We start from the raw sequence: 56101 nt of genomic DNA on the forward strand, positions 1-56101 counted from the left end.
CTAAAACAGCGTATCAAGAGTGCTGACATGGATTTGGGCAAAGCGGTTAAAGCCAGCCCTATCTGGAAGGCCAAGGCGGACATCCTGGCGTCGGTGCCAGGTATAGGACACGTCGCCACCATGACCTTGCTCGCTGAATTGCCCGAACTGGGGAGTTTGGACCGGCGCGCCATTTGTGCACTCGTTGGCGTATGTCCCTTCAACCGCGACAGCGGTACGCTGCGCGGAAAACGCTCGATTTGGGGCGGCCGGGCCCCTGTACGAGCGGTGCTGTATATGGCCACGCTGGTAGCGACGCGGCATAACCCTGTCATCAAGCAGTTCTATCAAAAGCTGCTTGAGGCCGGAAAAATAAAGAAGGTGGCGTTGGTGGCCTGCATGCGTAAGTTGCTTGTGATCCTCAACTCCATGGTCCGAAACAACACGCAATGGGTCAGCAACTAAATTAAATGATCAAGACAGTTGCTGACCCCTGACTCCGGCTGACCCCTGACTCCGGCTGCGTTGTTGCTGAGCGTACCCCCAATGCCACTATAATAACTGGCTATCATCCAACGCCTTCAAAGAGCCCATGCCATTCCAACCCGAACCACCTTACACCCACGGTACCGTCGCGCGCAGCGCCGTGGTGCTGGTCAACCTCGGCACGCCCGACGCACCGACCGCTTCGGCCGTACGGCGCTATCTGAAACAATTCCTGTCCGATCCGCGCGTGGTGGAAATTCCGCGCCTGGTGTGGTGGTTTATCCTGAACCTGATTATTTTGCCGTTTCGCTCCGGCCAGTCGGCCAAGAAATACGCGTCGATCTGGACCAAGCAGGGCTCGCCTCTGAAAGTCCATACCCAGCAACAGGCGACCTTGCTGGCCGCAGCGCTGGCCGAACGCGGCCACGATGGCCTGACGGTGGCCATGGCCATGCGCTACGGTTCGCCGTCCTTGCCCGAAGTGCTGGCACAGCTGAAAAGCGAAGGCTGCGAGCGCATTGCGATCCTGCCCGCCTATCCGCAGTATTCGGCCACCACCACCGGTTCCATCTATGACGCCGTGTTCAGTCATTACGCGTCGGTGCGCAATGTGCCGGAACTGCGCATGATCAAGCAGTACCATGAACACGACACGTATATCACCGCCTTGCGCGACTCGGTGCTGGCGCACTGGGCAAGCCATGGCCGTCCGGAGAAGCTGGTGATGAGCTTTCACGGCGTGCCCAAGCGCACCCTGATGCTGGGTGACCCGTATCATTGCCAGTGCCTGAAAACAGCGCGCCTGCTGGCCGAACAGTTATCACTGACCAAAGACCAATATATCGTCACCTTCCAGTCGCGCTTCGGCAAGGCCGAGTGGCTGCAGCCGTACACGGCGCCGACCCTGATCGCGCTGGCGCAGCAGGGCGTCAAGCGGGTTGACCTGCTGTGCCCCGGCTTTACCAGCGACTGCCTGGAAACCCTGGAAGAGATCGCCATGGAAGCGAAACATGATTTCGAAACGGCCGGCGGCCAGGTATTTCACTATATTCCCTGCTTGAATGAAACTCCGGCCTGGATCACGGGCATGGCAGAAATTGCCGAGCAACACATGGCCGGTTGGCCTACCAGTCGTACGCCTGCCCAGCGTGCGGCCGAGCAGCAGGCGGGGCAACAGGCGCGCGCGGCAGCGCTGGCGCTGGGCGCGGCCAACTGATTGCCCGCCATTTTCTGCAGCAAACCAGAGCCGCGCTTGCGCGGCTTTGTTCTGTCTGCCGCCATTGAATTTGCCAAATAGCAACATCGGCATGGCCGGCCCGGCGGTCGCACTGCTAGAATGCCGGGCCTCGGACTTGCCTCTTTCGCTCACGTTGAAGGCATTTCTGGTGATGTTGCCAATACCCCTTGAAACACAGGGATATAGCCCAATATGCGGTTCAGTGTGATAGCGCGATGTAGCCTAACTAATATTAAGTCATTGATTGTAGGAGCTTTTCAGATGCAAGATCAGGAAAACCAAGCTGTACCTAATCAGCCAGCGGACGCTGCGGCGGCTGCACCATCGACTCCCGCAGAGCCTACTTTGGAAGAGCAGCTGGCCAGTACCGAAGCGCGTCTTGCAGAGATGCACGATGCCTTCATGCGCGCCAAAGCCGACGGTGAAAATATCCGCCGCCGTGCCCAGGAAGATGTTGCCAAAGCACATAAATTTGCGGTCGAGAGCTTTGCCGAAGCTCTGGTGCCTGTCAAAGACAGCCTGGAAATGGCACTGGCAGTGGAAGCGCCGACGATAGAATCGCTGAAAGAAGGCGTGGAAATGACCTTGAAACAGTTGAGCTCTGCGTTCGAGCGCAACCGCCTGGTCGAAATCCTGCCGGAACAAGGCGACAAGCTCGACCCGATGAAGCACCAGGCCGTGGCCGTGGTGCCAGCCGAGCAGGAAGCCAATACGGTCGTGTCGGTGTTGCAAAAAGGTTATATGATTGCCGACCGCCTGTTGCGTCCGGCCATCGTGACCACCGCGCAAGCAAAATAATCAGAGTGCGGCATCAAGCAAGCCTTGAAATCATGCCGCTTTGCCACATATAAGAACCATCTGAAATCTAGCGAATAAAAGGAAATAAATCATGGGTAGAATTATCGGTATCGATCTGGGAACCACGAATTCCTGCGTTTCCGTCATGGAAAATGGTCAACCAAAGGTAATCGAAAACGCCGAAGGCGCACGCACGACGCCGTCGATTATCGCTTACCAGGAAGATGGCGAGATTCTCGTCGGTGCGCCGGCAAAACGCCAGGCCGTGACCAATCCGAAAAACACGCTGTTTGCAGTCAAGCGTCTGATCGGTCGCAAGTTCGACGAGAAAGAAGTACAAAAAGACATCGGCTTGATGCCTTATCAGATCACCAAAGCCGACAACGGCGATGCGTGGATCGGCGTGCGCGACAAAAAACTGGCGCCACAGCAAATTTCGGCCGAAGTACTGCGTAAAATGAAAAAAACCGCTGAGGACTACCTCGGCGAAGAAGTGACCGAAGCCGTCATCACGGTACCGGCTTACTTCAACGACTCGCAGCGCCAGGCAACCAAAGACGCTGGCCGTATCGCTGGCCTGGACGTCAAGCGCATCATCAACGAGCCGACCGCTGCAGCACTGGCGTTTGGCCTGGACAAGAACGAAAAGGGCGACCGCAAGATCGCCGTGTATGACTTGGGCGGCGGCACGTTCGACGTCTCGATCATCGAAATCGCCGACGTTGATGGCGAAAAACAATTCGAAGTGCTGGCCACCAATGGCGACACGTTCCTGGGCGGCGAAGATTTCGACCAGCGCGTCATCGATTACATCATCGACGAGTTCAAGAAGATCAACGGCATCGATCTGAAAAAAGATCCGATCGCTCTGCAGCGCATCAAGGCTTCGGCCGAGCGCGCGAAGATCGAACTGTCGTCGTCGCAACAAACGGAAATCAACGAGCCGTATATCGCCATGGCCAATGGCGCACCGGTCCACCTGAACCTGAAAATGACGCGCGCCAAGCTCGAGTCGCTGGTGGAAGAGCTGATCGCCGCCACCATCGAACCTTGCCGCATGGCCATCAAGGATGCCGGCGTCAAAGTGTCGGACATCGATGACATCATCTTGGTGGGCGGTATGACCCGCATGCCGAAGGTGCAGGAAAAAGTGAAGGAATTCTTCGGCAAGGATCCACGCAAGGACGTGAACCCGGACGAAGCCGTTGCAGTTGGTGCCGCGATCCAGGGTTCGGTGCTGTCTGGCGAACGCAAGGACTTGCTGTTGCTGGACGTGACGCCATTGTCCCTGGGTATCGAAACTCTGGGTGGCGTGATGACCAAGATGATTCACAAAAACACCACGATTCCGACCAAGTTCTCGCAAGTGTTCTCGACTGCCGATGACAACCAGCCTGCCGTGACCATCAAGGTCTACCAGGGTGAGCGTGAAATCGCTGCCGGCAACAAGGGCCTGGGCGAATTCAATCTGGAAGGCATCCCGCCAGCAGCACGCGGCACGCCACAGATCGAAGTGACCTTCGACATCGACGCCAACGGTATTTTGCACGTCGGCGCGAAAGACAAGGCGACCGGCAAGGAAAACAAGATCACCATCAAGGCGAACTCCGGTTTGACCGAGGCTGAAATCCAGAAAATGGTGAAAGACGCCGAGTTGAACGCAGAAGAAGACAAGAAGGTGAAAGAGTTGGCCGAGTCGCGTAACCAGGCTGATGCTCTGGTACACTCGACCCGTAAATCGCTGACCGAATATGGCGACAAGCTGGAAGCGGGCGAGAAAGAAAAGATTGAAGCCGCCATCACCGACCTGGAAGCGAGCATCAAGGCCGGCGACAAGGCAGAGATCGACGCCAAGTTAGCCGCACTGTCGACCGCATCGCAGAAACTGGGCGAAAAAATGGACGCCGACATGCAAGCGCAGCAAGCTGCCGGCGGTGCAGACGGTGCACAGCAAGCTCCTGGTGGCGCATCCGATGCCGGCGCGAAGCAAGATGACGTGGTTGACGCCGACTTCAAGGAAGTCAAAGACAGCAAGTAATCTCTTGCGCTCCTGTTATTGGGGGCAGCCGGGCTGAACGCTACATCGCGGCATTAGCCACGAAGACCGGCCGAGCCGAGTCGCCGCACAGCGCGGCACTCGACTCGGCTTTTTCGTGTAATTTTTACATCAGTAGACAGACTGCAAGGTGCCGACAACATGGCAAAGCGTGATTTTTACGAGACACTCGGTGTCGCAAAAAATGCTTCGGAAGAAGAGATTAAAAAGTCTTACCGTAAACTGGCGATGAAATACCATCCGGACCGCAATCCGGATAGTAAAGAGTCGGAAGAAAAGTTTAAGGAAGTCAAAGAAGCCTACGAAATGCTGACCAATCCGGAAAAGCGCGAAGCGTACGACCGCTATGGTCACGCCGGCGTGGACCCGAACATGGGCGGCGGTGGCGGCTTTGGCGGCGGTGCTGGCGGCTTTGCCGACAGCTTCGGCGATATCTTCGGCGACATCTTTGGCGGTGGCGGCGGACGCAGCCGCAATGCGGGCCCGCAAGTGTACCGTGGCGCCGATTTGCGCTACAACCTGGAAATTACACTTGAGCAAGCTGCGCACGGCTTCGACACGACCATTCGCGTGCCGAGCTGGGACAAGTGCGAAACCTGCCATGGCAGTGGCGCCAAGCCTGGCACCCAGCCCGTCACTTGCGCCACCTGCGCGGGCCACGGCCAGGTACGCATGCAGCAGGGTTTCTTCAGCATCCAGCAGACCTGCCCGAAATGCCATGGCAGCGGCAAGGTCATCCCCGAGCCATGCACCACTTGTGCTGGCGCCGGTCGCATCAAGCGCAACAAGACGCTGGAAGTCAAGATTCCTGTCGGCATCGACAACGGCATGCGTATCCGCTCGTCCGGCAACGGCGAACCGGGCACGAATGGTGGTCCGGCGGGCGACCTGTATGTGGAAATCCATATCAAGCCGCACGCCGTATTCCAGCGCGAAGGCGACGACCTGCATTGCGAAATGCCGATCTCGTTTACCAAGGCAGCCTTGGGTGGCGAAATTGAAGTGCCGACCCTGAACGGCAAGGTCTCGTTCACGATTCCTGAAGGTACCCAATCGGGCAAGACGTTCCGCCTGAAAGGCAAGGGCATCAAGGGCGTGCGCTCCGGCTATGCGGGCGACCTGTTCTGCCACGTGGCGATCGAAACGCCGGTCAAGCTGACGGAAAAGCAAAAAGACCTGCTGCGCGATTTTGAAAAATCCACCACCGAGGGCGGTGCCAAGCACAGCCCGCAAAGCAAGACCTGGAAAGACAAGGTCAAGGATTTTTTTGAATAAGCATTAGTCAATATCGCCGGGATGCCAACCACATCCCGGCGTTTTTTTTAAGGAAGAATATGGCAGAAGTAAAAAACGGCCCGGCCCTGACGGACCTGCTCAATCGCAACAAGAATTGGGCCAGTTCGATGGTGGAAAAGAATCCGGATTACTTCAAGAATCTGGAGTCGCAGACGTCGCCCGAATACCTGTGGATCGGTTGTTCCGACAGCCGCGTGCCGGCCAATGAACTGCTGGGCATGCCACCAGGCGATGTGTTCGTGCACCGCAATATCGCCAACGTGGTGGTGCATTCCGACCTCAACTGCCTGTCGGTTCTGCAGTTTGCCGTCGATGTGCTGAAGGTCAAGCACATCATTATCGTCGGCCACTATGGCTGCAAGGGCGTGCATGCGGCCATGACCGGCACGCGCATCGGCCTGGTCGACAACTGGCTGCGCCATGTGCAGGATGTGAGCCAGAAGCACGAGCGCTACCTGGGCGACGTGCTGACCAGCCGCCAGCGCAGCGACCGCCTGTGCGAGCTGAACGTGGTGGAGCAGGTGCTCAACGTGTGCCAGACCACCGTCGTGCAGGATGCCTGGGAGCGCGGCCAGCAACTGAGCGTACACGGCTGGGTATATGGCTTGAAAGACGGCGTGATCAACGACCTCAACGTGACCATCACGGCCGGCCACGAACTGGCACCGCGCATGGCGGCACGCCTGGCCTGCTACGAAGAAGCATAGTCATTCCGAAGCGGTTCTCCATGGCGCAGAACCGCCGTTCACTGCCCGCTTTTCCCCCACTTTTTATTTCAATACCGTGCGCGCCGCTGCCACGATCTGGCGCGACAACTGCTCCATGCGCGGCGACTGCACCTTCCAGGTGTGCCAGTACAGGGCCACGTCGGCCGGCTGCTTCGGCGTCAGCCGCTCCACCAGCTGGCCGTCGGGATTGGCTTGCAGCAGCAGTTCCGGCACCATGCCGTAGCCGAGGCCGTAGCGGATGGCGTTGAAGTGCGAGGTGGCGCCGGGCACGTAATGGCAGGGGTAGGCGCCTTCGGGCAGGCCCAGCGCCTGCTGCAGATAGGTCGATTGCAGGGTGTCCTTGCGCGTATAGGCCACCACCGGCGCCTTGCGCGCAGCCGCGCGCGTCAGGCCATCGGCAAACCATTGCTGGCGAAATGCCGGCGTGGCCACCAGCCAGTAGCGCATCACGCCCAGCGGTTCGGCGCTGCAGCCGCGCATCGGCTTGGGCTCGGTGCTGATGCAGCCGATCGCCATCCCCGTTTCCAGCAAAGTGTAAGTGTGGTCCTGGTCTTCCACCGCCAGGTCCAGCAGCACCCGTTCGCGGCTCAGGATGTCGGCCAGGGCCGGGAAAAACCAGGTGCCCATCGAGTCGGCGTTCAGCGCCAGCACCAGGCTCAACGGCGCGTCCTGCTGTACCGCCAGTTCCGCCTCCAGGTCCGCTTCAAGCAGCCGGGCACGCTTCAGGTACTGCATCAGGCGCTGGCCCGTGCGCGTGGCGCGGGCAGGGCGGCTGCGCACGATCAGGGCATTGCCGAGCTGGCTTTCCAGCGCGCGCACGCGCTGCGAGATGGCAGGCGAAGTCAGGTGCAGCTTCAGCGCCGCCTGCTCGAAACTGCCGGTCTCGATGACGGCGCGAAACGCTTCAGTATGCTTGGGATTGAGTTCCATCAGCGGCACCCATCATTAGGAAAATTTATCATTCCCAAATAATACTTACTTTTGATAAGGAATGGCGTGTTGCGGCGCACAATGGCGTTTTTGCACCATTGCCGTGATTTGGAAGAATAAAACATGCTGCTCTATACGATCTACCTGGTGGCGATTACCGCCGAAGCCATGTCCGGCGCCATTATGGGCATGCGCCGCGGCATGGATCTGTTCGGCATCGTGATGATAGGCACCGTCACGGCGCTCGGTGGCGGCACCATCCGCGACGTGCTGCTGGGGCACTATCCGCTGGGCTGGATCGCCCATCCCGAATACCTGCTGTTCACCGGCGGCGCGGCCGTCGTGACGGCCTTCGTGGCGCGCTATCTGCACCACTTGCGCTCGGTATTTTTGATCGTTGACGGACTGGGCCTGGTGGCGTTTTGCGTGATCGGCTGCGATATCGCCATGTCGGCCGGCATGCACCCGGCCATCGTGGTGTTGGCCGGCATGATTACCGGCGTGTTTGGCGGCCTGCTGCGCGATATTCTGTGCAACCAGATTCCGCTGGTGCTGCAGCGCGAAGTGTATGCCACCGTGGCGGTATTCACGGGGGCGCTGTACGTGGCGCTGCTGCACTTCAGGGTTGACAGCGCGGTGGCACAGCTGGCGTCGATTGCTGCCGGACTGCTGTTCCGCTTCCTGGCGCTGCGTTTTTCGTGGCGGCTGCCAAACTTCAATGGCGAGCGCATACGGGGATTTGAGTAAGTGCAGGGGTCAGACCCTCAATGCCGCAAACTCAGAGGCTTGAGCGAACGGCCGAGGGGGTCTGACTCCAGATTTCCGCTGGGTCTGGATATAACGTCGATGACTCGATCAGATCCCGCCCATGCATATATACTTGATCACCAGGTAATCATCGATGCCGTACGACGAGCCTTCGCGGCCCAGGCCTGACTGCTTGACGCCGCCGAAGGGCGCCACTTCGGTCGAGATCAGGCCCGTATTCACGCCCACCATGCCCGACTCCAGCCCTTCCGCCACTTTCCAGATGCGGCCGATGTCGCGCGAATAAAAATACGCGGCCAGGCCAAATTCGGTGTCGTTGGCCAACGCCACGACCTCATCGTCGGTGTGGAAGCGGAACAGCGGCGCCAGCGGGCCGAAGGTTTCCTCTTTCGCCACCAGCATATCGCTGGTGACATCGGCGATCACGGTCGGCTGGAAGAAGCTGTGGCCCAGCTCGTGGCGCTTGCCGCCCGCCAGCAGGCGGCCGCCCTTGGCCAGTGCGTCGGCCACATGCTGCTCGATTTTTTTCACGGCTTTTTCCTCGATCAGCGGCCCTTGCGTGACACCCTCGTCGACGCCATTGCCAACTTTCAGCCTGGCCACCGCCGCCACCAGTTTTTCGGCAAACGCGTCATACACGCCATCCTGCACATACAGGCGGTTGGCGCACACGCAGGTCTGGCCTGCATTGCGGTATTTCGAGGCGATCGCGCCTTCGACGGCTGCGTCCAGGTCGGCATCGTCGAACACGATGAACGGTGCGTTGCCGCCCAGTTCCAGCGACAGTTTCTTGATGGTCGGCGCGCACTGCGCCATCAGCTTGCGGCCCACTTCGGTCGAGCCGGTGAAACTGAGTTTGCGCACCAGCGGGTTGGCCGTCAGCTCGTCGCCGATTTCCTGCGACGAGCCGGTAATCACATTGAACACGCCCGGCGGGATGCCGGCCCGCTCGGCCAGCACGGCCAGCGCCAGCGCCGAGAACGGCGTCAGGCCAGCCGGTTTCACGATAATCGGGCAGCCGGCCGCCAGCGCCGGGCCCACCTTGCGCGTGATCATCGCGGCCGGAAAATTCCACGGCGTGATGGCGGCGCACACGCCGATCGGCTCTTTCGTTACCACGATGCGGCGGTCCGGCCACGGCGAGGCCAAAGCCTCCCCCGAGACGCGCTTGCCTTCCTCGGCAAACCATTCGATGAAGGAGGCCGCATATTTTACTTCGCCTTTCGATTCGGCCAAAGGCTTGCCCTGTTCCGCCGTCATCAGCAGCGCCAGGTCGTCGGCGTGTTCCAGCATCAGGTCGAACCAGCGGCGCAGATAGCCGGCACGTTCGGCCGCGCTTTTCTTGCGCCAGGCGGGCCAGGCCTCATTTGCGGCAGTGATGGCCTGCGCCGTTTCCTGCGTGCCCATGGTCGGCACATTGCCGATCACCTCGCCGGTGGCCGGGTTGCTGACATCGGTCGTCTTGCCACTCTCGGCATCGCGCCATTGGCCGTTGATATAGCATTGCTGGCGCAGCAGCGCGGGATCGTTCAATGTCAGCGTGTTGGTCAGCGTGGTATTTGGCATGGCGCTCTTTCGCAAGTGGTAAACAGCTTTCATGGTAGCCTTTTTTGACGGCGCACGATTGGGACGCATTTGCGCCACATGTGAGCTGTCCCACGCCGGAAATATTTTTCATGGCTTTAACCCCGTTTTATCCTGCGCCACGTTTCATGATCAACACCCTCGTGACCACCGGAGAAACCGCCATGCCCACCGCCCTGAAAACGACCTTGCTGCTGTCGCTGCTGCTGTCGTGCGCCGCCCATGCTGCCGCTGCCGCTGCCCCTGACACGGCGCCGCGCAAGACCCTGAAACCATTTGCCAGTGAACAGGCTCTGAGCGCCTATCTCGGCAAGCTGGCCGCGCAGCAACTGGCCCTGCAACGGCGTGCCGAGCTGCAGATGAAGGCCATGCCGATGCCGGCGCCGATGGCATCATCGGCGTCCAAGTCGGCCCAAGTGTCGGCCGAAGCGTCGGTCGCGGTTGCTGACTCGGTCGCGGAATCTGTGACCAACACGCAGACGGCCGGCGTCGATGAAGGCGGCATCGTCAAGGTGCATGGCAAGCACCTGGTGATGCTAAGGCGCGGCAAGCTGTTTACGGTCAACGTTGGCCAGCAGGCCTTGCGGCCGCTGGCCTCGCTCGACGCGTTTGCGCCGGGCAGCGATCCGTCCGACAGCTGGTATGACGAGATGCTTGTTTCAGGCGACACCGTGGTGGTGATCGGCTACAGCTACAGCCGTGGCGGTACCGAAGTGGGCCTATTCGATATCGATGCTGCCGGCCGCCTGGCCTACCGCGCCACTTATCACCTGCGCTCGAACGACTATTATTCGGCGCGCAATTACGCCAGCCGCCTGGTGGGCACGAAACTGGTGTTTTACTCGCCGCTGTCGCTCAATCCACGCCGCAGCGACCCGTTTGGCGGCTTTCCCGCACTGCGCCGCTGGCGCAGCGACGCCGTGCCACAAGACTTCCAGCGCATCGCGCCAGCCACGCGCATTTTCCGCACCGATGAAGAGCCGGAGCCTGGCGCCGGCATCACCCTGCATACCGTCACCAGCTGCGACCTGGCCAGCCGCGAGCTGCGCTGCGAGGCGAGTGCCGTAATGGGCCCGCCTGGCCGCGTGTTCTACGTGTCGGGCGAGTCTGTGTATGTGTGGACCACGCGCCGTGGCGGTGGTTCGAGCGTGTTCCGTTTGCCGCTCGACGGCACGGCGCCCAGCGCGCTGAAGACGGCCGGCGCGCCGGTCGACCAGTTCTCGTTCCTGGAAAGCGCCGACGGCTACCTGAACGTCCTGCTGCGTTCACAAGGGCGTGGCGACGCCATGTGGGATTCCGACAAAGGGCGTGGTGATCTGGCATTGCTGCGCGTGCCCTTGAACAGCTTTTCCGATGGCCGCGACAGCGCGCCGGCGGCCAGCTACCGGGCCTTGCCGGGCAGCGGCGAGCATGGCTTGCAGAACCGCTATGTGGGGCCTTACCTGCTATACGGCTACCCTGGCAATCCGGGCCAGCGCCAGGTCGATCCGAACTGGCCTTTGCAGCCCTTGCAGGCACTGCGCTGGGCCGGCAAGCAGGCGCCGCAAGCTTTGGTGCTGCCGCATGGCGTCGAGCGCATCGAAGCGCTGGGCAATGACGCAGTGGCAGTCGGCAGCAAGGGCCAGGACCTGCATTTCACCAGCATTCGCCTGGCAGGCCAGGCCAGCATCGCCGGCAGCTATGTGCGTGCCAATGCGGCCCAGGGCGAAACGCGCAGCCACGGCTTTTTCTACAAGCCGAACACGGGCAGCGAAGGGGTGATCGGCCTGCCGATACTGGGCGGGGACGAGAGCGCCAGTGCGCGCAGCAGCCCGGCCTCCGTGCTTTATCTGCGCAACAGCAGCCTGGCGCTGACGGAACTCGGTGCGCTGTCGGCCAGCAATACTGCGCAGCCCGATGACGGCTGCCGCGCCTCGTGCGTCGACTGGTATGGCAACGCGCGTCCGCTGTTCCTGCAGGGGCGGGTATTTGCCTTGCTGGGCTATGAGCTGGTGGAAGGCACGCTGGCTGACGGCAGAATTCGCGAAATACGCCGTATCAGCTATGCGCCGCAGAAAACGCGATGATGCACGCGCGGCGATTGATGCCGCCGCCTGCTTCGGCTACACTGGTTCGCATGCCAGATACCCTGCAGAGCACCACCGATGAAGAACTGATGCTGCGCTACGGCGGCGGCGATCTGCCGTCGTTTCGCGAACTGTACCGGCGCCACAGCCAGGGCCTGTACCGCTTCGTGGCCTGGCGTTCGCCGCGCCGCGCCTGGGTCGACGAGATCGTGCAGGATGCCTGGGCCAGCCTGCATGCGGCGCGCGCCAGCTACCAGCCACAAGCGGCGTTTCGCACCTGGCTGTACCAGCTGGCGCGCAACCGCCTGATCGACATGCTGCGCCAGAAAGAACCGCTGCCGCTCGACATCGAGGTCATGGCCGACGTGCCGCACGAGGCGGCGACACCGCAGCAGACGTTCGAACAGAAGCAGCAGCACGCGCTGTTGCATGCGGCCATAGCGCTGCTGCCGGTGGAACAGAAGGAAGCGCTGGTGCTGCAGCAATTTTGCGCCATGAGCGTCCATGAGATCGCCATGGTGACGGGGGCCGAGCCGGAAACGGTCAAAAGCCGGCTGCGCTACGCGATGCAGAAATTGCGCGCGCAGCTCGGCGCCAGCGGCGCAGGAGGACAAACATGACGACCGATTATCAAGATGAACAACTGAGCGCGCTGCTGGCCAGTCTGCCGCAGCCCTCGCCATCAGCCGAGCTTGACGCGGCGATCCTGGCCGATGCCGAAGCCGCGCTGGCGACACCGGTGGCGGTGATCCCCGCAGCCGTGGCGGCCAATGACAGCGCTGACGGTGCCGTGCGCACGCTGCCGGCCAAAAAACCCACCGATTACCTCACGCGCTGGCGCATTCCACTGGGCCTGGCCGCTGCCGTGCTGCTCACTTTTAACCTGGTGGGCGGCGATTTTTTCGGGCACAAGAAGGCGCAATTCCCGGTCGTCGGCGAACCGCACGATACAGGCGCTGCCGCTCCTGCCGCTCCTGCGGCTACTCCGGCCGCCGATATGGCGCCACAGCCCGCGCCGCCGGTGCAGGCCGAAGCCATGCATGCGCCCGCGCTGCCGCGTGCGGCGGTGACGGCGCCGGCAGTGTCGAAACAAGCGCCGATGCCGGCGCCACCGAAGCTCGACGCGTCCGTCTGGCTGGTCAAGATCGATGGCTTGCTCAAGGCCGGACTGGCGCCGGCGGCCAGGCAGGAGTGGGCCGAATTTCGCAAGGCCTATCCTGATTATCCGGTAGAGCAGCAATTGCAGAAGCGCCTTGAACCTTGACTGCGCACCGTGATGCCCATGCCGCGCTGAGGCCCGCCGACTGCTTCAGTGCACCAATATTGGCGTCATTGGTGTGGCAGTTTGGCAACTCTATCCTGTAAGCTAAGCGCAAAGGTACTGTATTGTGCAGTTACCATCAGGATCGCTACGCCATCGAAAGCCAGTCCATGCGCCGTCCCATCGTCCTTGTTCCCGCCTGCCACCGCCAGCTGGGCAGCCACGCGTATCACACGGTGCAGGATAAATACCTGCACGCGCTACTGCATGCGTCCGGCTGCATGCCGCTGGTGCTGCCCGCGTTTGGCAAGCAAGGCGACCTGGAAGCGGCACTGCAGATTGCCGATGGCGTGATGCTGACCGGTTCGGCCTCGAATGTCGATGCGCGCCTGTATGGCCAGGAGATCCAGTTTCCCGAACTGCCGCAGGACCCGGCGCGCGACGCTACCACCATGCCGCTGATCCACGCCGTGCTGGCGCGCCAGCTGCCGTTGCTGGCGATCTGCCGTGGCTTCCAGGAGGTCAATGTGGCGTTGGGCGGTTCCTTGCACCAGGCCGTGCATGCGGTGCCCGGCATGCTCGATCACCGCGAGAATATCAATGACACGCTGGAGCGCCAGTACGCGCCAGCGCACCGTGTACGGCTGACGCCAGGCGCGCTGCTGTCGAGAATATTGGGTGGCGAAAGCGAGATCATGGTCAATTCCCTGCATGGACAGGGAATAGCCCGCCTGGCCGACGGCCTGCTGGTCGAAGCGCTGGCCGACGATGGCCTGGTCGAAGCCTGGACGGTGGCGGCCATGCCCGGCTTTGCGCTCGGTGTGCAGTGGCACCCGGAATGGCAGGTGGAACAGAACCCGCACTCGATGCGGATCTTCGGGGCCTTCGGCCAGGCCTGCCGCGAGTATCAACAGGAAAATAAATAACGCGCCGCAGTCCTATGGGCGGCGTTTGATCTGAACCATCGAGAGGATGATATGGCGATACGCGAAAACTTTACTTATACCGATATGGACCTGTGGCTCAACGAGAAACGGGTTACCGAAATCGAATGCCTGGTGCCCGACTTGACGGGTGTCGCGCGCGGCAAGATTCTGCCGCGCGGAAAATTTACCCAGGAGCGCGGCATGCGCATCCCGGAAGCCGTGCTGGGCATGACGGTAACGGGCAATTATCCGGTCGACGATGGTGGCTACGACCGCGCCATTTCCAGCACCGACCGCGACATGATTTTAAAGGCCGACCCGACCACCATCACCATGGTGCCGTGGGCCACCGACCCGACCGCGCAGGTGATCCACGACTGCTATTTTTCCGATGGCGCACTGGTTGATTTTGCGCCGCGCTCGGTGCTGCGCCGCGTATTGAAACTGTATGCCGACAAGGGCTGGAAACCGGTGGTGGCGCCGGAACTCGAGTTTTACCTGACGGCGAAAAATACCGACCCGGACCTGCCGTTGAAGCCGCCGATCGGGCGCAGTGGCCGCGCCGAGACCAGCCGCCAGGTGTACAGCATTGACGCCGTCAATGAGTTCGATCCGCTGTTCGAGGATATCTACGACTACTGCGAAATGATGAACCTCGATGTCGATACACTGATCCACGAGATCGGCGCCGGCCAGATGGAAATCAACTTCCTGCATGGCGACCCGCTGGGCCTGGCCGACAAGGTGTTCTTCTTCAAGCGCACCTTGCGCGAAGCGGCCCTGAAGCATGATATGTACGCCACCTTCATGGCCAAGCCGATGGCTGGCGAACCGGGTTCCGCCATGCATGTGCACCAGAGCGTGGTCGATGCAAAGACCGGCCTGAATATCTTCAGCAACGAAGACGGTTCGGCTGCGCCCATCTTCAAGCACTATATCGCCGGGCTACAGCGCTATATGCCGTCGGCGATGGCGATCGTCGCGCCCTACGTGAATTCCTACCGCCGCATCGTGCGCCATACGGCCGCGCCGATCAATATCCAGTGGGGGTTGGACAACCGCACTGTCGGTTTCCGCGTGCCCGAGTCGGGCGTGCAGGACCGCCGCGTGGAAAACCGCATTATCGGCGCCGACGCCAACCCCTACCTGGCGCTGGCCGTCACGCTGGCCTGCGGCTACCTGGGCATGACGGAACAGCTCGAAGCGACGCCGATGATGGTCGGCAGCGCCTACGACATGAAATTCGAGCTGCCGCAGGGCTTGCCGGAAGCGCTGCAACTGCTGCGCGGCGAAGACAAGCTGCGCACGGTGCTGGGCGACCGTTTCATCGATGTGTATGCGGCCATCAAGGACCTGGAACACCAGGAATTCATGACCGTCATCAGCCCGTGGGAACGCGAACATCTGCTGCTCCACGTTTAAGAAAGGATCACCTATGAGTACAAACAACAATCCGCTGGCGCCAAGCGCCGCTTTCGTCGCCTCGGTGGCGCAGAAGAACGCCACGCCGCAGGTCTATGACACGGCCGCCATCCAGAAAGCCGACTCGGCCCACTATCTGCATCCGTTCACCGATTTCCAGGACCTGGCATCGAAGGGCGCGCGCGTGATGGTGCGCGGCGACGGCGTCTATCTGTGGGACAGCCAGGGCAAGAAAATCGTCGACGGCATGTCGGGCCTGTGGTGCGTCAACGTGGGCTACGGCCGCACGTCGATCTCGCAAGCTGTGTACCAGCAGATGGAAACGCTGCCGTTTTATAACAGTTTTTTTGGCACCACCAATCTGCCGGCGGTGCAACTGGCGGCCAAGCTGGCGCAAGTATCTCCGCCGCAGTTCCAGCATGTGTTCTTTACCAGCTCCGGTTCGGAAGCGAACGACACGAACTTGCGCATGGTGCGCCGCTACTGGGATCTGCTCGGCTACAAGGAGCGCCACACCATCATCAGCCGCCATAATGCCTATCACGGCAGCACGGTGGCCGGCGCCTCGCTCGGTGGCATGGACGGCATGCATGCCCAGGGTGGCCTGCCGATTCCCGGCATTGTGCATATCGGCCAGCCCAACTACCTGGAAGCGGGCCACGGCCTGACGCCGGAAGAATTCGGCCTGAAGGCGGCCGGCTGGCTGGAAGAAAAAATCCTCGAAGTGGGCGCCGACAAGGTGGCTGCCTTCATCGGCGAACCGGTGCAGGGCGCCGGCGGCGTGATCATTCCGCCGTCGACCTACTGGCCCGAAATCCAGCGCATCTGCGACAAGTACGGCATCCTGCTGATCGCCGATGAAGTGATCTGCGGCTTTGGCCGCCTGGGCCGCTGGTTCGGCTCCGAGCTGTTCGGCATCAAACCTGACCTGATCACGTTTGCCAAGGGCGTGACGTCGGGCTATGTGCCGCTGGGCGGCGTGATGGTGGGCGAGCGCGTGGCCAAGGTCATGATCGAAAAGGGCGGCGAATTCACGCACGGCTATACCTACTCGGGTCACCCGGTAGCGTGCGCTGCGGCGCTGGAAAATATCCGCATCATCGAAGAAGAAGGACTGGTCAGCAAGGTGGCCGAAGACACCGGGCCGTATCTGAAGCAGCGCTTTGCCGCCCTCGGTGAGCATCCGCTGGTCGGCTATGCGGACAGCTGCGGCCTGGTGGCTGGCCTGAATCTGGTGCGCAAGAAGGGCGCCACCGTGCACGAGAACGAGCTGTTTGACGAAGACCAGGGTGTGGGCATGATCTGCCGTGGCCATATGTTCGACAACGGCGTGATCATGCGCGCCGTCGGCGAGCGCATGATCGTCGCGCCGCCGCTGGTGATGACGCGTGCGCAGATCGACGAAATGACGGATCTGATCCGTCTGTGCCTGGACAAGACTTATGCGGATGTACAGGCCAAGGGCTGGGTTTGAGCGTTCGCTGGACAGCAGTAGATTGCTGGGGTCAGACCCGCCGGGGGAATACGTCCCAGTGGGACGTATTCCGATCGCGAAGCGACTGACCCCAGTCTTTGCCGTGGGGTTTTATCGACATCAGTACAATTTTTAGACCCGATAAGCAGCAGTTCCGCTAAACTCCCATTCTGGCCGCTCTTTGTAGCGGCCAGTTTTTCATTGTCCACCCCATTCCAGACTACCAACCATGACGATAGCAACTCCTGCCGCGTCGGCCAGTGACGCCCGAGCGCCTTTCCTGCTGATAGACCAGCTGGTCAAGGACTTCGACGGCGTGCGCGCTGTCAATGATATTTCCGTGACCATCAATCAGGGCGAAATCTTTGCCCTGCTGGGCAGTTCGGGCTGCGGCAAGTCGACCCTGCTGCGCATGCTGGCCGGTTTTGAGACGCCGACGTCGGGGCGCATCATGCTGGCCGGCAGCAGCATCGTTGACGTGCCGCCGTATCAGCGACCGATCAACATGATGTTCCAGTCGTATGCGCTGTTCCCGCACCTGTCGGTCTGGGACAATATCGCGTTTGGTTTGCGCCGCGACGGCTTGCCGAAGGCCGAAGTGGCGGCCAGGGTCGAGCAGATGCTGGCGCTGGTGCAGCTGACGCAGTATGCAAAACGCAAGCCGCATCAATTGTCCGGCGGCCAGCAGCAGCGCGTGGCGCTGGCGCGCAGCCTGGCCAAGCGGCCGCAGTTGCTGCTGCTTGACGAGCCGCTCGGTGCCCTCGACAAGAAACTGCGCGAACGCACGCAGATGGAACTGGTCAATATCATCGAGCAGGTGGGCGTGACCTGCGTGATGGTCACGCATGACCAGGACGAGGCGATGAGCATGGCCACGCGCATCGCCGTCATGAGCGAAGGGCGCATCTTGCAGGTGGGCGCGCCCGGTGAAATCTATGAAACGCCGAACTGCCGCTTCGTGGCCGATTTTATCGGCAGCGTGAACCTGTTCGACGGCCGCATCACGCAAGACGAACCCGATCACGTGGTGGTCGATACGCCCGAGGGCCGCCACTATGTAGCGCATGGCATTACGGGTAACCTGGGCATGGATGTGTCGGTGGCCGTGCGCCCCGAAAAGATCGGCATTCAACTCGACGCCCCCTCGCTGGAAGAGCGCGCCTCGGCGGCCGAACACGGCTACAACTGCGCCCAGGGCGTGATTGTCGCCATGGCGTATTTTGGCAACGAGACCAGCTACCATGTGCGCCTCGACAGCGGCAAGGTCGTCAAGGTGTCGCGCACCAACGCGGCCCGCCATGAAGCCACACGCCTTGAACGCGAGCAGCGCGTGTGGGTCTGGTGGGATGGCGCCGATATCGTCGTGCTGACCAGCTGAGGTGCGCATGAAGCTTATTTTGCAATCGCTGCGCAGCCTGGTCACCTTGCGCTGGCTGATCGGCAGACATGCCGGCCGCAGCGCCGTCATCGCCGTGCCGGCGCTGTTCCTGACGGCCGCTTTCCTGGTGCCGTTCCTGATCGTGCTGCGCATCAGCCTGTCCGACATGGACACGGCCGGCAGCCCGTTCGGCGGCCTGCTGTCGTACGCCGACGGGCTGCTGGTGCTGAAGGTGAAAGTCGCCAACTACCTGTTTATCGCCGCCGACGAACTGTATGTGCTCACTTACCTCAGCTCGATCAAGTACGCGGCGATCACCACCGCGATCTGTTTGTTGATCGGCTATCCTTTCGCCTACTTCATGGCGCGCGCCAGGCCGTCACTGCGGCCCGTCCTGATGATGCTGGTGATGCTGCCGTTCTGGACCTCGTTCCTGCTGCGCGTGTATGCGTGGAAGGGCATCCTGGCCAATCATGGCCTGCTGAACGACCTGTTGATCGCGCTGGGTGTGGTGACGGAACCCGTGCAGATGATGAACACCTCGTTTTCGCTGGTGGTCGGCATGGTGTACGCCTATTTGCCGTTCATGATACTGCCGCTGTATGCCAACCTGGTCAAAATGGACCTGCGTTTCCTGGAAGCGGCGGCCGACCTCGGCGCCACGCCTTTCCAGGCGTTCTGGCGCATCACGGTGCCGCTGTCGAAGTCGGGCATTATCGCCGGCGCCATGCTGGTGTTTATTCCGTCGGTGGGCGAATACGTGATTCCCGAACTGCTCGGTGGCCCGGAAACGCTGATGATAGGCCGTGTGCTGTGGGACGAATATTTCACCAATAACGACTGGGCCATGGCCTCTTCGGTGACGGTGCTGGTGATCCTGCTGATCCTGGTGCCGATGGCGATTTTTAACAAATACAAGACGGATCAACACGCGGGAGAAAAAGCATGACCGGGCGCCCCCTTTTGCAGCGCTGGTTTGGCCGTGGCTGGCTGTCGCTCGGCTATCTGTTCCTTTACCTGCCGATTATCGTGCTGATCGTTTTCTCGTTCAACAGCTCGCGCCAGGACATGGTCTGGACCGGCTTTTCGCTGCGCTGGTACCAGGAGCTGATGAGCGATACCGAGATCATTTCCGGTTTCGGCCTGTCGCTGAAAATAGCCTTCATGTCGGCCACCTCGTCCGTGGTGCTCGGCACCTTTGCTGCCTTTGCGCTGAGCAGCTACCAGCGCTTCCGTGGCCGCACGCTGTTTTCGGCCATGGTCAGCGCGCCGCTGGTGATGCCCGAGGTGATCATCGGCCTGTCACTGCTGCTGATGCTGGTGTCCATGCAGAAGGTGTTCGGCTTTCCCGAACGGGGCCTGGCAACCATCTGGCTGGGCCACACCTTGCTGGGCATGGCCTATGCCACCGTGGTGGTGCAGTCGCGGCTGCAGGAGATGAGCAAGTCGCTCAGTGAAGCGGCGATGGACTTGGGCTGCCGCGCGCACCAGGTGTTTTTCCTGGTGACCCTGCCGAACATCACGCAGGCACTGGCGTCCGCCTGGCTGCTGACCTTTACGCTGTCGCTGGACGACGTGGTGCTGTCGGCGTTCTTGTCTGGTCCCGGTTCCACCACCATGCCGCTGGTGATCTTTTCCCGTGCACGGCTGGGGCTCGATCCCAGGGTCAACGCGATTGCCGCGCTGACCATCCTGGTGGTGACGACCGCCGTTATTATTTATGCCGTGATGCTGGCGCGCAGCGAGCGCCGGCGCCGGCGCCAGATGTCGGCTGCATACGCGCCCGACCTGGAGTAAGCTGCTACCAAACCACCTCGGGAGACAAGCATGAACTGGCATACGCGCGCGCAGGAACTGGCAATCGATGGACGAGCTTTTATCAACGGCGAGCGGGTCTGGGCCGTCTCCGGCCAGCAGTTCGACAATCTGTCGCCGATTGACGGCCGCTTGCTGGGTCAGGTGGCGCGCTGCGACAGTCTTGATGTGGATGCGGCGGTGCTCGCTGCGCGCGCGGCGTTCGAAGACCGCCGCTGGGCCGGCAAGTCGCCTGCACAGCGCAAGCGCGTTTTGATCAGATTCGCCGACCTGGTGCAGCAGAACGCTCCCGAGCTGGCGCTGCTCGAAACCTTGGACATGGGCAAACCAATCAAATACAGCCAGAGCGTGGACGTGGGCGCCACCGCCAATTGCCTGCGCTGGTATGGCGAAGCGATCGATAAAATCTACGATGAAATCGCCCCCACCGCGTCGAACAGCCTGGCCCTGATCACGCGCGAACCGGTCGGCGTGGTGGCGGCCATCGTGCCGTGGAACTACCCGATGATCATGGCGGCCTGGAAGATCGCCCCCGCGCTGGCGGCCGGCAACAGCGTGATCCTGAAACCGTCCGAAAAATCGCCGCTGACCGCCTTGCGCCTGGCCGAACTGGGCCTGGAAGCGGGCCTGCCTGCTGGCGTATTGAATGTACTGCCCGGCTATGGCAATGAGGCCGGCGCCGCGCTGGCGCTGCATATGGATATCGATTGCATCGGTTTTACGGGCTCGACCCGCACCGGCAAACTGATTGTGCAGATGGCGGGCCAGTCGAATCTGAAACGCGCCTGGACCGAGCTGGGCGGCAAGTCCGCCAATATCGTCTGCGCCGATTGCCCCGACCTCGACCAGGCGGTGGCGACCGCCATCGGTTCGATCTTTTTCAACCAGGGCGAAAGCTGCAATGCGCCATCGCGCCTGTTCGTCGAAGAGTCGATCAGGGACGAATTCCTTGCCAAAGCCAAGGCCATGCTGCCCCAGTTCCAGCCTGGCGACCCGCTCGACGAGTCCACCGTGATGGGCGCCATCGTCGACGCCACGCAGATGCAGACGGTAATGGGCTATATCGCGAAGGGCAAGAGCGAAGGCGCGCAACTGCTCGGTGGCGGCGAGGCAGCGCGCACGGAAACCGGCGGCTATTATGTGCAGCCGACCCTGTTCGCTGGCGTCGATTCAGGCATGACAATCGCACGCGAAGAGATTTTCGGGCCGGTATTGTCGGTGCTGGGTTTTACCGATATCGAGGACGCCGTCAAGCAGGCCAATGCCACGCCCTATGGCTTGCAGGCAGCCGTGTGGACGTCCAATATCAGCAAGGCCATCCAGACGGCGCGCGCGCTGCGCGCCGGCACCGTGCATGTCAACCAGTACGATGGCGACGATATCACCGTGCCGTTTGGTGGCTACAAGCAGTCGGGCAACGGGCGCGACAAATCCCTGCATGCGCTGGACAAGTACACCGAGTTGAAGACGACGTGGATACAGGTGGGGTAGAGGAGTGAAGGCAAACCTGCTCTTGTCAGCCACCTGCATCCGGAATTTACCCTGGTAGCTCTTATATGATCTAATCTTTGGCTAATATGTGCTAAATTAGGTGTTATAGGGACTATTGGGGGCAATATGGAATGTCATTTTCAAATATTTCATGAGGGCATGTGGAAAGATTGTGGGTTGCTTACGCTCCTTGAGCCTGCCGGCGGCAATCCCCGTACTGCCACTTTGTTCGAATACGACCTCGATTATGCCTTCGAACCAGCAGCGGAGCCCATGTCGCTGCGCTTTCCGGTCACTGCAAACATGCAAAAGCTGGCGCAATGGCCTGCCTTCATATTTGATCTGATCCCCCAGGGCAGCGGGCGCGCCTATCTGCTGGGACAGCTCCAGCTGGCCGATGGTCCGGCCGCCGATTTTGCGCTGATGTGCGCCGGCGCGTTCAATCCCATCGGTCGGGTGCGTGTTACCGAAGCTGTGAAGTACTACGAACAGCATCTTGCTCGCCACGATACCGGCACACCGCTGCATGGATTTTCATTCGAAGAAATCATTGGTCGTGGCGATGCATTCAACGAACGCATGATGGTTCACAGCATGCTGGCCGCAGGCACTCTGGGTGTCCAGGGCGCGGCGCCGAAATATTTGCTGACCACCGATCATGAAGGTCAGTGGCATGCGGATGGGGCCTTGGCCGACCAGCATGCATCGGCGCACTTCATCGTCAAGCGCGCGCGTGGCAAGACCGCCAGCGATGACAAAGTATTGCGCAACGAGGCCGCTTATATGCGGGTGGCCAAAGCCATGGGCGTGCGTACGGCTGGCGAACTGCGTTACCAGGATGATACCCTGTTCATCCCCCGCTTTGACCGCATCGTAGAGAGTGGAAAAGTGCTGCGCCTGCACCAGGAAAGTGCTGCGTCGCTGGCCGGCATCGTCGGTTTTGAGGCCATGCCCAGTCAGTTCGATCTGCTGCATGCAGTGCGCGCCGTCGTCAGTGACAAAACGGCTGAAACGATAGAATTTCTCAAGCGTGACATCTTGAATCTTTGCATGCGCAATACCGATAATCACGGACGCAATACCGCAGTCCAGCAACTGGGCAGCGAGGTGCGTCTGACGCCTCTGTTTGACTTTGCGCCCATGTACCTCGATCCGGCGGGCATTGCGCGGGCAGCGCGCTGGTACCATCCGGTCAGTAAAAAGGAGCTGCATGCCTGGCTTGCCATTCTGGATACGATGGAAATGGCTGATGCGGAGCGCCATCATGTCAAGGCCGAACTGCATCGCTTCGGATTGCGGCTGATCGAACTGGAGCAGCACATGCAAGGTGCTGGCGTGGATGACGATATCGTTGCCTTTCTCAGGCCGCATATCGCCACGCAGATCGAGCAACTGAACGCGCTGGGAGCACACTGACATGGCGCGTACAAAGATGGACAAGGACCAGTTGCGGCAGCGCCGGGCGGCTCTGTACGACGCCATCGCGGCGGGCGAAGTCACGCTGCAACAGGCGGTGAAGGAAATGCGGGCCATCTCGCGCCTGACACAGGCGCAATTTGCGTTACATCGCGGTGTCAGCCTGAAAACCATCAAGGAAATCGAGAGCGGCAAAGGCAATCCGACCATCCAGTCACTGAACCGTATCGGCCAGTTTTTTGGGCTCGAAGTTGCCTTTGTACGTAGCGAAACACTACGGGAGAAAGTGGCTGCCCCGCTCAGTAGCGAGGCGTTGCCACCTGTTTGAATCGGCTCAGAAGCAGTGTTCCAGCGCCGGAAAGCTGCCATCCTTTACGGCTTTCACATAGCCGCTGACGGCGTCTTCGATGCTGGCCGCGCCTTCCATGAAGTTGCGCACGAAGCGTGCCTTGCGGCCCGGGAAGACGCCCAGCATGTCGTGCATGACCAGCACCTGGCCCGAGCAGTCGGGGCCTGCGCCGATGCCGATGGTTGGCACATGCAGCATCTCGGTCACTTCCTTGCCCAGCTGGGCCGGCATCGCTTCCATCAGCACGATGGCCGCGCCTGCGTTTTGCAGCGTCAGCGCGTCGTTCTTCAGCTGCCCGGCGCTTTCCGTGCTCTTGCCCTGCACTTTATAGCCGCCCAGCTGGTGCACCGATTGCGGCGTCAGGCCGATATGGGCGCAGACTGGAATCCCGCGTTCGCTCAGGAACCTGACGGTGTCGGCCAGCCAGGCGCCGCCTTCGAGCTTGACCATGTGCGCGCCGGCCTGCATCAGGATCACGGCGTTGGCATACGCCGTCTCGATGGTGCCATACGCGCCGAACGGCAGGTCGGCCACGATCATCGCGCTCTTGCTGCCGCGCGCCACCGACGCCGTGTGATAGGCCAGTTCGGCCACCGTCACGGGCAGGGTGGAGTTGTGGCCGTTGCAGACCATGCCCAGCGAATCGCCGATCAGCAAAATTTCCACGCCGCAGCGGTCCATCAGGGAGGCGAAGCTGGCGTCGTAGCAGGTCAGCATGGTGATTTTTTCACCGGCCGCGCGCAGGGCGGCCAGCGCATGGATGGTCACGGCCTTGCTGGCGACAGGCTTCGATGGCGCAGGGGCAGGCGCGCTGGCCTTTTCTTTGGCGGCCAGATCGGTTCCTTGCAAATATGCGGACATAGGTATTCTCTACAGTAAAAGGTTGACGGTAATGTCAGAGCTGGCTGATGGCCTGGTCGGCCACGCCTGCGAGGAAATCGCTGGCCGCGCCTTTGCCCGGCACGCTGATCGCAGGCGCCAGCGCCAGCAGCGGCACCAGCACGAAAGCGCGTTCGGTCAGGCGCGGGTGCGGCACGTTCAAGGTGGCGCTGGCGATCTGTTCTTCACCGTACAGCAGCAGGTCCAGGTCCAGCGTGCGCGGCGCGTTGCGATAGGGCCGCTCGCGGCCGTGTTGTGCTTCGATGGCGTGCAGCGCCAATAACAATTCTTCGGCCGGCAGGCTGGTGCTGATGCGTGCCACCGCATTGATATAGTCGTCGCCACTGGAGTCGATGGGGGCGGTGCGGTAGCTCGGTGAAGCGTCCAGCAGGGTGGCGCCCGGCAGGCACGCCAGGCGTGCAATGGCGTCCTGCACATTGGCGCGTGCGTCGCCGAGATTTGCGCCGATGCCGATATAAGCGGTGACCTGCGTCATGGTGTGTTATTGCTCGCCAGTGCTGCCGGTGACCGTGCCACCGCTCTTGCTGCGGGTGCTGCGGCGCGGCGGGCGTTTTTTCTTGACGGCGCCGGGCGCGGCATTGGCGCTGGCCAGCAGCTCCTCGCGCGTCTCTTCGTCGCCTTCGTAGAACGCAGTCCACCATACACCGATCTCGGAATCGATCTCGCCCGAGGCACAGCGCAGCAGCAGGAAGTCGTAGCCGGCACGAAAGCGCAGGTGCTCCAGCAATTTATGCGGCGCCTTGCCGACCCGGCGCTCAAAGCGCGGCTGCATCGACCAGATGTCGCGCATGTCCGAACCGATCTTGCGCTGCAGGGCCAGTTTTTCCGTTTGCGAATCGAGCACGTCGTCGGCCGCCAGGTGCAGCGCGGGTATCGTCGATTCGCCCGCGGCGCGGTAGGCGGTCCATTTTTCCAGCACCTGGTGCCACAGCAGGGATGCAAACAAAAAGCCCGGCGAGACGGTCTTGCCGGCAGCGATGCGCTGATCGGTGGCGTCCAGCGCCAGGGTGACGAATTTGGCGCCCAGCGGCTGCTCCAGCACCACGTCGAGCAGCGGCAGCAGGCCGTGATGCAGGCCTTCCTTGCGCAGCTGCTGCAGGCAGGCCAGTGCATGGCCGCTCATCAGCAGTTTCAACATTTCGTCGAATACGCGCGGCGCCGGCACATTGTTGATCAGCGGCGCCATCACGGCAATCGGTTCGGCCGTGTGCGGCTCGATGGTGAATTTCAGCTTGGCGGCAAAGCGCACCACGCGCAGCATGCGCACCGGGTCTTCGCGGTAGCGCTCTTCCGGCTTGCCGATCATGCGCAGTGTCTGCGCGCGGATATCTTCCACGCCGCCGTGGTAGTCCAGCACTTCCTGCGTGGCCGGGTTGTAGTACATGGCGTTGATGGTGAAATCGCGGCGCAGCGCGTCTTCGTGCTGCAGGCCAAAGGTGTTGTCGCGCAGGACGCGGCCGTGTTCGTCTTTTGGTGCCGAATCGGCGCCGGCGCCGCGGAAGGTCGTCACTTCCAGCAAGTCCTGGCCGAACATCACGTGCACGATCTGGAAGCGCTTGCCAATGATAAAGGCGCGCCGGAACAGCCGTTTGACCTGTTCGGGCGTGGCGTTGGTGGCGATGTCGAAGTCTTTCGGCTTGACGCCCAGCAGCAAGTCGCGCACGGCGCCGCCCACCACGAACGCCTCGAAGCCCGCTTCCTGCAGGCTGCTGGTGACGCGGATGGCGTTCGAGGTCACCAGTTTCGGATCGATTCCGTGTTGCGCAGGACCGAGCACGGTGGCTACCGTGGTGTCGCGCGCTGCCTCTTTTTTAACGCCGAGGATCTTGCGGATGAATTTTTTAATCATTGAATAAGTGGAGTGATGGCCAGCCGTGGAGGGATGCGTGTGCGCTCAAGGCAGCGTTGGGGTTGGTGGCGACCGGATGGGTCACTACCGACAGCAGGGGTATGTCGTTGTGCGAATCGCTGTAAAAATAGCTGCGTTCGAACTGGCCCAGTTGATGGCCCAGCTTTTCCAGCCAGGCATGGGTGTGGGTCAGCTTGCCGGCGCCCAGCGTCGGCGTGCCTATGAGTTTACCCGTGAGATTGCCGTCGGCGTCGTATTCGGGCATGGCGGCGATCAGGTGTTCCACACCCAGCGCGGCGGCAATCGGCTTGGTGACAAACTGGTTGGTGGCGGTGACGATGGCGATCAGGTCGCCCGCATCCTGGTGCTGTTTCAGCAGCGCCACGACTTCAGGGCGGATTGCCGGCAGCACCACTTCGGCCATGAATTGCGCATGCAGTTCGTCCAGGCGGGCGCGGGGAAACTGCGCCAGGTTACCGAGCGCGAACTCCAGGTATTCCACCGCGTCCAGGGTGCCGGCCTGGTATTGGGCAAAGAAGCCGTTATTGCGGCGGGTGAATTCGGTGGCGTCCACAACGCCGCTGCGGACCAGAAATTCGCCCCATTCGTGATCGGAGTCGATGGGCAGCAGGGTATGGTCGAGGTCAAACAGGGCCAGATTCATCATTCTTTCGCTTCCGCCTGCAACAACTCGCGCAACAAGGGCAAGGTGATCGGGCGTTGGGTTTCAAGGGAGTAGAGGTCGAGTGAGTCCAGCATCGTCGACAGCGAACGCATGTCGCGCCGGAAATGGGACAGCAGATAGGGTAACACGCCGGGCGACAAGGTCAAGCCACGGGTGGTGGCCGCCTGGGTCAGGGCGGCGATTTTTTCAGCGTCGGTCAGGCCGTGGATCTGGTAGATCAGGCCCCAGCCCATGCGCGTGCGCAAGTCTTCGCGCACCGGCAGCACCGCTGGCGGCACCGCGCCGCTGCACACCATATAGGCCTTGTTGGCGCGGATTTCATTGAACAGGGCAAACGCGTCGATCTGCGCCAGCGGCGACAGTTTTTCGCAGTCGTCGAGCAGATACAGGTCGACGTCAGGCGAATACACGAATTCGGACTCGATCGAAAACGGCGAAATATAGCGCGCGCGCTCGGTGCTGGCCAGCGCCTTGAGCAGATGGCTCTTGCCGGCGGCCAGCTCGCCCCACAGGTAGGCAAAATGTTCGCGTGAGGTGCGCGCGGCGAACTGGCGCATCAACTGCGCCACTTCGGCATTTTGCCCTACCTCGAAGGTATCGAGGCTGTGCGCCTGGTCTGTGCCTAGATCGAGCACCAGTTGTTTCATGGCGTACGCCTTGTCCTGTTTTTCATTACTGCGTATGCATCTTCGTTGTTGTCAGATTTGCATTAAAGAGAATTATAGTTAAGCATTATAGAAGCTGCTGGCGGCGTAGTGGCGTCTAAGATGCGTGAAAGCGCGCATCCGTGGCGGCCACGGCAGTGAAGTTTCCGATTTTGCGTTAAAAAAGGGCAGTTAATTACAAACTCAGGGGTCAGTTTGATAAAATAGCGTCTTGATCGACCGACTTGACCCCTCTATTTTACCGCCTCCGCTGCCACCACACCATGAACCAGACTTCTAATGTTTCCCTTTCCTACCGTGACGCTGGCGTCGATATCGACGCAGGCGACGCTCTAGTCGAAGCAATCAAGCCCTACGCCAAACGCACCATGCGCGAAGGCGTGATGGGCGGCCTGGGCGGTTTTGGCGCCATGTTTGAAATCAGCAAGAAGTACAAGGAGCCGGTGCTGGTCTCGGGCACCGACGGCGTGGGCACCAAATTGCGCCTGGCGTTCGAACTGAACCGCCATGACACGGTCGGCATCGACCTGGTCGCCATGAGCGTCAACGACATCCTGGTGCAAGGCGCCGAGCCGCTGTTCTTCCTCGACTACTTCGCTTGCGGCAAGCTCGATGTGGCGATTGCCACCGACGTCATCAAGGGCATCGCCCAGGGTTGCGAACAAGCCGGCTGCGCGCTGATCGGCGGCGAAACGGCGGAAATGCCAAGCATGTACCCGGCCGGCGAATACGACCTGGCCGGCTTTGCCGTTGGCGCGGTGGAAAAAGCCAATATCATCGACGGCACCAAAATCGCCCCGGGCGACGTGGTGCTGGGCCTGGCCTCGTCGGGCGTGCACTCGAACGGTTACTCGCTGGTGCGCAAGATCATCGAAGTGGCCAAACCGGACCTGGAAGGCGACTTCCACGGCCGCAAGCTGGCCGACGTGCTGATGCAGCCAACGCGCATCTACGTCAAGCCGCTGCTGGCGCTGATGGCCTCGATGGAAGTGAAGGGCATGGTGCACATCACCGGTGGTGGCCTGGTAGAAAACATTCCACGCGTGCTGCAGCCTGGCCTGGTCGCCGAGCTCGATTCCAAAGCGTGGACCATGCCACCGTTGTTTACCTGGCTGCAGCAGCACGGCGGCGTGGCCGACGCTGAAATGCACCGCGTGTTCAACTGCGGCATCGGCATGACGGTGATCGTGTCGGCCGAGAACGCCGCCGCCGCCATCGAACAACTGGAAGAAGCGGGCGAAATCGTCTACACCATCGGTAAAATCCGCGCCCGTAACGGCGACGAGCATCAGACCATCGTGATCTGAGTTTTTCCGCGTCACGAAAAAAGCAGGCCTTGTCTTTGATAAGCGCCTGCTTTTTTTACGCCTGGCCGGTTTACGGCTTGAGGATCTTTTCCACCTTGGCGCAGCGCAGCCGGAACGCATCGGGCATTTTCGAACCCAGTAGCGGGCGCAGATACAGCCGGAAGGCATCGGTCACATCGGTGCCGCTTTCACTGATGAATGCGTCTTCCATGGTGCGCGTCTTGCCGGCCACGTCCGTCAAGGGCAGCAGTTCGTAGTCGACCGAGTAGTAGCCGGTGCGCTTGATGGCAACCGAGCCGTCGCGGTCGCCCCACATCGCGTATTGCACGGCCTTTTCACCGACCTCGCGCGCTTCGCGCTGGTCGACGTCCGACACGCAGCCGATGAACGAGCGCTGCAGATAGCCGAAGGTGTCGCCACGCACGCGCTTGATGCCGAGTTTTTCCTTGATCTCGTCGCACAGCAGGTCGGCCAGCGCGCCGGTGCCGGACAATTGCACATTGCCGTGGGCGTCGCGCTCGACTTCTTTTGACAGCAGGCTGGCGATAGCCTCGCCCGACGCATCGTGGATACCTTCGGAAACGGCAATCACGCAGCGGCCATGTTTCTCGTACATCGCTTTGACATCGGCCAGGAACTGCTCCAGCACAAAGGTGCGCTCCGGCACGTAAATCAGGTGCGGGCCATCGTCGGGAAACTTCTTGCCCAGCGCCGAGGCAGCTGTCAGAAAGCCCGCGTGGCGCCCCATCACTACCCCCACATACACGCCGGGCAGGGCGGCGTTGTCGAGGTTGGCGCCGGCAAACGCCTGCGCCACGAAACGCGCGGCCGACGGAAAGCCCGGCGTATGGTCGCTGCCGACCAGGTCATTGTCGATGGTTTTCGGAATATGGATGCAGCGCAGCGGATAGCCGGCCTTGTGCGCCTCTTCGCTGACGATGCGCACGGTATCGGACGAGTCATTGCCGCCGATATAAAAGAAGTGTTCGATCTCGTGTGCGCGCAGCACCTCGAAGATTTGCTGGCAGTAGGCGATGTCGGGCTTGTCGCGCGTGGAACCGAGCGCCGACGAGGGCGTGGCCGCCACCAGTTCCAGGTTGTGGCTGGTTTCCTGCGTCAGGTCGATAAAGTCCTCGTTGAGAATGCCGCGCACGCCGTGCAGGGCGCCATACACGCGCGTGACGTGCTGGAAGCGCCGCGATTCCAGCACCACGCCCACCAGCGACTGGTTGATGACGGCAGTGGGGCCGCCACCTTGCGCAACAAGAATTTTTCCAGATGGCATGGTATTTCCTCGCAAGTGGTTCGGCCCTCCAGCCTACTCCTTTTTGGCGGCCGGGCTGTCTTTTCCGATATGCCGGTCGAGGAAGCGTTCGGCCCGGCTCCAGAAATCGACGCGGTTCTTCGGCAGCGACCAGCCGTGGCCTTCCTCTTCGTACACCATCCACTCGACATCGCGGTTATGTTCTTTCACGGCCGCGTAGAACTGCTTGCCGTGGTACAGCGGCACGCGCCGGTCCTGTGCGCCGTAGGCCAGCAGCAGCGGCTGCTTGATGCGCGCTGCCTGGGCGATCGGCGAAGTCGCCTTGAACTGGGCGGCGTCCTTCACCGGGTCGCCGATCAGCTCGGGCATGGCGTACTGTTTCCAGTCGTCGCTCAGGTCCGAGGCAAAGCTCCAGTGGCCCGTGTACATCAGGCCGATATCGGTCACGCCGACATAGTTGATGCCGCAGCGGTAGAGCTCGGGATCGTTGACCAGGCCCATCAGGGTGGCGTAGCCGCCGTAGCTGCCGCCGGCGATGCAGATGCGTTGGCCATCTGCCACACCCTGCGCAATCGCCCAGCGCGCGCCATCGGCGATATCGTCCTGCATTTTCAGGCCCCATTGCTTCCAGCCGGCGCGGAAATGTTTGCTGCCGAAGCCCGTGCTGCCGCGAAATTCCGGTTCCAGCACGGCGTAGCCGCGCGAGGCCAGAAACTGCACTTCGCCGTCCCACTGCCAGGAACTGCCGCGCACATACGGCCCACCATGCACCAGCACCACCATCGGCAGCTTCTTGCCGCTGCCGTGTTTCGGCACGGTCAGCCAGGCCGGTATCGTCAGGCCATCGCGCGCCTGGTAATGCACAAGTTGCTGCTTGCTCATCTGGTCGGGCTTGATGCGTGGCATGGCCGCACCGACTGGCGTCAGCTGTCCGGTGGCGCTGTTGAGAATGGCGTAGCTGGTCGGCTGAACATCCGCATACGAGCTCACCACCAGATAGGGCGCGGCGGCGTCTTTCGCCACTGAAATAATGTTGACGGTGTGCGGCAGCGCGCTGTCGATGCCGGCCTGGGTGGCCGCCATGGCCGGGTCGAACCAGCGGGTAGTGGTTTTGTCTGCCAGGTAGCGCACACCCAGCAGTTTGCCCTTGCCCACCAGCAAACTGCCGCTGAAATCATAGCCGGGCAGCGCCACCACGGGTTCGGGATCGATGCGGTTGGCGGCCAGGTCATAGGCGTGCAGGTTCAGTGTGTCGCCTTTCAATCGCGCGCTGACAAACAGGGTGCCGTCGGGGCCGAAGGCCAGCGCAGTAAACGCGTCATTGCCCTTCAGATTGGTATTGAATTGCGCCAACTGGCGCCAGGCACCGCTGGCCGGTTCGAGATACTGGATGGTCTCCACATTGCGTTCCCTGCTGACGGCGATGCGCGGTTCGCCGTCCTGGTCCAGCAGCCAGCGGCGCACCTTGCCCGGCGGCGTCACGGGCGTGCTGCGGCCCGTCAGCGTATCGAGGCGCAGCAAGGCGATATAGTCGACCTCGCCCGTGGCCGTGTAGACGGTGCTGCGCACATGGATGACGCTGGAATTTTGCGCACCGCGCTGGCCTGTCAGGTAAGTGTGCCAGGGCAGGGGCTTGTAGACCGAGGTCGACAGATTGGGTGCGAAGCCGCGTTCGGCCAGCTGGCGAAAATCGCTGCCGTCGCGGTTGACGGCGTACAGGCCAGGCGCATAGCGCAGCTCGCCCGGCGCGCTCTGGCGGTCGCGCGTGGCATACACCAGGCGCTGCGGATTGACCCATTCGATCTCGCCCACATCGACATCGTCAAATTGCGCAACGATCTTAATGCTGTTGTCCGCCAGCGTGACCACGGCCAGCCGCTCGCGCTGGTTCGGCCCCAGCACGCGCACGGCCAGGTGGCGCGCATCGGGCGACAGCAGGGCGCCGCTGAACTCGGGGTTGGCAAAGAAATCGGCCAGCGGCGGCGGCTTGGGTCCTTCCTGCGCAACAGCAGGAAGGGCGAATACGCAGAGAGCCGCGATGGTGGTGCGCAACAAGGAAAGCAAGGTCATGGTGTCGTTCCTTTGGCCGCAGCTGTGCCGATATTACGCTGCAAAAATGCCTCTACGCGGCGCCAGTAGTCGAAGCGGTTGACGGGCAGGGCCCAGCCATGGCCTTCGGTAGCGTATTCGACCCATTCCACCTGTGCATTGGTTTTCCTGACGGCGTCATAAAACTTGCGGCCATGCGGCAGCGGCACGCGCTGGTCGGCGCTGCCGTAGGCCAGCAGCAGCGGCTGGCGGATGCGCGCGGCCTGCTGCAGCGGCGAGGTGGCCTTGAACTGGGCAGCATCCTTGACGGGATCGCCCACCAGCAAGGGCATGCCGTACTTGCGGTAGTCCTGGGAAATGTCCGAGTAGCCGCCCCAGCTGCCGTCGCGCAGCAGGTCGATGTCGGTCACGCCGGCCATGTCGATGCCGCAGCGGTACAAGTCCGGATCGTTGATCAGGCCCATCAGTGCCGCATAGCCGCCATAGCTGGCGCCGGCGATGCAGATGCGTTGCGGATCGGCGATGCCCTGCTCGATCGCCCAGCGCGTGCCGTCGGCGATATCATCCTGCATCTTCAGGCCCCATTGTTTCCAGCCGGCCTTGAAATGCTGCTGGCCGTAGCCCGTGCTGCCGCGAAATTCCGGCTCCAGCACTACATAGCCGCGCGAGGCGAGGAACTGGCTTTCGGCATTCCAGTCCCAGGTATTGCGCACCCACGGCCCGCCGTGCACCAGCACCACCATCGGCCGCATTTTCGCTGGTCCCCTGGGGATGGTCAGCCAGGCGGGAATGTCGAGGCCATCGCGCGCCTTGTAATGGCGCAAGTCCTTGTTGGCCATTTGCGATGGCAGGATGGTGGGGTGGGCTCCGCCCAGCACGCTCAAGCTGCCCGTTTCGCTGTTGAACAGGCGGTAGATGGTGGGCGTGGTGTCGGAAAAACTGCGCACCAGGATGAACGGCGTGGCCGAACGCCAACCGGTGGACAGGCTGTTGACCGTCATCGGCAGCAGGGCGTTGACCTGCTTTTGTATCGCCTGCATTTTTTCATCGAGCCACTGCGTGGTTTGCGTATCGGCTTCATAGCGCAGGCCCAGCAGGCGACCTTCGGTGCCCAGCATTTCCGCGTGCACGTCAAAATCGGGCGAGGCGGCCAGGGGCGTGTCGCCGATGCGCTTGCCGGCCAGGTCGTAGCGGTACAGGGCCAGCTTGTCGCCGCCGCGCAGCGCATGCACGTACAGCGTGCCGTCGGGTGCGAAAAACGCCGGCTGGAAGACATTCTTGCCGCCGCCATAGGAACTGAACGTGGCCAGGGTTTGCCATGGCGCTGTCGCTGCGTCGCGATACAGGATGCTATCCTGGCCATTGCTGCGTACCTGCACGATGCGCAGCTCGCCTGCCTTGTCGAACAGCCAGTTGCGCGTGCCTGCCGGCTGGGTCACGGTCTTGTAGGTGCCGGTGCTGGTATTGAGGCGCAGCAAAGGTTCATCGACGATATTGCCCGGCTGGCTGAAATCAGGTTGCGTGACATAGACGTCGTCCGATTGCTGGTCGCCAATGCTCGACAATAAAAAGGTGTTCCACGGCAGCATCAGCAAGGCTCGCTTGTTTTGCAGCATATGGTTGCGCGTCACCAGTTGCCGGTAATTGCTGCCATCGGCATTGACGGCGTACAAGCCAGAGCCGTAGCGCTGTGCGCCCTGCGCCAGTTGCCGGTCTTCGAGGTCGAACACCAGGCGCTGGTCGTTGACCCAGCGGAAGGTATCGACATCGGCATCGCTGAAGTAGGCCACCACCTTGACTTGCATGCTGGCCAGGTCCAGCACAGCCAGGCGCACGCGCTGGCCTGGCGGCGCCACCCGCATGGCCAGGCGACGGCCATCCGGCGACAGGGTTGCGCCGCTGAAAGACTGGTTTTCAAAAAAGTGTTCGACGGGAATCCGAGCGGCCTGTGCGGCCATGTCGACTGGCGCGTCGGTGGTTTGCCGGGCCTGTAGCGGCGTCCACGCCAGGACCACGCAGGCCAGCAGCGCACAGCGTACATTCTTGTAGAACATGTTTCCCTTTTCAATAATTATCGCAGGGAAACATATTATCATTAAGATAAATTTCTTTCTACTCTAGCCGCCTTTATTGTGCAGCCGGCTTGCCTATGCTCCGCTGCAGCAATTTCTCGGCGGCGCCCAGCCGCGGCCTTCTGTTTGACGCGCTTATTCCGGTGCCCGTATATGGTCGACCATCCCGCTGCTGCGTTTGTTGGGTGCCGGTGTCAGCAGGCTGACCAGGATGGCCGTCGCCAGGCCGGCCGGCATGCCAAAGATGCCGGCGGCGATCGGCGCGATATGGAACCACTGGCCGCTTGGTCCGCCGCCCAGCAACGGGCTGGCCTGCAACATGTAGTACAGGCACACGCCAAAGCCGGCCAGCATGCCGGCCACGGCGCCATGGTGGTTGGCGCGTTTCCAGAACACGCCCAGCACCAGTGCCGGAAACAGGGTCGAGGCGGCCAGCGAAAAGGCGATGCCCACCAGCGACAGGATGTCGGCCGGCTTTTGCGAGGCCGCATAGGCGGCGATAAAGGCCACCGCCAGCAGCAGCAGTTTGGAAATCGTCACGCGCTTTTGCGTCGAGGCGGTCGGGTCGACTACCTTGTAATAGATGTCGTGCGACAGGCCGTTGGAAATGGCCAGCAGCAAGCCGTCTGCCGTCGACAGGGCGGCAGCCAGGCCGCCGGCCGCCACCAAGCCCGAAATTACATACGGCAGGCCGGCAATCTCGGGCGTGGCCAGCACCAGCACATCGGCGTCGATGGCGATCTCGGCCAGCTGCACCACGCCGTCGCGATTGACGTCGACGATGCTGATCAATGGGCTGAGCTTGTCGACATTGGCCCAGTACGACACCCACGTCGGCAAGTGCGCATATTGGGTGCCGACCAGGGCCGAGTAGATATCGTATTTGACCAGCACCGCCAGCGCCGGAATGGTCAGGTAAATGAGCAGGATAAAGAACAGGGTCCAGAATACCGAGACCCGGGTTTCATGCACCGACGGCGTGGTGTACGAGCGCATCAGGATATGCGGCAGGGCAGCCGTACCCAGCATCATGCAGAACACCAGGGCCAGGAAATTGTTGCGTTTGATATCGGATTGCGCGCGGTCGGGCGCGGGAAACGGCTGGGCATGCGGCGTGATCGGTTCGGCCCGTTTCAAATTCAGGGCCAGCGCCGACTGCCACGCGCTGCGCGCTTCTTCCGGGCTTTTCGGATAGGCGATCAGGGTGCGCTCGGCGCTGCGGATATCGAACAGCGAAGCGTTGCGCTTGCGCAGGATATCGAGCTGGCGCTGGGCCGCCAGCCGGCCCGCCTCCCACGAGGCCGGCAAGCCGTCCAGGTCGGCCTGGTAGTTGTGCGCGCGCTGGGCGTAGATGTCGCGCACTTCCTGCTCTTTCGGATCCTGGCCCAGCACCTGCTCGCGCGCGCTCAGCTGCGTCAGCACCTTGCCATAGGCGATCTGCGGCACCGGATTGTCGGCATGCTTGACTGACAGCCACATGGCGGGAATCAGGAAGGCGACCACGATGATGATGTATTGCGCCACTTGCGTCCAGGTAATGGCGCGCATGCCGCCCAGGAAAGAGCACACCAGGATGCTGGCCAGGCCGAGGAAAATGCCGACCGAAAAATCGACGCCTGTAAAGCGCGAGGCGATCAGGCCGACCGCGTAAATCTGCGCTACTACATAGATAAACGACACCACGATCGTGGCGGCCACGGCCAGCACGCGCACCGGCGCGCCACGGCCAGCAGGCCCGCCCGCATAGCGCGCCGCCAGGAAATCGGGAATCGTGTACTGGCCGAATTTGCGCAGATAGGGCGCGATCAGCAGCGACACCAGGCAATAGCCGCCGGTCCAGCCCATGATGAAGGCCAGGCCATCGAAACCGTTCAGGTACAGTCCGCCGGCCAGGCTGATGAAGCTGGCCGCCGAGATCCAGTCGGCGGCGGTGGCCATGCCGTTGAACAGGGCCGGCACGCGCCGCCCGGCCACATAGTATTCGGTGACGTTCGAGGTGCGGCTGATGACGCCGATGGTGGCGTACAGGGTGATGGTGGCGAACATGAACAGATAGCCTATCCATACGCGCGACATGCCCTCCTGTTCCAGTACCGTCAAGGCCAGCAAAAAAGCGGCAAAGCCGGCCGCAAACAGCAGGTAATAGCGCGCCAGACGCTTGAACAGGCTGCGTGGCGCGCTCATGGCAATGTCCCGGCCTGGCATTGCTGGTCCAGCCGGCGCATGCGCCAGGCATAGCAGCCGATGATGGCCAGATACACCAAAGATGCACCCTGGGCCGCCATGTAAAACGGCAGTGGCCAGCCGAACAGGTGCAAATGCAGCAGTTCACGCGCGTAAAACACGGTCAGAAATCCTGTCAGCAGCCATACCAGCAGCAGCACCGCCGTCAATCGTTGCGTGGCTTGCCAGTGTGCGGCGCGGCGCGCCAGCAGGCTGGGGCTGGGCGCTGGCTTGGCCTTATCCATAGGTAATCTCGTCCTCGAGCGGTGGTTCCGGCGGCAGCAGCGCAAACGTCAGGCGCAGCAGGGTGCCTGGCAACTTAGGCGTGTGTGCGCGCGGATTGTGAAAAATGTCGACTTCGGCGCCATGTTGCTGGGCAATTTCGCGCACGATGGCCAGACCCAGGCCGCTGCCGTCGACATTGCTGCCAAGAATGCGATAAAAGCGTTCGAACACGTGGCTGCGTTCTGCCTGGGGAATGCCGGGTCCGGTATCTTCCACTTCCAGGATCGCCTGCTCGGCCGTGCTGCGTACGCGCACCGTCACGCTGCCGCCCGCCGGTGTATAGCGCAGTGCGTTGTCGATCAGGTTGCCCAGCAGTTCGCGCAGCATCATGGGATTGCCGGAAATCATCACCGGCTCTGTTGCCTGTTCGAAGCCCAGGTCGATCTGCTGGGCAAACGAGGCTTGCACCCAGTCCTGCACCACGGTGCGCGCCAGCTCGCTCAGTTCCAGCGGTGCGAAAGCCGTGCCCGCCTGCGGCTGGTTTTCCGCGCGCGCCAGGGCCAGCAGCTGGTTCACCAGGCGCGTAGCCGCTTCCGAGCTTTTTGCCAGTTGCTGCAAGGAGCGGTGGATCTCGTCCTGGTCGGTCTGTCGCAAGGCCAGCTCGGACTGCATGCGCATGCCGGCCAGCGGCGTTTTCATCTGGTGCGCGGCGTCGGCGATAAAGCGCTTCTGCATCTCGATCGACAGCGACAGGCGTGACAGCATGTCGTTGAGCGAACCGACCAGCGGCGTGATTTCTTCGGGTACCTGGCTTGAATCGATAGGCGACAGGTCGTCGGGCGGACGGGCCCGTATGCGTTCCTGCAGTTGCGCCAGCGGCGACAAGCCACGCGACAGCGCAAACCAGACCAGCGCCAGGATGATGGGCAAAATAATGAATTGCGGCAAAATCACGCCCTTGATGATTTCGTTGGCCAGCTGAGCCCGTTTTTCCAGGGTTTCGGCCACTTGCACCAGCGCACGCTCGCCATCGTCGCCGTCGGGCGTGTCGATATACGAAAACGCCACGCGCACCGGCGTGCCATGCACGGCGTCATTGCGAAACAGTACCGTGCCGCTACGGTAGCGTTCGGCATCCTGCGGCGGCGGCAAGTCACGGTCGCCGGCCAGGTAGCGGCCCTGCTGGTCGAGCAGCAGGTAGTACACGGCGTCGGCATCGTCGCCGCGCAGCGCCTCGCGCGCTTTGTCTCCTGTGCGGCCGGGCAACTTGCCGCCGGTTTGCGCACCATGGGTTTGCACGAGATCGGTTTGCTTGGCTTGCTGCACCAGCATGGTGACGCTGTCTTCCAGCGCATGGTCGAAGGGCTGGTTGGCGATGCCCTTGGCCACCAGGTAGGTGATGGCGATGCTCATCGGCCACAGCAGCAGCAGCGGCGCCAGCATCCAGTCGAGGATTTCGCCGAACAGCGAATGCTGGATGGTTTCATCTTGCTCGCTGGTGGGCGGCTCGTACCAGTCGTCTTCGGCCAGCTCTTCGGCTGGCGCTGTACCGGACTTCACTTGCCAGCGTCCAGCGGCACGCGCGCTTCCGTGTATTTTTCCAGGCAGTAACCCAGGCCGCGCACGGTGGCGATGCGCACGCCGCCCACCTCGATCTTCTTGCGCAGGCGGTGGACATACACCTCGATGGCGTTGTTCGACACTTCCTCTCCCCATTCGCACAGGTGGTCGACCAGCTGTTCTTTCGACACCAGCCGGCCGGTGCGGCCCAGCAGGATTTCCAGCAGGCCCAGTTCGCGCGCGGACAGGTCAATCATCTGCTCGTTGAGATACGCGCTGCGCCCGACTTGGTCATAGCTGAGCGGACCATGCCTGATGACAGTGGCGCCGCCACCGGCGCCGCGGCGGGTCAGGGCGCGCACTCTTGCCTCCAGTTCGGACAAGGCGAAGGGCTTGGCCATATAATCATCGGCACCGAGATCGAGACCGTTGACGCGTTGCTCGATGGAATCGGCGGCCGTCAGGATCAGCACCGGCAGCAGCGAGGCACGCGCGCGCAGGCGCCGCAGTACTTCCAGGCCGCTCAGTTTGGGCAGGCCCAGGTCGAGTATCAGCAGGTCGAATTCCTGGGTGGACAGGGCTGTATCGGCTTCCTGGCCATTCTTGACGCAGTCGATGGCATAGCCAGACTGGCGCAGCGAACGGGTCAGCCCGTCGGCCAGCACGCTGTCATCTTCGGCAAGTAAAATACGCATGGCAGATTCCTAAGCTTGCGACATCAGAAGTGTGTATTGTGTTTCATTTTGCGCAAGGTGGCGAATATTTATGAAAAACCCGTCTTGTAATGATCTGTTTCAATTCAAATGCACGTTCCGCTTGCATTAAGCACTGTTTTTTTATACAGTAGTGTCTGTGATGAATTTGATGCATTAACCCTATTTACCCACGCGCCAGTTCGGGCTGAAAGAACAAAATGGACGATAAAAGAGCTGTAGTACCCGCATCGGAAAAAGCCAAGGCGCTGGCCGCCGCGCTGGCGCAGATCGAGAAGCAGTTTGGCAAAGGTTCGGTCATGCGCATGGATGCCAGCGCACCGATCGAAGAAGTGCAAGTCGTGTCGACCGGTTCGCTCGGCCTCGATATCGCGCTGGGCGTGGGCGGCTTGCCGCGCGGCCGCGTGGTGGAAATCTACGGTCCTGAATCGTCGGGTAAAACCACGCTGACGCTGCAAACCATCGCCGAAATGCAAAAACTGGGCGGCACTTGCGCCTTTATCGATGCCGAGCACGCGCTTGACGTCGGCTACGCACAGAAGCTGGGCGTGAACCTGCATGAACTGCTGATCTCGCAACCGGACACGGGCGAACAGGCGCTGGAAATCTGCGACGCCCTCGTGCGTTCGGGCAGCGTCGACCTGGTGGTGATCGACTCGGTGGCGGCCCTGACGCCACGCGCCGAGATCGAAGGCGACATGGGCGATTCGCTGCCAGGCCTGCAAGCGCGTTTGATGTCGCAGGCGCTGCGCAAGCTGACCGGCTCGATCAACCGCACCAATACCCTGGTCATCTTCATCAACCAGATCCGCATGAAGATCGGCGTGATGTTCGGTAGCCCGGAAACCACCACCGGCGGCAATGCGCTGAAATTCTACGCTTCCGTGCGCCTTGATATCCGCCGCACCGGCTCGATCAAGTCGGGTGACGAAGTGATCGGCAACGAAACCAAGGTCAAGGTCGTCAAGAACAAGATCGCGCCACCGTTCAAGGAAGCGCACTTCGACATCCTGTACGGCGCAGGCACCTCGCGCGAAGGCGAGATCCTGGACCTCGGTTCGGACGCGAAAATCGTCGAGAAATCCGGTTCGTGGTACAGCTACAACGGCGAACGCATCGGCCAGGGCAAGGACAACGCCCGCGCTTTCCTGCAAGAGCGCCCGGCGCTGGCGCGTGAAATCGAAAACAAGGTACGCGCTTCGCTGGGCGTGCGCGAACTGCCACCGCTGGCAGGCGAAAAGCCTGAAAAAGCCGATAAAGCCGCCGAGAAGGCTGCCAAGGCTGCGGAAGCCAAAGCTGCTGAATAAAGTGGCCTGGTAAAGAGTAAAGCGGCTTGCCGCAAGGTAGGACCATGATCGCCGTCCCGCGCTGTTGCGCCGGGCGGCGATTGTGTTTGCATCGCAGTAACAGTTCAATCAGAAACAAGGTGAGGATATGGCCAGAGTGCAATTAAGCCTGAAGGGCAGGGCCTTGCGCTTTCTGTCGATGCGCGAACACAGCCGTATGGAATTGCGCCGCAAGCTGCAGCGCCATGCGCAGGAAGACGACGATGTGGAAGCCTTGCTCGACAGCCTGGAACAAGCCAACTGGCTGTCGCAGGAGCGCTTTTCCGAATCGCTGATTCACCGCCGCTCGGCCCGCTTCGGCAACAGCCGCATCATGGCCGAGTTGCAAAGTCACGGCATACAGGGCGAGGCGCTGCAGGAACTCAAGGCCGGCCTGGCCGAAGGCGAAACCGAACGTGCCTGCGAGGTGTGGCGCCGCAAGTTCGGCACTGTCGCGGTGGACGCCGAACAGCGCAACAAGCAGATGCGTTTCCTGATGCAGCGCGGCTTTTCGCAGCGCGCCGTGCAGGTGGCAATCAAGGGGCTCGAGCCCGACGACGATCAATAATTGTTAACTTGCAGGCAAGGATCAGTTATTCTGCCCACAGACGGTGGCGCATGGGGCACGCCGGCATTCTCTACCATGGAATACGGGACACCTGATGAGCAACTGGCATGCCGGCTACACGGCCGAAACCGCATACACCTATGGCTATTACACTGAATTGAACCCCTTGCGTACGCAGTTGCTGCTGCTGAGCTGGGGAATACAGCCGCCCAGGATCAGCACCGCATGCGAACTCGGGTTTGGCCAGGGCATGAGCGTCAACATCCATGCCGCGGCGTCGGGCGTACGCTGGCATGGCACCGATTTCAATCCGTCCCACACCGCCTTTGCGCAGGAACTGGCTGAAGTGTCTGGCAATGGCGCTGTGCTGTCGGAACAATCGTTCCAGGATTTTTGCGCCCGGAGCGACCTGCCTGACTTTGATTTTATCGCCCTGCACGGCATCTGGAGCTGGATCTCGCCGGAAAACCAGGCGCATATCGCCGCTTTCCTGGCGCGCAAGCTCAAACCGGGCGGCGTGCTGTATATCAGCTACAACACGCAGGCGGGCTGGGCGGCGATGGCGCCGATCCGCGACCTGATGGAGCAGCACAGCCGCGTGATGAGTGCGCCGGGGCAGGATTCCCTGACGCGCGTGAGCAGCGCGCTGTCCTTCGTCAACCGCATGATGGAGACCCGCCCGCGCTACCTGCAAGCCAATCCCACCATCGCCGTGCGCCTGCAGCAGATCGGCGAGCAGGACCCGAATTACCTGTCGCACGAATACTTCAATCATTACTGGCAGCCGGTGTCGTTTTCGGCGCTCAAGCCGGTGCTGGCCGCCGTCAAGCTCGAGTTTGCCGGTTCGGCCGCCTACCCCGATCATGTTGCACCCCTCAACCTGTCGCCCGAACACCTGGCTTTCCTGGCGCAGATTCCGGACGCCACTTTCCGCGAGAACACCACCGACTTCCTGGTCAACCGCCAGTTCCGCCAGGATTACTGGGTCAAGGGCAGCCGCAAGCTGACCGCCCATGAGCAGGCTGTCGCACTGCGCGCCGTGCGCATCTTGCTGGTGGCGCCGGTCGACCAGATCGCCATGAAGGTCACCGGCGCCCTGGGTGAGGCCGACATGGACCAGGCCGTCTATGGCCCGCTGCTGGAACTGCTCGCCGATTACCAGCCTCATACGATAGGCGAACTGCAACAGCGTTTGCCCTCTGGTATCGCGGAACTGGGCAACTTGCTGCAGATGCTGCTGGTGCTGGCGCATAAAGCCTGTATTTCGCCGGTACAGGATGACGCCGCAATCGCGCTGGCGCGGCCGGCCTCGGGCAGGCTGAACCGGCATCTGCTGGAAAAGGCGCGGGGTCGCACCGACCTGGCCGCGCTGGCCAGTCCGGTGACAGGCGGTGGTGTCGGTGTGTTGCATTTGCAACAGTTGTTCCTGCTGGCCCGACTGGAAGGTCATCAGGACAGCGACGCCTGCGCAGCATTTGCCTGGCAGGCCATGCGCGCACTGCAGCAAACCGTGGTGCGCAATGGCACGGTGCTGACAACGGAAGAAGACAACCTGGCCGAACTGGCTGTGCAAGCGGAACGCTTCCGCGTCACCGTGCTGCCGATTATGCAGGCACTGGGCGTGGCCGACTGACGCCGAAGCCTGAGTCCGGTGGGCGCTGGCACGAACCGTGATTTTTATGATAGCCATCATTCAGAAATTGAATGATGTTATGGAAATCGTTGTTTGTATTTATAATTTGAAATGTTTTTAACTAAGCACGGAAAATTATGTTGCGTCGCAACCGGCGCGCAATGTGCTACACTTTTAGGGTTTTTGCGGCGCCGCAGGTGCGGTTGCTGTTCGTAGAAGCTGCGAACGGCGTGCTTTATGCACATGGCTGCTTACTAAATTAAGCCGCGCAAGCGGCATCGGTCCATGCCCCTGTCAACTCCCGTATCCCGGCGCGCCTTACGGCACTCCCGCGTTATCGACGTCCAAGCGTATCTGCGCGACGACGGCCTGTGGGATATCGACGCGCGCATCACCGACATCAAATCGTTCGACGCGACCCTGGCTTCTGGCCCCCGTGCCGCCGGCACCCCCCTGCATGACCTCCATTTACGCATTACTGTCGATAGCGAACTGACCATCGTCGAGGCCGAAGCTGCCTCCGATTTTGTACCCTATCCCGGTTTTTGCGATACCATCGGCCCCGCTTACCGGGAACTGATCGGTCTGAATCTATTGAAGAATTTCCGCCGCGACTTGAAACAGCGCCTGGCGGGAATCGCTGGCTGTACTCATTTGACCGAACTGGCGCAAGTCTTGCCGACTGCGGCGGTTCAGGCATTTGCCGGCGATGTCTGGTCGACCCGTGACGGTGCGAATGCTGATTTGCCGCATGAAAAGCCGTTTCAACTCGACAAATGCCACGCCCTGCGCACTGACGGCGGGGCAGTTGCACAGTATTACCCGCGCTGGGTAGCCAAAGCGTGATTCCGGCGCAGTTTTTCCTGTTTTTTTGCACCACTAACCGTATTTTTACAAATCAGTATCAGAAGGGAAGCCAGCATGAAAATCCATGAGTATCAAGCCAAAGAAATCCTCCGGCAATTCGGAGTGACGGTACCACGCGGCATCGCGTGCATGTCCGTCGACGAAGCCGTCAAGGCTGCGGAAACCCTGGGCGGCCCGGTATGGGTTGTCAAGGCGCAGATCCACGCAGGTGGCCGCGGCAAGGGCGGCGGCGTGAAAGTGGCAAAATCGATCGAGCAGGTCAAGGAATATGCTGACCAGATCATGGGCATGCAGCTGATCACGCACCAGACTAGCGCCGAAGGCCAGAAAGTCAACCGCCTGCTGGTGGAAGAAGGCGCCGACATCAAACAGGAACTGTACGTTTCGCTGGTCACCGACCGCGTGACCCAGAAGATTGTCCTGATGGCCTCGTCCGAAGGCGGCATGGACATCGAAGAAGTGGCCGAGAGCCACCCTGAAAAAATCCACCACGTCACCATCGAGCCTAGCGTTGGCCTGACCGATGCCCAGGCAGACGACATCGCGACCAAAATCGGCGTGCCTGCCGGTTCCATCGCCGACGCCCGCGTCAACCTGCAAGGCCTGTACAAAGCCTACTGGGAAACCGACTGCTCGCTGGCCGAGATCAACCCGCTGATCGTTACCGGCAGCGGCAAGGTTATCGCCCTGGACGCCAAGTTCAACTTCGACCCGAACGCCCTGTTCCGTCATCCGGAAATCATTGCCCTGCGCGACCTGGACGAAGAAGATCCAGCTGAAATCGAAGCGTCGAAATTCGACCTGGCCTACATCTCGCTCGACGGCAATATCGGCTGCCTGGTGAACGGCGCCGGCCTGGCCATGGCCACCATGGACACCATCAAACTGTTCGGCGGCGAGCCAGCCAACTTCCTCGACGTCGGCGGCGGCGCCACGGCAGAAAAAGTCACCGAAGCGTTCAAGATCATGCTGAAAAACCCGGGCCTGAAAGCCATCCTGGTGAATATTTTCGGCGGCATCATGCGTTGCGACGTGATCGCCGAAGGCGTTATCGCTGCGGTCAAAGCCGTTTCGCTGAACGTACCGCTGGTGGTGCGCATGAAGGGCACCAACGAAGACCTGGGCAAAAAGATGCTGGCCGATTCCGGTCTGCCTATCATCGCAGCCGACACCATGGAAGATGCAGCCAAGAGCGTCGTTGCCGCTGCTGCCGGTCAAGCTTAATTAAGGAATCAACATGTCCATTCTGATCAATAAAGATACCAAAGTCGTTACCCAAGGGATCACCGGCAAGACCGGCCAGTTCCACACCCGCGGTTGCCGCGACTACGCGAACGGCAAAGCCGCTTTCGTGGCAGGCGTGAACCCGAAGAAAGCCGGCGAAGACTTCGAAGGCATTCCTATTTTCGCCAACGTGACCGAAGCGAAAAAAGAAACCGGCGCCAACGTTTCCGTGATCTACGTGCCGCCAGCAGGCGCGGCCGCCGCGATCTGGGAAGCTGTCGAAGCTGAAATGGATCTGGCCATTTGCATCACCGAAGGCATTCCAGTACGTGACATGATGGCCTTGAAAGACCGCATGGCCAAATCGGGCAGCAAAACGCTGCTGCTGGGCCCTAACTGCCCAGGTTTGATCACGCCAGACGAAATCAAGATCGGCATCATGCCAGGCCACATCCATAAAAAGGGCCGCATCGGCGTGGTATCGCGTTCGGGTACCCTGACCTATGAAGCAGTTGGTCAATTGACCGCACTGGGCCTGGGCCAATCGTCGGCAGTCGGCATCGGCGGCGACCCGATCAACGGTCTGAAACACATCGACATCATGAAGATGTTCAATGACGATCCGGATACCGACGCGGTCATCATGATCGGCGAAATCGGTGGTCCTGACGAAGCCAATGCTGCTTATTGGATCAAGGACAACATGAAAAAACCGGTGGTCGGCTTTATCGCCGGCGTCACCGCGCCTCCAGGCAAGCGCATGGGCCACGCCGGCGCGCTGATCTCGGGCGGTGCCGATACGGCACAAGCCAAGCTGGAAATCATGGAAGCATGCGGCATCACCGTCACCAAGAACCCGTCGGAAATGGCGCGTCTGCTGAAAGCCATGCTGTAATACAGCGCGGTCAAATCAGTACAAAAAAAGGAGCTTCGGCTCCTTTTTTTATTGTCTGGCAGCCACGGCCATTCTGGTCGCGCAGCGACCGCCATGGTCGCAACCGGACACAATGCGTCGTTTTTGTTGCCTCGATGCCCAGCCTTGCCCGTGCGCGGCGCTGGCACAGCGCTTGCATTTTCCCTGGTGAGCATCTGACAACAGGAGGACACCATGCGCGCCCAAGCCGGCTTTACCCTGATAGAACTGATGATAGTGGTGGCGATCGCCGGCATCCTGGCGGCCGTGGCCATCCCGCAATACAGCGACTACACGATGCGCGCCAAGGTCAGCAACGTGCTGGCGGCAGCCGCGCCGCTGAAAACGGCGGTGGCCTTGTGCGTGCAGGAAAATGGTGGCGAGGCATCCACCTGCAGCACCACCACCGAGGCCAAGCCCAGCCCGATCCCCGCTTTCAGCCCCACGCGCGAAGTGGCCAGTGGCAGCGTGGCCGATGGCAATATCACCCTGACCCTGGCGCCCGACCTGGGCACCGGCATCGGCGGCCAGACCATCACCATGACGATGGAATCGGGCAGCAGCAGCCTGACCTGGTTCAACAGCACCACGGTCAGCAATGAGGCGGCGAAACAGGCCATCCTGCGCAACAATATTGCGAAGGCCGTGGCGGCGTTGTGATGCCATGCCTGGCATGGGCTGAAAAGCATGGTTGTCAAAAAGAGCGGACAAGCTGCCTGCCTTGTTTTACAATCGCGCGCTATTGTTTATTAAGAAAGACGCCATGGCGCGCAGCTACTTCTGGACCATGTTATGCCTGATCCTGCATCAGATCGACGCCGCCTATTGGCGTGAATGGGAAATGTTTTACCTGCCCGGCGGCGTGCAGGGCTTTCTGGTGTTTAACCTGGCGGCGATTGCAATAGTGCTGGCCGGCTACCGGCAGGTGCTGCTGGCGCTGCCTCGCGCGCGCCTGTATGCCGGCATCTGCACCGCGCTGGGCATGGCCACTTTTGTGATCCACGCCGGCTTTGCGCTGGCGGGGCTGGAACAGTTTCATTTGCCGCTGTCGATGGCGGTCATCGGGTTGTGCCTGGGCTGCGCACTGTGGCTGTTGAATGACCTGCGTTCACAAAGCCGCCGTCCAGTCACCTGACTTGCCGCCATGCTTTTCCAGCACCCGCACATTGGTCATCACCATGCCGCGGTCGACCGCCTTGCACATATCGTAGATGGTCAGCAAACCGATTTGTACCGAGGTCAGCGCTTCCATTTCCACGCCGGTTTTGCCGAGGGTGTCGACCTGGGCGCGGCAGTGGACGCTGCTGGCCGCTTCGTCGATTTCGAAGTCGACCGTGACGCGTGTAATGGCCAGCGGGTGGCATAGCGGTATCAGGTCGCTGGTGCGCTTGGCGCCCATGATGGCGGCGATGCGGGCGATGCCCAGTACGTCGCCCTTTTTGGCGTTGCCTTTGACAATGATGGCCAGCGTGGCCGGCTGCATGCGGATGGTGCCGGCTGCCACGGCGCTGCGGCGCGTGTCTTCCTTGTTGCCCACATCGACCATATGGGCCTGGCCGGTGGCGTCGAAGTGGGTCAGTGCGCCAGCGCTGGCGTCTTGCTCGGGTGTGGTCATGGTGTGGGGGCGTTGTTGGCAATGATGATGGCCACCATTATAGGGGGCGGCGCGCGTGTGGAAAATGATGGCGCTTACGGGTTATGATAGCAGCCGTGAAATCCCGCCCCTTTTATCCTGTTGCTTGCTTCAAGGCCTGTGCGCTGTCGGCCTTGCTGCTGGCCGCCCCTCTGGCGCTGGCGCAAACGCCGGCACCGGCCGCCGCACCGGTCAAGCCTGCCAGCAGCTGGACCCCGCTACCGGTGGCGCCCGTGCCGAACCTGCCCAACCTGGGCGATGCTTCGCGCGAAGACCTGTCGCCTGCCATGGAGCGCAAGATCGGCGAAGAGATTATCCGCAGCATTCGGGGCGACCGCGATTATCTCGATGATGCGCCCTTGCTGGAATACATGAATACCTTCGGCAATGCGCTGGTGGCGGCGCGGCCCAGCGTGCGCGGCGAAACCAGCTACGATTATTTCTTTTTTGTCGTGCGCGATCCGCAACTGAACGCGTTTGCCTTGCCGGGCGGCTTTATCGGCGTGCATTCGGCGCTGTTGCTGGCGGCGCAGACCGAAGCGGAACTTGCTTCCGTGCTGTCGCACGAGATCGGCCATGTGGCGCAGCGCCATGTCGCGCGCATGCTGGGCCAGCAGCGCCAGGACGCACTGATGCCGCTGGCGGCGATCTTGCTGGCGGCGCTGGCGTCGCGCGCCGGCGGTGACGTGGCGATGGGCGTGTTCGCCGCCGGCCAGGGCCTGGCGATCCAGCGCCAGATCAATTTCGGCCGCGACGCCGAGCGCGAAGCGGACCGCATCGGTTTCCAGATCATGGGCGAAGCTGGTTTCGACACCACCGGCATGGTGGCTTTCTTTGGCCGCATGCAGGCAGCCAGCCGCTCGTACAGCGACCTGATGCCAGCGTATCTGCAGACCCACCCCTTGACCACCGAGCGCATTGCCGATATCCAGGCGCGCATCCGCGAGCAGCCCTATAAACAGCGGCCCGACAGCCTGAATTTCCACCTGGCGCGTGCGCGTGCACGCGTGCTGCAGGATGAAAGCATGCAGGGTTTGCTGAACGCGAAAGCAACCTTCAAGACGCAGCTGGAACAGCAAAGCCGTTTCCAGGTGACGGCGGCCCACTATGGGCTGGCGTTTATCGCCATCAAGCAGGGCAAGACGGCTGAGGCGCAGGCCGAGCTCGATGCGGCCAACGCGGCGTTGCACAAGCCGGCCGGGCCGAACGTGTTGACGTCAAGCGGCACGCAAGGCCCCAATTCGCTGCTGGCGGCAATGGAGCTGGAAGTGCTGTTGATGCCGGCGCAAAAGCCGGAGGTCGCACCCCGGGCGGTGAAGGCAGCCGATGCGGCGCGCCACCAGTTTCCACTGTCGCGCGGGATTGCCTATCAATATGCGGAAGCGCTGATCGCCGACAAGCAGCTCGACAAGGCCACGCTCTACCTGCGTGACCAGGTGCAGTTGTACAAGGAAGAGCCGGAATTGTACGACCTGCTGGCCAAGGCTTATGCGAGCCAGGGCAAGCGGTCCTTGCAGCATCTTGCGCTGGCCGAATCGTATGTGCTGCAGGGCGCCACCATGGCCGCGCTGGACCAGCTGACGATCGCGCGCAAGTCGAACGACGCCACTTTTTATGACCAGGCCGTGATCGATGCGCGCGAACGCGAGCTGCAGGAAAAGCGCCGCGAGCAGCTCAAGGACCAGAAGTCGTAGTCAGGCCGGCTGCGGCGTGCGCTGGAAACCGAAATGCCGTGGCACCTGTTCATGGGCCAGCGGTGTTGCCGCAATTGCCTGGCCGCCATATTGCAAGCTCAGCTTGCCGCTGGCGTGTTCCAGCCAGGCCAGCAGCGCTTCGTCGCCCACCGGCTGGCCATCGAGCTGCAGCAACGCCATCACCTGCGCCATATCGCGGTCATCGACCTGCGCGACGATGTCGCCCTGTTGCAGGATCAGCGCACCGTTATCGCATAGAAACGCCGCATCAAGCGCCGGCAGGGTAGCGCCCGTTTGCAGCACAAAGCCGTGTTGCGGATCGCTGCGGGCAATAAACGGCGTTGCTTCCAGGTTCAGATAGACGCGCTGGGGGCCGTTCTGGAAAAACCAGCAGCCGCGTTCATCATGGTCATAGTTGCGGTTGATAAAGCCGAGCAGGGCGGCGTGGGCGATTTTGTCGCCGGGCAGCTGCGATTGCTGGGCGTGCTCGTCGCGCATGCGCCAGTTGCCGCGCGCGTCCAATGCCAGCCAACCGTAGCAGTGGGGAACATTCGGCCATTTGGCCATCGCCTGTTTAACGAGGTCATCCATGTAGGGCAGCTTCCTTAGGGTGGTCAATGCTGTCAGCCTGACAGCTTTGCGTCAACGATGGCGCCGCGCTGCCTTGTTCGAAGAACTGCAGCAGGCGCCGCGGCAGCCAGTCGAGATTGCTGCTGGCAAAGCCGACATGGCCGCCATGGCGCGGATAATCGAGCGTCACGGCCGGTGCAGCGCAGCGTGGCAAATGTTGCCCCGGCAGGAAAGGATCGTTCTGCGCGTTCAGGATCAGCGTGCGCACGGTGATGTCGTGCAACACATGTTTGGCGCTGGCGCGGTGCCAGTAATCGTCGGCGTCGCGGTAGCCGTGCAGGGGCGCCGTCACCACATTGTCAAACGCATGCAGGTCGCGCGCGGCCAGCATGGCTTCACGCTCGAACAGGCCGGGAAACTGCTCCAGCTTGGCCAGGCACTTCGGTTTCAGCGTTTGTAAAAACATGCGGGTGTACAAGCGGTTCGCACCCGAGGACAAGGCCTTGCCGCCTTGCGCCAGGTCCAGCGGCGCCGACACGGAAGCCGCCGCATCGACAAAGTCCGCTGCATGCTGCGACTGCCCCAGCCAGCACAGCAGGGCGTTGCCGCCCAGCGAGACGCCGGCTGCATAAAACTTCCCGGTCGCGCGCGGGTGCAAACGGCGCAGCACCCAGTCCACCTCTTGCGCGTCGCCCGAATGATAGAAGCGCGGCGCCAGGTTAGCCTCGCCCGAGCAGCCACGAAAATGCGGCACCGCACCCGACCAGCCGCGCGCAGCCACTTGCGCCATCAGCGCGCGTGCGTAATGGCTGTTTGACGAGCCTTCCAGGCCATGAAACAGCACCACGAAGGGCTGGCCAGGCTGGCCGTCGACCAGGTCGACGTCGACGAAATCGCCGTCGGGCGCCTGCCAGCGCTCGCGCCGGAACGCCACCGCCGGCTTGTCCAGGCAGATGGCCGGCACGATGGTTTGCAGATGGCCACCAGGCAACCAGAAAGGCGCGCTGTAGTTCATGGAACCTTAATGCAGGATCTGCGCTCCGGCCGCGTCCGTCGGTGCGCTGCCGGGTGCGATCGAGACATGGTGCAGCACGATGCGCCAGCCACGCGGCGTTTTCACGTAGATATTGGTGGCCAGCAAATGCGCAGGCGTGCCTTCGCTGGCGGTGCTGCCTTCGACTACCGTGTGAACCGAGCTCATCAGATTATGCGTTTCATGCAGCTGGGTCGGCCGGATATGCAGGCCGCCGCCAGCCAGCACGGCTTCCCACGAGGCGCGGATGGCGGCATGGCCGATCAGGCGCGCACCGCCCGGATGGATGCAGACGATTTCTTCATCGTCGGCCCACAGCGCCATCAGCGCATCGAGGTCTGCGCGGTTGAGGGCATCATAGAAAGCCGTTTCGACTTCGGCGGCGCTGCCATTCAATTCCTTCACACTTTTCATGACAACTCCGGTCTTGAGGCTTGATGGTTAATTTTATGAGGTTCTAGAACGCCTAACAAAACCGTAGCGAGCGGAAGGGAGTTGTGGCTGAGAAGTGCAACCGTACGAAGGTACGGTGAGCATCGCAGGCCGCAAATACCGACGCGCAGTAGGTTTTGTTAGGTGTTCTTAGTGGTGGCCGGCGCTGGCGCCCGGTTTCAGTTTGTAGGCCGTGCCGCAGTACGGGCACTTGGCTTCACCGTGGTTGCTGAAATCGAGGAACACGCGCGGATGGGACGACCACAGCGGCATGGCCGGGTTAGGGCAATAGGCTGGCAGGTCTTTACCGTCGAGTTCGACCGCTGGCTGGGTGGTGTTTGTCATCTTGTCATGCTCCGTGAGGCTAAAGTTATGTAGTTAAGAATGCTGCGAAAACCACGATTTTAACGGATTCGTGCAGGCAGTAAAATTCATCCGTAGAATGGCAGCTTGATCCGCTAGCGCAAGCCGCCGTTTTCATACGAAAAGCGCGCGTGCCCGCCGCCACCATGAACCCTGATACCGCCATTTCATCGCCGCTCGCGATGCCGTTTGCCTGCACCATCGTTGTGCGAATACTACACTTTGCCGCCCGGAGCGCCGTTTGAGCACCACCGCGCAACGCCAGTCGTTCCGCGAAGGCCTGCTGCTGGGCGCACCGACCCTGGTCGGCATCGCCGCCTGGGGCATGGTGGTCGGTATCGCCATGGTGAAAAGCGGCTTGAGCGTGACGCAGGCCAGTGCAATGACCCTGCTGGTGTTTGCCGGCTCGGCCCAGCTGGCCTCCTTGCCGCTGCTGGCCGCGCACGCGCCGATCTGGGTGATTTTTGCTACTGCGCTGGTGGTCAACCTGCGCTTCGTGATTTTCTCGGCCCTGCTGGCACCCCATTTTTCCCACCTGCCGTGGCGCCAGCGTTTGGCGCTTGGCTATATTTCCGGCGATATCGCGGTTGGCCTGTTCCTGCGGCGCTACCCGCTGGAAACACCGGACCCGGGCAAGGTGCCGTTTTTAAAAGGCCTGATTTATCCGAACTGGACAGCCTGGCAGGTCGGCTCGCTGGCCGGCATTTTCCTTGGCGCCGCGATTCCCGCCGAATGGGGCCTGGGCTTTGCCGGTACCCTGGCCATTATCTGCGTGACGGTGCCGCTGGTGCTGGGCCGCGCAGCGCTGTGCGGCGTGCTGGTATCGGGCGCGGTGGCAGTCGCCGCTTTCCGCCTGCCCTATAAACTGGGCCTGCTGGTGGCAGTGCTGGCAGGCATGATCACCGCCATGGCAGTGGAAGAACTGACGGAAAAATGGGTGAAAAAACATGGCTGACGCAATCGACATGAACAGCTTTGATGTATGGGCCACCATCGTGGTGCTGGTACTGGCCACGGCCGCCACCCGCAGTACCTTCTGGCTGGTCGGGCATCACATCACGATACCGAAGCGCGTCAACGAGATGCTGCGTTTTGCGCCGGCCTGCGCGCTGGCGGCGATTATTGCGCCCGACCTGTTGATGGACAGCGCACAGCTGCAGCTGGACTTGCCAAATTTGAAGTTGCTTTCCGGAATCGCCGCCACGATTTTTTACTTGCTACGCCGCAATATGCTGCAAACCATTGTGTTTGGCATGCTGGTTTTCACGGGATTGCGTTTGTTACATGTTTTTCAGTAAACGGGCACAAATCGACGAATTGCGCTGGTGCTTGCGGTAAAATAGCGCACTTCCTTCCACTCGTCATCCGGATCGCCATGTCAGCTGTTCTCAACTTCATCCGTCTGCAAGATTTGATCGACCAAAACGCCCTGCAAGGCAAGCGCGTATTCATCCGCGCCGACCTGAACGTGCCGCAAGATGACAGTGGCAAGATCACTGAAGACACCCGCATCCGCGCCTCCGTGCCAGCGATCCGCGCCGCACTCGACGCTGGCGCTGCCGTGATGGTGACCTCGCACCTGGGCCGTCCGACCGAAGGCGAATTCAAGCCGGCCGACAGCCTGGCGCCGGTCGCCGCCCGCTTGTCCGAACTGCTGGGCCAGACAGTGGAACTGAAACAAAACTGGATCGATGGCGCCGGCCTGGAGTCCTTGGCCGCCGGCCAGGTGGTGTTGCTGGAAAACGTGCGCGTGAACAAGGGTGAAAAGAAAAACAGCGATGAACTGGCGCAAAAAATGGCCAGCTTGTGCGATATCTACGTCAACGACGCGTTCGGCACCGCCCACCGCGCCGAAGCGTCCACCCACGGCATCGCCAAGTTTGCCCCGGTCGCTTGCGCCGGCCCGCTGCTGGCTGCCGAACTGGACGCCCTGGGCAAGGCGCTGCACGCGCCGGCCAGGCCGCTGCTGGCCATCGTTGCCGGCTCCAAAGTGTCGAGCAAGCTGACCATCCTCAAGGCCCTGTCCGACAAGGTCGACAACCTGATCGTCGGCGGCGGCATTGCCAACACCTTCATGAAGGCGGTTGGCTTGAATGTCGGCAAGTCGCTGGTGGAAGCGGAACTGGTCGACGAAGCGAAAGCCATCATCGACATCATGGCCCAGCGCGGCGCACAGGTACCGATTCCGGTCGACGTGGTGTGCGCCAAGGAGTTTTCGCCGACCGCAACGGCCACCGTCAAGGACGTGGCCGATGTGGCAGACGACGACATGATCCTCGATATCGGCCCGAAAACGGCGGCCATGCTGGCGCAACAAATCGCCGCCGCCGGCACCATCGTCTGGAACGGCCCGGTCGGCGTATTCGAATTCGACCAGTTCGGCCACGGCACCAAGACGCTGGCGCTGGCGATTGCCGAGTCGAAGGCATTCTCGATCGCCGGTGGTGGCGACACCCTGGCGGCGATTGCAAAATATGACATTACCGATAAAATCAGCTATATCTCGACCGGCGGCGGCGCTTTCCTGGAATTCTTGGAAGGTAAAACCTTGCCCGCAGTCGAGATCCTGATGCAGCGCGCCGCCCAATAAGGGCCGGCTGTAAAGTATGCATGCACCAAGCGCAGCCTGACCGCTGCGCTTTTACCTTGCCGGACGCGCAAGCGCCCGGTCGATATGCTCTCAACGTCTTGCTCTCGCACAAGGAATTCTATGCCACGCGGTACAAAAATCGTAGCAACCATCGGCCCTGCCTCCACCGACCTGGCGATCCTGGTCAAGATGATACGGGCAGGTGTCGACGTGGTGCGTTTGAATTTTTCCCATGGCAAGGCACAAGACCATATCGACCGCGCGACGCTGGTGCGCCAGGCGGCGGCCGAATGCGGCCGCGAAGTGGCCATCATGGCCGACATGCAGGGTCCGAAGATCCGCGTCGGCAAGTTTGAAAACGGCCGCATCCAGCTTGAAGCGGGCGACAAGTTCATCCTGGATGCCAAGTGGGGCGAGAATGGCGAACTGGGTAATCAGGAACGCGTCGGCCTCGACTACAAGGCGCTGCCGCGCGACCTGAACAAGGACGATGTATTGCTGCTCAACGACGGCCTGATCGTGCTGATCGTCGAGCGCATCGTCGTCAACGAGATCCACACGGTGGTCAAGATCGGTGGCGAGCTGTCGAACAACAAGGGCATCAACCGCCAGGGCGGCGGCCTGACGGCGCCGGCGCTGACGGCCAAGGACATGGAAGACATCAAGACGGCGATGAGCTTCCAGGCCGACTACCTGGCCATTTCCTTCCCGAAAAGCGCGACCGACATGGAAATGGCGCGCACCCTGGCCAATATCGCCGGCGAGCCGTATCAACACAAGCCGATGATGATCGCCAAGATCGAGCGCGCTGAAGCAATTCCCGTGCTGCAGGAAATTTTAGATGCCTCCGATGGCATCATGGTGGCGCGCGGCGACCTGGCGGTGGAAGTGGGCAATGCAGCCGTGCCGGCCTTGCAAAAGCGCATGATCAAGATGGCGCGCGCCTCGAACAAGCTGGCCATTACCGCCACGCAGATGATGGAATCGATGATCGTCAACGCCGTGCCGACCCGCGCCGAGGTTTCCGATGTGGCCAATGCCGTGCTGGACGGCACGGACGCCGTGATGACCTCGGCCGAGACCGCTTCGGGCCGCTACCCGATCGAGACGGTGGAAATGATGGCCGCCATCTGCGTCGAAGCGGAGCAGTCCGAATACAACAAGCTCGACGCCGACTTTTTGAACGTCACGTTCACCCGCATCGACCAGTCGATCGCCTACGGTGCGCTGTTTACCGCCCACCACCTGCGCGTGAAAGCCATCGTGGCGATGACGGAGTCCGGTTCGACTCCGCTGTGGATGAGCCGCCACAGCATCGATACCCCGATTTTTGCCCTGACGCCCAGCGTGACCACGCAGCGCAAGGCCGCCCTGTACCGCAATGTGCGCGCCTACCATCTGCTGCAAAACGGCAGCAGCGCGCAAGTGCTGAAACAGGCTGAAGATTTGCTGGTCGCCAATGGCATTGTCAAAAAGGGCGACATGATCGTCGTCACCTGGGGCTCGCCGATGGGGCAGGCCGGCGGCACCAATGCATTAAAGATTGTTCGTGTGGGTGAATACGATTAAGCCACGCGTGAGGTAAAACAGACGCCGGCGCGGCCGATCCCGCCGCGAAGCGTCGCCACAGTTTCTATTGTTCTCTGGAGTATTACCATGTCTCTCGTATCCATGCGTCAATTGCTGGACCACGCCGCCGAAAACGGTTATGGCATCCCGGCCTTCAACGTCAACAACCTGGAGCAAGTGCAGGCCATCATGGCTGCCGCCGATGCGCTGAACTCGCCGGTGATCATGCAGGCATCCGCTGGCGCCCGCAAGTACGCCGGTGAAGCCTTCCTGCGTCACCTGATCGATGCCGCCATCGAAGCCTATCCGCATATTCCGGTCGTGATGCACCAGGATCATGGCCAGTCGCCGGCGATCTGCATGGCCGCCATCCGTTCCGGCTTCTCGTCGGTGATGATGGACGGTTCGCTCGAAGCGGACGGCAAGTCGGTCGCCTCGTACGAGTACAACGTCGAAGTGTCGCGCGAAGTGGTGAAATTCTCGCATGCCATCGGCGTGACGGTGGAAGCGGAACTGGGCGTGCTCGGTTCGCTGGAAACCATGAAGGGCGACAAGGAAGACGGCCACGGCGCCGAAGGCACGATGACGCGCGAGCAATTGCTGACGGACGTGGCGCAAGCTGCCGACTTCGTGCAGCGCACCCAGTGCGATGCGCTGGCGATCGCGATTGGTACCTCGCACGGTGCCTACAAATTTACCCGCAAGCCGACCGGCG

At 61.5% G+C, this 56101-nt stretch carries 53 protein-coding genes (1 of these 53 cut by a window edge); 34 read left to right on the forward strand and 19 right to left on the reverse strand.

The features are described from left to right. The 6 genes from ACQ4WM_RS12745 to can all read left to right on the forward strand — a co-directional run. A partial coding sequence (locus ACQ4WM_RS12745; protein WP_436547043.1) for a transposase occupies positions 1–444 on the forward strand: 444 nt, incomplete at its 5' end. A gap of 127 nt (positions 445–571) precedes the next feature. Further along, the gene (gene hemH, locus ACQ4WM_RS12750) at positions 572–1681 is read left to right on the forward strand and encodes a ferrochelatase (RefSeq protein ID WP_436547044.1); all 1110 of its coding nucleotides are present in this window, start codon (positions 572–574) and stop codon (positions 1679–1681) included. Positions 1682–1963: 282 nt separating this feature from the next. Further along, the gene (gene grpE, locus ACQ4WM_RS12755) at positions 1964–2500 is read left to right on the forward strand and encodes a nucleotide exchange factor GrpE (RefSeq protein ID WP_436547359.1); all 537 of its coding nucleotides are present in this window, start codon (positions 1964–1966) and stop codon (positions 2498–2500) included. Positions 2501–2591: 91 nt separating this feature from the next. Continuing rightward, complete coding sequence (gene dnaK, locus ACQ4WM_RS12760; protein ID WP_436547045.1) at positions 2592–4538, forward strand: molecular chaperone DnaK; 1947 nt, start codon at positions 2592–2594, stop codon at positions 4536–4538. A gap of 159 nt (positions 4539–4697) precedes the next feature. Next, positions 4698–5831 (forward strand): molecular chaperone DnaJ, encoded by a 1134-nt coding sequence (gene dnaJ / locus ACQ4WM_RS12765; RefSeq protein ID WP_436547046.1) that lies wholly within the window; start codon positions 4698–4700, stop codon positions 5829–5831. Between the two features lie 59 nt (positions 5832–5890). Further along, complete coding sequence (can, locus tag ACQ4WM_RS12770; RefSeq protein ID WP_436547047.1) at positions 5891–6559, forward strand: carbonate dehydratase; 669 nt, start codon at positions 5891–5893, stop codon at positions 6557–6559. Positions 6560–6622: 63 nt separating this feature from the next. On the opposite strand, the gene ACQ4WM_RS12775 is transcribed toward can, so the two are convergent. Then, on the reverse strand, positions 6623–7510 hold the full coding sequence (locus ACQ4WM_RS12775) for an HTH-type transcriptional regulator ArgP (protein ID WP_436547048.1): 888 nt from the start codon (positions 7508–7510) through the stop codon (positions 6623–6625). Positions 7511–7633: 123 nt separating this feature from the next. Between ACQ4WM_RS12775 and ACQ4WM_RS12780 the strand changes: the two genes are divergently transcribed. Beyond that, on the forward strand, positions 7634–8257 hold the full coding sequence (locus ACQ4WM_RS12780) for a trimeric intracellular cation channel family protein (protein ID WP_436547049.1): 624 nt from the start codon (positions 7634–7636) through the stop codon (positions 8255–8257). Positions 8258–8365: 108 nt separating this feature from the next. Here the strand turns inward: ACQ4WM_RS12780 and gabD are convergent, their stop codons facing one another. After that, on the reverse strand, positions 8366–9844 hold the full coding sequence (gabD, locus tag ACQ4WM_RS12785) for an NADP-dependent succinate-semialdehyde dehydrogenase (RefSeq protein WP_436547050.1): 1479 nt from the start codon (positions 9842–9844) through the stop codon (positions 8366–8368). Between the two features lie 146 nt (positions 9845–9990). Here gabD and ACQ4WM_RS12790 point away from each other — a divergent pair, with 146 nt between their 5' ends. The 12 genes from ACQ4WM_RS12790 to ACQ4WM_RS12845 all read left to right on the forward strand — a co-directional run bounded on the left by ACQ4WM_RS12790 (position 9991) and on the right by ACQ4WM_RS12845 (position 23439). After that, the gene (locus ACQ4WM_RS12790; protein WP_436547051.1) at positions 9991–11928 is read left to right on the forward strand and encodes a beta-propeller domain-containing protein; all 1938 of its coding nucleotides are present in this window, start codon (positions 9991–9993) and stop codon (positions 11926–11928) included. Between the two features lie 50 nt (positions 11929–11978). Next, entirely contained in the window at positions 11979–12548 is a 570-nt protein-coding gene (locus ACQ4WM_RS12795; RefSeq protein ID WP_436547052.1) for a sigma-70 family RNA polymerase sigma factor, read from the forward strand. Next, a complete protein-coding gene (locus tag ACQ4WM_RS12800; RefSeq protein ID WP_436547053.1) occupies positions 12545–13192 on the forward strand; it encodes a hypothetical protein in 648 nt (215 codons plus the stop codon). The genes ACQ4WM_RS12795 and ACQ4WM_RS12800 overlap by 4 nt, the downstream gene beginning before the upstream one ends. Before the next feature lie 167 nt (positions 13193–13359). Further along, positions 13360–14115: a gamma-glutamyl-gamma-aminobutyrate hydrolase family protein gene (locus tag ACQ4WM_RS12805; protein ID WP_436547360.1), complete on the forward strand. Its 756-nt coding sequence runs from the start codon at positions 13360–13362 to the stop codon at positions 14113–14115. Positions 14116–14166: 51 nt separating this feature from the next. Further along, positions 14167–15537, forward strand: a complete 1371-nt coding sequence (locus ACQ4WM_RS12810) for a glutamine synthetase family protein (RefSeq protein ID WP_436547054.1) — start codon at positions 14167–14169, stop codon at positions 15535–15537. 13 nt (positions 15538–15550) lie between these two features. Next, the gene (locus ACQ4WM_RS12815) at positions 15551–17011 is read left to right on the forward strand and encodes an aspartate aminotransferase family protein (protein WP_436547055.1); all 1461 of its coding nucleotides are present in this window, start codon (positions 15551–15553) and stop codon (positions 17009–17011) included. A gap of 229 nt (positions 17012–17240) precedes the next feature. Next, a complete protein-coding gene (locus ACQ4WM_RS12820) occupies positions 17241–18389 on the forward strand; it encodes an ABC transporter ATP-binding protein (protein WP_436547056.1) in 1149 nt (382 codons plus the stop codon). Positions 18390–18396: 7 nt separating this feature from the next. After that, positions 18397–19338: an ABC transporter permease subunit gene (locus ACQ4WM_RS12825; protein ID WP_436547057.1), complete on the forward strand. Its 942-nt coding sequence runs from the start codon at positions 18397–18399 to the stop codon at positions 19336–19338. Then, positions 19335–20186, forward strand: a complete 852-nt coding sequence (locus ACQ4WM_RS12830) for an ABC transporter permease (protein WP_436547058.1) — start codon at positions 19335–19337, stop codon at positions 20184–20186. The genes ACQ4WM_RS12825 and ACQ4WM_RS12830 overlap by 4 nt, the downstream gene beginning before the upstream one ends. Positions 20187–20216: 30 nt before the next feature. Next, positions 20217–21695, forward strand: coding sequence for an aldehyde dehydrogenase (locus tag ACQ4WM_RS12835; protein WP_436547059.1), 1479 nt, complete (start codon positions 20217–20219; stop codon positions 21693–21695). 126 nt (positions 21696–21821) lie between these two features. Further along, positions 21822–23111, forward strand: coding sequence for a type II toxin-antitoxin system HipA family toxin (locus ACQ4WM_RS12840; protein WP_436547060.1), 1290 nt, complete (start codon positions 21822–21824; stop codon positions 23109–23111). Between the two features lies 1 nt (position 23112). Beyond that, on the forward strand, positions 23113–23439 hold the full coding sequence (locus ACQ4WM_RS12845) for a helix-turn-helix domain-containing protein (RefSeq protein WP_436547061.1): 327 nt from the start codon (positions 23113–23115) through the stop codon (positions 23437–23439). Positions 23440–23445: 6 nt separating this feature from the next. Here the strand turns inward: ACQ4WM_RS12845 and panB are convergent, their stop codons facing one another. The 5 genes from panB to hda are packed head-to-tail and all read right to left on the reverse strand — an operon-like array spanning position 23446 to position 27541. Next, entirely contained in the window at positions 23446–24321 is an 876-nt protein-coding gene (gene panB / locus ACQ4WM_RS12850) for a 3-methyl-2-oxobutanoate hydroxymethyltransferase (RefSeq protein ID WP_436547062.1), read from the reverse strand. A gap of 34 nt (positions 24322–24355) precedes the next feature. After that, positions 24356–24835 carry a 2-amino-4-hydroxy-6-hydroxymethyldihydropteridine diphosphokinase gene (gene folK / locus ACQ4WM_RS12855; protein WP_436547063.1) on the reverse strand — a complete coding sequence of 160 codons (480 nt, stop codon included), beginning with the start codon at positions 24833–24835 and terminating at the stop codon, positions 24356–24358. 6 nt (positions 24836–24841) lie between these two features. Then, the gene (gene pcnB, locus ACQ4WM_RS12860) at positions 24842–26209 is read right to left on the reverse strand and encodes a polynucleotide adenylyltransferase PcnB (protein WP_436547064.1); all 1368 of its coding nucleotides are present in this window, start codon (positions 26207–26209) and stop codon (positions 24842–24844) included. Beyond that, a complete protein-coding gene (locus tag ACQ4WM_RS12865) occupies positions 26202–26873 on the reverse strand; it encodes a histidinol-phosphatase (protein WP_436547361.1) in 672 nt (223 codons plus the stop codon). The genes pcnB and ACQ4WM_RS12865 overlap by 8 nt, the downstream gene beginning before the upstream one ends. Continuing rightward, positions 26873–27541 carry a DnaA regulatory inactivator Hda gene (gene hda, locus ACQ4WM_RS12870; protein WP_436547065.1) on the reverse strand — a complete coding sequence of 223 codons (669 nt, stop codon included), beginning with the start codon at positions 27539–27541 and terminating at the stop codon, positions 26873–26875. The genes ACQ4WM_RS12865 and hda overlap by 1 nt, the downstream gene beginning before the upstream one ends. A 281-nt stretch (positions 27542–27822) precedes the next feature. On the opposite strand from hda, the gene purM reads away from it, so the two are divergent. Then, the gene (gene purM / locus ACQ4WM_RS12875; protein ID WP_436547066.1) at positions 27823–28866 is read left to right on the forward strand and encodes a phosphoribosylformylglycinamidine cyclo-ligase; all 1044 of its coding nucleotides are present in this window, start codon (positions 27823–27825) and stop codon (positions 28864–28866) included. A 70-nt stretch (positions 28867–28936) separates the two neighbouring features. Here the strand turns inward: purM and ACQ4WM_RS12880 are convergent, their stop codons facing one another. From ACQ4WM_RS12880 to ACQ4WM_RS12910, 7 genes are all read right to left on the reverse strand, one after another. Further along, the gene (locus ACQ4WM_RS12880) at positions 28937–30151 is read right to left on the reverse strand and encodes a 6-phosphofructokinase (protein ID WP_436547067.1); all 1215 of its coding nucleotides are present in this window, start codon (positions 30149–30151) and stop codon (positions 28937–28939) included. 33 nt (positions 30152–30184) lie between these two features. Next, a complete protein-coding gene (locus ACQ4WM_RS12885) occupies positions 30185–32200 on the reverse strand; it encodes an alpha/beta hydrolase family protein (protein WP_436547068.1) in 2016 nt (671 codons plus the stop codon). Then, a complete protein-coding gene (locus tag ACQ4WM_RS12890; RefSeq protein ID WP_436547069.1) occupies positions 32197–34233 on the reverse strand; it encodes an alpha/beta hydrolase family protein in 2037 nt (678 codons plus the stop codon). The genes ACQ4WM_RS12885 and ACQ4WM_RS12890 overlap by 4 nt, the downstream gene beginning before the upstream one ends. Before the next feature lie 153 nt (positions 34234–34386). Next, positions 34387–36435, reverse strand: a complete 2049-nt coding sequence (locus tag ACQ4WM_RS12895; RefSeq protein ID WP_436547070.1) for a sodium:solute symporter family protein — start codon at positions 36433–36435, stop codon at positions 34387–34389. Further along, entirely contained in the window at positions 36432–36719 is a 288-nt protein-coding gene (locus ACQ4WM_RS12900; RefSeq protein WP_436547071.1) for a DUF4212 domain-containing protein, read from the reverse strand. The genes ACQ4WM_RS12895 and ACQ4WM_RS12900 overlap by 4 nt, the downstream gene beginning before the upstream one ends. After that, complete coding sequence (locus ACQ4WM_RS12905; RefSeq protein WP_436547072.1) at positions 36712–38259, reverse strand: sensor histidine kinase N-terminal domain-containing protein; 1548 nt, start codon at positions 38257–38259, stop codon at positions 36712–36714. The genes ACQ4WM_RS12900 and ACQ4WM_RS12905 overlap by 8 nt, the downstream gene beginning before the upstream one ends. Then, entirely contained in the window at positions 38256–38954 is a 699-nt protein-coding gene (locus ACQ4WM_RS12910; protein ID WP_436547073.1) for a response regulator, read from the reverse strand. Before ACQ4WM_RS12910 ends, ACQ4WM_RS12905 begins: the two co-directional genes overlap by 4 nt. A 218-nt stretch (positions 38955–39172) precedes the next feature. Between ACQ4WM_RS12910 and recA the strand changes: the two genes are divergently transcribed. The 8 genes from recA to ACQ4WM_RS12950 all read left to right on the forward strand — a co-directional run bounded on the left by recA (position 39173) and on the right by ACQ4WM_RS12950 (position 46637). Beyond that, the gene (gene recA, locus ACQ4WM_RS12915; protein WP_436547074.1) at positions 39173–40279 is read left to right on the forward strand and encodes a recombinase RecA; all 1107 of its coding nucleotides are present in this window, start codon (positions 39173–39175) and stop codon (positions 40277–40279) included. 127 nt (positions 40280–40406) lie between these two features. Beyond that, positions 40407–40865: a recombination regulator RecX gene (gene recX / locus ACQ4WM_RS12920; RefSeq protein ID WP_436547075.1), complete on the forward strand. Its 459-nt coding sequence runs from the start codon at positions 40407–40409 to the stop codon at positions 40863–40865. Between the two features lie 94 nt (positions 40866–40959). Then, entirely contained in the window at positions 40960–42498 is a 1539-nt protein-coding gene (locus tag ACQ4WM_RS12925) for a methyltransferase regulatory domain-containing protein (protein WP_436547076.1), read from the forward strand. A 285-nt stretch (positions 42499–42783) separates the two neighbouring features. Further along, entirely contained in the window at positions 42784–43344 is a 561-nt protein-coding gene (locus ACQ4WM_RS12930) for a DUF2889 domain-containing protein (protein ID WP_436547077.1), read from the forward strand. Positions 43345–43419: 75 nt separating this feature from the next. Next, positions 43420–44589 carry an ADP-forming succinate--CoA ligase subunit beta gene (gene sucC, locus ACQ4WM_RS12935; protein ID WP_436547078.1) on the forward strand — a complete coding sequence of 390 codons (1170 nt, stop codon included), beginning with the start codon at positions 43420–43422 and terminating at the stop codon, positions 44587–44589. 13 nt (positions 44590–44602) lie between these two features. After that, positions 44603–45484 carry a succinate--CoA ligase subunit alpha gene (gene sucD / locus ACQ4WM_RS12940; protein WP_308924206.1) on the forward strand — a complete coding sequence of 294 codons (882 nt, stop codon included), beginning with the start codon at positions 44603–44605 and terminating at the stop codon, positions 45482–45484. Between the two features lie 213 nt (positions 45485–45697). After that, positions 45698–46162 carry a pilin gene (locus ACQ4WM_RS12945; protein ID WP_436547079.1) on the forward strand — a complete coding sequence of 155 codons (465 nt, stop codon included), beginning with the start codon at positions 45698–45700 and terminating at the stop codon, positions 46160–46162. 103 nt (positions 46163–46265) lie between these two features. Continuing rightward, on the forward strand, positions 46266–46637 hold the full coding sequence (locus ACQ4WM_RS12950; RefSeq protein WP_436547080.1) for a DUF6713 family protein: 372 nt from the start codon (positions 46266–46268) through the stop codon (positions 46635–46637). On the opposite strand, the gene moaC is transcribed toward ACQ4WM_RS12950, so the two are convergent. Then, positions 46611–47117 carry a cyclic pyranopterin monophosphate synthase MoaC gene (moaC, locus tag ACQ4WM_RS12955; protein ID WP_436547081.1) on the reverse strand — a complete coding sequence of 169 codons (507 nt, stop codon included), beginning with the start codon at positions 47115–47117 and terminating at the stop codon, positions 46611–46613. The two genes, ACQ4WM_RS12950 and moaC, sit on opposite strands and share 27 nt — an antisense overlap. Positions 47118–47200: 83 nt before the next feature. Between moaC and ACQ4WM_RS12960 the strand changes: the two genes are divergently transcribed. Further along, positions 47201–48829 carry a M48 family metallopeptidase gene (locus ACQ4WM_RS12960; RefSeq protein ID WP_436547082.1) on the forward strand — a complete coding sequence of 543 codons (1629 nt, stop codon included), beginning with the start codon at positions 47201–47203 and terminating at the stop codon, positions 48827–48829. Here the strand turns inward: ACQ4WM_RS12960 and ACQ4WM_RS12965 are convergent, their stop codons facing one another. The 4 genes from ACQ4WM_RS12965 to ACQ4WM_RS12980 form a co-directional block, all read right to left on the reverse strand. After that, positions 48830–49420: a DUF2946 family protein gene (locus ACQ4WM_RS12965; protein WP_436547083.1), complete on the reverse strand. Its 591-nt coding sequence runs from the start codon at positions 49418–49420 to the stop codon at positions 48830–48832. It abuts the gene before it with no gap. Then, positions 49413–50414 (reverse strand): YheT family hydrolase, encoded by a 1002-nt coding sequence (locus ACQ4WM_RS12970; protein WP_436547084.1) that lies wholly within the window; start codon positions 50412–50414, stop codon positions 49413–49415. Before ACQ4WM_RS12970 ends, ACQ4WM_RS12965 begins: the two co-directional genes overlap by 8 nt. Positions 50415–50420: 6 nt before the next feature. Then, positions 50421–50846, reverse strand: a complete 426-nt coding sequence (locus tag ACQ4WM_RS12975) for a YybH family protein (protein ID WP_436547085.1) — start codon at positions 50844–50846, stop codon at positions 50421–50423. A gap of 168 nt (positions 50847–51014) precedes the next feature. Further along, a complete protein-coding gene (locus ACQ4WM_RS12980) occupies positions 51015–51209 on the reverse strand; it encodes a zinc-finger domain-containing protein (protein ID WP_436547086.1) in 195 nt (64 codons plus the stop codon). A 259-nt stretch (positions 51210–51468) separates the two neighbouring features. Here ACQ4WM_RS12980 and ACQ4WM_RS12985 point away from each other — a divergent pair, with 259 nt between their 5' ends. The 5 genes from ACQ4WM_RS12985 to fba all read left to right on the forward strand — a co-directional run. Next, positions 51469–52182, forward strand: a complete 714-nt coding sequence (locus tag ACQ4WM_RS12985; RefSeq protein WP_436547087.1) for an AzlC family ABC transporter permease — start codon at positions 51469–51471, stop codon at positions 52180–52182. After that, positions 52175–52525, forward strand: coding sequence for an AzlD domain-containing protein (locus tag ACQ4WM_RS12990; RefSeq protein WP_436547088.1), 351 nt, complete (start codon positions 52175–52177; stop codon positions 52523–52525). Before ACQ4WM_RS12985 ends, ACQ4WM_RS12990 begins: the two co-directional genes overlap by 8 nt. Positions 52526–52602: 77 nt before the next feature. Then, a complete protein-coding gene (locus ACQ4WM_RS12995) occupies positions 52603–53817 on the forward strand; it encodes a phosphoglycerate kinase (RefSeq protein WP_436547089.1) in 1215 nt (404 codons plus the stop codon). A gap of 120 nt (positions 53818–53937) precedes the next feature. After that, positions 53938–55386, forward strand: a complete 1449-nt coding sequence (pyk, locus tag ACQ4WM_RS13000) for a pyruvate kinase (RefSeq protein ID WP_436547090.1) — start codon at positions 53938–53940, stop codon at positions 55384–55386. A gap of 87 nt (positions 55387–55473) precedes the next feature. Next, positions 55474–56101, forward strand: the 5' portion of a protein-coding gene (gene fba / locus ACQ4WM_RS13005) for a class II fructose-bisphosphate aldolase (protein WP_436547091.1). The gene runs 437 nt beyond the window's last position; 628 of the gene's 1065 nt are visible here — the first part of the coding sequence; its start codon is at positions 55474–55476; the stop codon falls past the right edge of the window.

The sequence above is a fragment of the Janthinobacterium longum genome (assembly GCF_051380735.1).
In the GTDB taxonomy this organism is placed as follows: Bacteria; Pseudomonadota; Gammaproteobacteria; order Burkholderiales; family Burkholderiaceae_D; genus Janthinobacterium.

Excerpts from the sequence above, each read along its gene's own strand:
- ACQ4WM_RS12775 (WP_436547048.1), bottom strand. The coding sequence starts at position 7,510 with ATGGAACTCAATCCCAAGCATACTGAAGCGTTTCGCGCCGTCATCGAG.
- grpE (WP_436547359.1), top strand. The coding sequence starts at position 1,964 with ATGCAAGATCAGGAAAACCAAGCTGTACCTAATCAGCCAGCGGACGCT.
- ACQ4WM_RS12845 (WP_436547061.1), top strand. The coding sequence starts at position 23,113 with ATGGCGCGTACAAAGATGGACAAGGACCAGTTGCGGCAGCGCCGGGCG.
- ACQ4WM_RS12910 (WP_436547073.1), bottom strand. The coding sequence starts at position 38,954 with ATGCGTATTTTACTTGCCGAAGATGACAGCGTGCTGGCCGACGGGCTG.
- pcnB (WP_436547064.1), bottom strand. The coding sequence starts at position 26,209 with ATGATTAAAAAATTCATCCGCAAGATCCTCGGCGTTAAAAAAGAGGCA.
- ACQ4WM_RS12930 (WP_436547077.1), top strand. The coding sequence starts at position 42,784 with ATGCCCCTGTCAACTCCCGTATCCCGGCGCGCCTTACGGCACTCCCGC.
- ACQ4WM_RS12965 (WP_436547083.1), bottom strand. The coding sequence starts at position 49,420 with ATGGATGACCTCGTTAAACAGGCGATGGCCAAATGGCCGAATGTTCCC.
- recA (WP_436547074.1), top strand. The coding sequence starts at position 39,173 with ATGGACGATAAAAGAGCTGTAGTACCCGCATCGGAAAAAGCCAAGGCG.
- ACQ4WM_RS12820 (WP_436547056.1), top strand. The coding sequence starts at position 17,241 with ATGACGATAGCAACTCCTGCCGCGTCGGCCAGTGACGCCCGAGCGCCT.
- ACQ4WM_RS12995 (WP_436547089.1), top strand. The coding sequence starts at position 52,603 with ATGTCAGCTGTTCTCAACTTCATCCGTCTGCAAGATTTGATCGACCAA.
- gabD (WP_436547050.1), bottom strand. The coding sequence starts at position 9,844 with ATGCCAAATACCACGCTGACCAACACGCTGACATTGAACGATCCCGCG.
- ACQ4WM_RS12970 (WP_436547084.1), bottom strand. The coding sequence starts at position 50,414 with ATGAACTACAGCGCGCCTTTCTGGTTGCCTGGTGGCCATCTGCAAACC.
- ACQ4WM_RS12900 (WP_436547071.1), bottom strand. The coding sequence starts at position 36,719 with ATGGATAAGGCCAAGCCAGCGCCCAGCCCCAGCCTGCTGGCGCGCCGC.
- ACQ4WM_RS12810 (WP_436547054.1), top strand. The coding sequence starts at position 14,167 with ATGGCGATACGCGAAAACTTTACTTATACCGATATGGACCTGTGGCTC.
- ACQ4WM_RS12990 (WP_436547088.1), top strand. The coding sequence starts at position 52,175 with ATGGCTGACGCAATCGACATGAACAGCTTTGATGTATGGGCCACCATC.
- ACQ4WM_RS12815 (WP_436547055.1), top strand. The coding sequence starts at position 15,551 with ATGAGTACAAACAACAATCCGCTGGCGCCAAGCGCCGCTTTCGTCGCC.
- ACQ4WM_RS12800 (WP_436547053.1), top strand. The coding sequence starts at position 12,545 with ATGACGACCGATTATCAAGATGAACAACTGAGCGCGCTGCTGGCCAGT.
- recX (WP_436547075.1), top strand. The coding sequence starts at position 40,407 with ATGGCCAGAGTGCAATTAAGCCTGAAGGGCAGGGCCTTGCGCTTTCTG.
- hda (WP_436547065.1), bottom strand. The coding sequence starts at position 27,541 with ATGAAACAACTGGTGCTCGATCTAGGCACAGACCAGGCGCACAGCCTC.
- pyk (WP_436547090.1), top strand. The coding sequence starts at position 53,938 with ATGCCACGCGGTACAAAAATCGTAGCAACCATCGGCCCTGCCTCCACC.
- ACQ4WM_RS12980 (WP_436547086.1), bottom strand. The coding sequence starts at position 51,209 with ATGACAAACACCACCCAGCCAGCGGTCGAACTCGACGGTAAAGACCTG.
- ACQ4WM_RS12950 (WP_436547080.1), top strand. The coding sequence starts at position 46,266 with ATGGCGCGCAGCTACTTCTGGACCATGTTATGCCTGATCCTGCATCAG.
- ACQ4WM_RS12945 (WP_436547079.1), top strand. The coding sequence starts at position 45,698 with ATGCGCGCCCAAGCCGGCTTTACCCTGATAGAACTGATGATAGTGGTG.
- ACQ4WM_RS12975 (WP_436547085.1), bottom strand. The coding sequence starts at position 50,846 with ATGAAAAGTGTGAAGGAATTGAATGGCAGCGCCGCCGAAGTCGAAACG.
- sucD (WP_308924206.1), top strand. The coding sequence starts at position 44,603 with ATGTCCATTCTGATCAATAAAGATACCAAAGTCGTTACCCAAGGGATC.
- ACQ4WM_RS12865 (WP_436547361.1), bottom strand. The coding sequence starts at position 26,873 with ATGAATCTGGCCCTGTTTGACCTCGACCATACCCTGCTGCCCATCGAC.
- ACQ4WM_RS12790 (WP_436547051.1), top strand. The coding sequence starts at position 9,991 with ATGATCAACACCCTCGTGACCACCGGAGAAACCGCCATGCCCACCGCC.
- ACQ4WM_RS12890 (WP_436547069.1), bottom strand. The coding sequence starts at position 34,233 with ATGTTCTACAAGAATGTACGCTGTGCGCTGCTGGCCTGCGTGGTCCTG.
- can (WP_436547047.1), top strand. The coding sequence starts at position 5,891 with ATGGCAGAAGTAAAAAACGGCCCGGCCCTGACGGACCTGCTCAATCGC.
- ACQ4WM_RS12885 (WP_436547068.1), bottom strand. The coding sequence starts at position 32,200 with ATGACCTTGCTTTCCTTGTTGCGCACCACCATCGCGGCTCTCTGCGTA.
- ACQ4WM_RS12835 (WP_436547059.1), top strand. The coding sequence starts at position 20,217 with ATGAACTGGCATACGCGCGCGCAGGAACTGGCAATCGATGGACGAGCT.
- folK (WP_436547063.1), bottom strand. The coding sequence starts at position 24,835 with ATGACGCAGGTCACCGCTTATATCGGCATCGGCGCAAATCTCGGCGAC.
- ACQ4WM_RS12925 (WP_436547076.1), top strand. The coding sequence starts at position 40,960 with ATGAGCAACTGGCATGCCGGCTACACGGCCGAAACCGCATACACCTAT.
- moaC (WP_436547081.1), bottom strand. The coding sequence starts at position 47,117 with ATGACCACACCCGAGCAAGACGCCAGCGCTGGCGCACTGACCCACTTC.
- dnaK (WP_436547045.1), top strand. The coding sequence starts at position 2,592 with ATGGGTAGAATTATCGGTATCGATCTGGGAACCACGAATTCCTGCGTT.
- ACQ4WM_RS12895 (WP_436547070.1), bottom strand. The coding sequence starts at position 36,435 with ATGAGCGCGCCACGCAGCCTGTTCAAGCGTCTGGCGCGCTATTACCTG.
- ACQ4WM_RS12780 (WP_436547049.1), top strand. The coding sequence starts at position 7,634 with ATGCTGCTCTATACGATCTACCTGGTGGCGATTACCGCCGAAGCCATG.
- ACQ4WM_RS12960 (WP_436547082.1), top strand. The coding sequence starts at position 47,201 with ATGATAGCAGCCGTGAAATCCCGCCCCTTTTATCCTGTTGCTTGCTTC.
- ACQ4WM_RS12840 (WP_436547060.1), top strand. The coding sequence starts at position 21,822 with ATGGAATGTCATTTTCAAATATTTCATGAGGGCATGTGGAAAGATTGT.
- hemH (WP_436547044.1), top strand. The coding sequence starts at position 572 with ATGCCATTCCAACCCGAACCACCTTACACCCACGGTACCGTCGCGCGC.
- panB (WP_436547062.1), bottom strand. The coding sequence starts at position 24,321 with ATGTCCGCATATTTGCAAGGAACCGATCTGGCCGCCAAAGAAAAGGCC.
- dnaJ (WP_436547046.1), top strand. The coding sequence starts at position 4,698 with ATGGCAAAGCGTGATTTTTACGAGACACTCGGTGTCGCAAAAAATGCT.
- ACQ4WM_RS12795 (WP_436547052.1), top strand. The coding sequence starts at position 11,979 with ATGCCAGATACCCTGCAGAGCACCACCGATGAAGAACTGATGCTGCGC.
- ACQ4WM_RS12805 (WP_436547360.1), top strand. The coding sequence starts at position 13,360 with ATGCGCCGTCCCATCGTCCTTGTTCCCGCCTGCCACCGCCAGCTGGGC.
- ACQ4WM_RS12880 (WP_436547067.1), bottom strand. The coding sequence starts at position 30,151 with ATGCCATCTGGAAAAATTCTTGTTGCGCAAGGTGGCGGCCCCACTGCC.
- ACQ4WM_RS12830 (WP_436547058.1), top strand. The coding sequence starts at position 19,335 with ATGACCGGGCGCCCCCTTTTGCAGCGCTGGTTTGGCCGTGGCTGGCTG.
- sucC (WP_436547078.1), top strand. The coding sequence starts at position 43,420 with ATGAAAATCCATGAGTATCAAGCCAAAGAAATCCTCCGGCAATTCGGA.
- purM (WP_436547066.1), top strand. The coding sequence starts at position 27,823 with ATGAACCAGACTTCTAATGTTTCCCTTTCCTACCGTGACGCTGGCGTC.
- ACQ4WM_RS12825 (WP_436547057.1), top strand. The coding sequence starts at position 18,397 with ATGAAGCTTATTTTGCAATCGCTGCGCAGCCTGGTCACCTTGCGCTGG.